31 protein-coding genes (1 of these 31 only partly in view) are annotated in these 54,237 nt (G+C 72.1%); 16 read left to right on the plus strand and 15 right to left on the minus strand.

All coding sequences use genetic code 11. The features are described 5' to 3' along the window. Positions 1-7,559, plus strand: partial view of a non-ribosomal peptide synthetase gene (locus AW271_RS03660; RefSeq protein WP_083976023.1) — the 3' portion only. 12,439 nt of this gene lie to the left of the window's left edge; only the last 7,559 of its 19,998 coding nucleotides appear in the window; its start codon lies off the left edge, out of view; it ends in the stop codon at positions 7,557-7,559. Continuing rightward, positions 7,556-7,753: an MbtH family protein gene (locus tag AW271_RS03665; RefSeq protein WP_062331650.1), complete on the plus strand. Its 198-nt coding sequence runs from the start codon at positions 7,556-7,558 to the stop codon at positions 7,751-7,753. Before AW271_RS03660 ends, AW271_RS03665 begins: the two co-directional genes overlap by 4 nt. Before the next feature lie 87 nt (positions 7,754-7,840). Here the strand turns inward: AW271_RS03665 and AW271_RS03670 are convergent, their stop codons facing one another. Continuing rightward, positions 7,841-12,637 (minus strand): wHTH domain-containing protein, encoded by a 4,797-nt coding sequence (locus AW271_RS03670; protein WP_083976025.1) that lies wholly within the window; start codon positions 12,635-12,637, stop codon positions 7,841-7,843. A 9-nt stretch (positions 12,638-12,646) separates the two neighbouring features. After that, a complete protein-coding gene (locus tag AW271_RS03675) occupies positions 12,647-12,949 on the minus strand; it encodes a Pepco domain-containing protein (RefSeq protein ID WP_062331654.1) in 303 nt (100 codons plus the stop codon). Between the two features lie 261 nt (positions 12,950-13,210). On the opposite strand from AW271_RS03675, the gene AW271_RS03680 reads away from it, so the two are divergent. The 6 genes from AW271_RS03680 (at position 13,211) to AW271_RS03705 (ending at position 27,446) form a co-directional block, all read left to right on the plus strand. Beyond that, positions 13,211-16,702: a DUF4132 domain-containing protein gene (locus AW271_RS03680; RefSeq protein WP_062331658.1), complete on the plus strand. Its 3,492-nt coding sequence runs from the start codon at positions 13,211-13,213 to the stop codon at positions 16,700-16,702. Next, a complete protein-coding gene (locus AW271_RS03685) occupies positions 16,699-17,766 on the plus strand; it encodes an ATP-binding protein (RefSeq protein ID WP_062331661.1) in 1,068 nt (355 codons plus the stop codon). The genes AW271_RS03680 and AW271_RS03685 overlap by 4 nt, the downstream gene beginning before the upstream one ends. Before the next feature lie 2 nt (positions 17,767-17,768). Beyond that, on the plus strand, positions 17,769-20,033 hold the full coding sequence (locus AW271_RS03690; protein ID WP_062331665.1) for a DUF5682 family protein: 2,265 nt from the start codon (positions 17,769-17,771) through the stop codon (positions 20,031-20,033). After that, positions 20,030-21,157 (plus strand): VWA domain-containing protein, encoded by a 1,128-nt coding sequence (locus tag AW271_RS03695; RefSeq protein WP_062331668.1) that lies wholly within the window; start codon positions 20,030-20,032, stop codon positions 21,155-21,157. The genes AW271_RS03690 and AW271_RS03695 overlap by 4 nt, the downstream gene beginning before the upstream one ends. After that, positions 21,154-23,070, plus strand: coding sequence for a YehQ family protein (locus AW271_RS03700; RefSeq protein WP_062331670.1), 1,917 nt, complete (start codon positions 21,154-21,156; stop codon positions 23,068-23,070). Before AW271_RS03695 ends, AW271_RS03700 begins: the two co-directional genes overlap by 4 nt. A gap of 173 nt (positions 23,071-23,243) precedes the next feature. Then, complete coding sequence (locus AW271_RS03705) at positions 23,244-27,446, plus strand: WD40 repeat domain-containing protein (RefSeq protein ID WP_157553880.1); 4,203 nt, start codon at positions 23,244-23,246, stop codon at positions 27,444-27,446. 56 nt (positions 27,447-27,502) lie between these two features. Here AW271_RS03705 and AW271_RS41345 read toward each other — a convergent pair whose 3' ends face one another. From AW271_RS41345 to AW271_RS03735, 6 genes are all read right to left on the minus strand, one after another. Further along, positions 27,503-28,582: an iron-siderophore ABC transporter substrate-binding protein gene (locus AW271_RS41345; RefSeq protein ID WP_062331677.1), complete on the minus strand. Its 1,080-nt coding sequence runs from the start codon at positions 28,580-28,582 to the stop codon at positions 27,503-27,505. Between the two features lie 9 nt (positions 28,583-28,591). Continuing rightward, complete coding sequence (locus tag AW271_RS41350) at positions 28,592-30,316, minus strand: ABC transporter ATP-binding protein (protein WP_062331680.1); 1,725 nt, start codon at positions 30,314-30,316, stop codon at positions 28,592-28,594. Beyond that, positions 30,313-31,968 carry an ABC transporter ATP-binding protein gene (locus AW271_RS03720; protein WP_062331683.1) on the minus strand — a complete coding sequence of 552 codons (1,656 nt, stop codon included), beginning with the start codon at positions 31,966-31,968 and terminating at the stop codon, positions 30,313-30,315. The genes AW271_RS41350 and AW271_RS03720 overlap by 4 nt, the downstream gene beginning before the upstream one ends. A 69-nt stretch (positions 31,969-32,037) precedes the next feature. Continuing rightward, complete coding sequence (locus tag AW271_RS03725; RefSeq protein ID WP_062331686.1) at positions 32,038-33,768, minus strand: substrate-binding and VWA domain-containing protein; 1,731 nt, start codon at positions 33,766-33,768, stop codon at positions 32,038-32,040. 82 nt (positions 33,769-33,850) lie between these two features. Beyond that, the gene (locus AW271_RS03730) at positions 33,851-34,261 is read right to left on the minus strand and encodes a hypothetical protein (RefSeq protein WP_062331688.1); all 411 of its coding nucleotides are present in this window, start codon (positions 34,259-34,261) and stop codon (positions 33,851-33,853) included. Further along, positions 34,261-35,520: an MFS transporter gene (locus tag AW271_RS03735; RefSeq protein ID WP_062331691.1), complete on the minus strand. Its 1,260-nt coding sequence runs from the start codon at positions 35,518-35,520 to the stop codon at positions 34,261-34,263. The genes AW271_RS03730 and AW271_RS03735 overlap by 1 nt, the downstream gene beginning before the upstream one ends. 91 nt (positions 35,521-35,611) lie before the next feature. On the opposite strand from AW271_RS03735, the gene AW271_RS03740 reads away from it, so the two are divergent. Next, positions 35,612-36,283, plus strand: coding sequence for a GntR family transcriptional regulator (locus tag AW271_RS03740; protein WP_062333055.1), 672 nt, complete (start codon positions 35,612-35,614; stop codon positions 36,281-36,283). 261 nt (positions 36,284-36,544) lie between these two features. On the opposite strand, the gene AW271_RS03745 is transcribed toward AW271_RS03740, so the two are convergent. Both AW271_RS03745 and AW271_RS03750 read right to left on the minus strand, forming a co-directional pair. Beyond that, positions 36,545-38,254, minus strand: a complete 1,710-nt coding sequence (locus AW271_RS03745; protein ID WP_083976031.1) for an alpha-amylase family glycosyl hydrolase — start codon at positions 38,252-38,254, stop codon at positions 36,545-36,547. 11 nt (positions 38,255-38,265) lie between these two features. Beyond that, entirely contained in the window at positions 38,266-38,667 is a 402-nt protein-coding gene (locus tag AW271_RS03750; protein WP_062331694.1) for a winged helix-turn-helix transcriptional regulator, read from the minus strand. A 63-nt stretch (positions 38,668-38,730) separates the two neighbouring features. Between AW271_RS03750 and AW271_RS03755 the strand changes: the two genes are divergently transcribed. Beyond that, the gene (locus tag AW271_RS03755) at positions 38,731-39,339 is read left to right on the plus strand and encodes an LUD domain-containing protein (RefSeq protein WP_062331697.1); all 609 of its coding nucleotides are present in this window, start codon (positions 38,731-38,733) and stop codon (positions 39,337-39,339) included. A gap of 133 nt (positions 39,340-39,472) precedes the next feature. Here AW271_RS03755 and AW271_RS03760 read toward each other — a convergent pair whose 3' ends face one another. Further along, positions 39,473-40,300: a metallophosphoesterase family protein gene (locus AW271_RS03760; RefSeq protein ID WP_062331699.1), complete on the minus strand. Its 828-nt coding sequence runs from the start codon at positions 40,298-40,300 to the stop codon at positions 39,473-39,475. Positions 40,301-40,354: 54 nt separating this feature from the next. Continuing rightward, positions 40,355-41,470, minus strand: coding sequence for a serine hydrolase domain-containing protein (locus tag AW271_RS03765; RefSeq protein ID WP_062331702.1), 1,116 nt, complete (start codon positions 41,468-41,470; stop codon positions 40,355-40,357). 56 nt (positions 41,471-41,526) lie between these two features. Here AW271_RS03765 and AW271_RS03770 point away from each other — a divergent pair, with 56 nt between their 5' ends. From AW271_RS03770 to AW271_RS03790, 5 genes are all read left to right on the plus strand, one after another. Continuing rightward, positions 41,527-42,867: an SWIM zinc finger family protein gene (locus AW271_RS03770; protein WP_062331705.1), complete on the plus strand. Its 1,341-nt coding sequence runs from the start codon at positions 41,527-41,529 to the stop codon at positions 42,865-42,867. Continuing rightward, complete coding sequence (locus tag AW271_RS03775; protein WP_062331708.1) at positions 42,864-45,509, plus strand: DUF7824 domain-containing protein; 2,646 nt, start codon at positions 42,864-42,866, stop codon at positions 45,507-45,509. Before AW271_RS03770 ends, AW271_RS03775 begins: the two co-directional genes overlap by 4 nt. Positions 45,510-45,821: 312 nt before the next feature. Beyond that, on the plus strand, positions 45,822-48,242 hold the full coding sequence (locus AW271_RS41355; protein ID WP_218007929.1) for a terpene synthase family protein: 2,421 nt from the start codon (positions 45,822-45,824) through the stop codon (positions 48,240-48,242). A gap of 104 nt (positions 48,243-48,346) precedes the next feature. After that, positions 48,347-49,138 (plus strand): SAM-dependent methyltransferase, encoded by a 792-nt coding sequence (locus AW271_RS03785; RefSeq protein WP_062331710.1) that lies wholly within the window; start codon positions 48,347-48,349, stop codon positions 49,136-49,138. A gap of 106 nt (positions 49,139-49,244) precedes the next feature. Beyond that, complete coding sequence (locus tag AW271_RS03790) at positions 49,245-50,207, plus strand: adenylate/guanylate cyclase domain-containing protein (RefSeq protein ID WP_062331712.1); 963 nt, start codon at positions 49,245-49,247, stop codon at positions 50,205-50,207. A gap of 45 nt (positions 50,208-50,252) precedes the next feature. Here AW271_RS03790 and AW271_RS03795 read toward each other — a convergent pair whose 3' ends face one another. The 3 genes from AW271_RS03795 to AW271_RS03805 form a co-directional block, all read right to left on the minus strand. Further along, positions 50,253-50,516 carry a hypothetical protein gene (locus AW271_RS03795; RefSeq protein WP_245652911.1) on the minus strand — a complete coding sequence of 88 codons (264 nt, stop codon included), beginning with the start codon at positions 50,514-50,516 and terminating at the stop codon, positions 50,253-50,255. A gap of 125 nt (positions 50,517-50,641) precedes the next feature. Further along, positions 50,642-51,376, minus strand: coding sequence for an ABC transporter permease (locus AW271_RS03800; RefSeq protein WP_245652912.1), 735 nt, complete (start codon positions 51,374-51,376; stop codon positions 50,642-50,644). A gap of 81 nt (positions 51,377-51,457) precedes the next feature. Next, a complete protein-coding gene (locus tag AW271_RS03805; RefSeq protein ID WP_062331726.1) occupies positions 51,458-53,539 on the minus strand; it encodes a hypothetical protein in 2,082 nt (693 codons plus the stop codon). A 196-nt stretch (positions 53,540-53,735) separates the two neighbouring features. Here AW271_RS03805 and AW271_RS03810 point away from each other — a divergent pair. Then, positions 53,736-54,237: TauD/TfdA family dioxygenase (locus tag AW271_RS03810; RefSeq protein ID WP_174553063.1), on the plus strand; the 502-nt coding region annotated here is incomplete at its 3' end.

Here is a 54,237-nt window from a genome sequence, read left to right on the forward strand (position 1 = left end):
ACGGCTACGCGCCCAGGGTCCTCTCGGTCGGCGGCGAGGCCACCCCGCCCGAGTTGTGGCAGCGGCTCAAGGAGCTTCCGGGGGTCGTCGTGCACGACCTCTACGGCCCGACCGAGTGCGCGGTCGACGCCTACGGCTGGCACGACGGCTGGGCCGCCCCGGTCGCCGGCATCCGCGTGTACGTCCTGGACGCCCGCCTGCGCCCCCAGCCCGCCAACGTGCCGGGCGAGCTCTACCTGGCCGGCCCCGGGCTGGCGCGCGGCTACCTCAACCGGCCGGGCCTGACCGCCGAACGCTTCACCGCCGACCCGTTCGCGGCGGGGGAGCGCATGTACCGTACCGGCGACCTGGCCCGGTTCCGCCCCGACGGCATGCTCGAATTCCTCGGCCGCGCCGACGACCAGGTGAAGCTGCGCGGCTTCCGGATCGAGCTCGGCGAGATCGAGGCCGTGCTGCGCGCCCACCCGGCCGTCACCCAGGCGGCGGTGATCGTGCGCGAGGAGACGCTGGTCGCCTACGTCGTCTCGGCCGCGTCCGAAGACGAGCTGCGCGCCCACGTCGTGGCGCAGGTGCCCGACCACATGGTCCCGGCCGCGTTCGTGCCGATGGACACGCTGCCGAGGTCGGTCGCCGGGAAGCTCGACCGCCGGGCGCTCCCGGCCCCCGAGCGCCGGGTCTCCGCCTCGCGCCGCCCCCGCGACGCCCGCGAGGAGGTGCTGTGCGCGGTCTTCGCCGACGTGCTCGGCACGGAGGTCGGCCCCGACGACGACTTCTTCGCCTTCGGCGGCCACTCGCTGCTCGGCATGCGCCTGGTGAGCCGGATCAGGGCGGTGCTCGGGGCCGAGGTCTCGCTCCGCGCGGTCTTCGACGCGCCGACCCCGGCCCGGCTCGCTCTCCATCTTGGCGACGCCGTCCGGCGGGGGCCCGTCCCGGCCGAGCGGCCCGAGTTCCTCCCGCTCTCCTACGCCCAGCGCCGCATGTGGCTGCTCGACCGCATCGACGACACCAGTGCCTACGAGATCGCCACCGCCTGGCGGCTGGAGGGCACGCTCGACGTCGATGCGCTCCGGCAGGCGCTGAACGACCTCGCCGAACGGCACGAGGCGCTGCGCACCGTCTTCCCCGAACGCGACGGCGAGCCCTACCAGCTCGTGCTCCAGAACGTCACCGTCCCGCTGGTGGAGGGCCCGGTGACCGCCGGGTTCGCGCTCGACCGCGAGATCCCGATCAGGGCGCACCTCGCCGGCGGCGTGCTGACGCTGGTCGTCCACCACATCGCCACCGACGAGTGGTCGGACGCGCCGCTCCGGCGCGACCTGGCCACCGCCTACAACGCCCGCCGGTCAGGGCGGGCCCCGGAGTGGGCCCCGCTCCGGGTCCAGTACGCCGACTACACCCTCTGGGCCCCCGAAGGCGACACCGCGCACTGGGCGGAGACGCTGCGGGACCTGCCCGACGAGCTGGTCCTCCCGGCCGACCGGCCGCGCCCGCCGGAGAGTTCCTTCCGGGGCGGCCTGGCGGGCTTCGCCCTCGACGCCGACCTGTTCGGCGGCCTCCGCGAGGTCGCGCGGGCCCACGGCGTCAGCATGTTCATGCTGACCCAGGCCGCCGTCGCCGCCCTGCTCAACCGGCTCGGCGCGGGCGAGGACATCCCCCTCGGCACGCCGATCTCCGGCCGCGCCGACGAGAGCCTCGAAGACCTCGTCGGGTTCTTCGTCAACACCCTGGTGCTGCGCACCGACCTGAGCGGCGACCCGACCTTCGCCGAGCTGCTCGGCCGGGTCAGGGGCACGGCGCTGGCCGCCTACGAGCACCAGGACGTGCCGTTCGAGCGGCTCGTCGAGGTGCTCGACCCGCCGAGGTCGCTGGCCCGGCACCCGCTGTTCCAGGTCATGGTCGTCTACCTGACCGGCCGGGCCGGCCCGCCCGCCTTCGACGGGCTCACGGTCACCGAGGTCGAGACCGGCCAGGACACCGCCAAGTTCGACCTGAGCGTCGACTTCGTCGAGCACGACGGCGGGGTCGAAGGCTGGATCGAGTACAGCGCCGACCTGTTCGACCAGGAGAGCGCCGACCTGCTCGCCGCCCGTCTTGTGCGGCTCCTGCGCCAGGTGGCCGCCGACCCCTCGGTCCGGGTACGCGACCTCGACGTCCACATCGAGCAGCCCCCGGCCTTCACGACCGTCGGGCTCCCGGCGGCGACCCTGCCCGAGCTGTTCCGCGAGCAGGTCCGCCGCACTCCGGACGCGCTCGCGCTGGTCTTCGGGGACACCCGGCTCACCTACGCCGAGTTCGACGCCCGCGTCGAGGACACGGCCAGGGTGCTGGCCGGGCTCGGCGCGGGCCCGGAGACGACCGTCGCCGTGGCGCTCCCGCGCTCGGTCGAACTGGTCGTCGCCCTGTACGCCGTCCAGCGCGCCGGAGCCGCCTACCTGCCGCTCGACCCCGGCCTGCCCGCCGACCGGAAGCGCTTCATGCTGGCCGAGGCCCGCCCGGTCGCCGTGATCGACGGCGCGCTGCCGACCGGCCCCCACGCCGACCTGCCCACCGGCTACCCGGGGAAGAGCCCGGCCTACGTGATCTACACCTCGGGCTCGACCGGCCGCCCGAAGGGCGTCGTCGTCCCGCACGAGGGCATCGCCAACCGGCTCCGGTGGATGCAGGCCGAATACGGGCTGACCGCCGAGGACCGCGTCCTGCAGAAGACCCCCGCGAGCTTCGACGTGTCGGTGTGGGAGTTCTTCTGGCCGCTGATCACCGGGGCCGCGCTCGTCGTGGCCCGGCCCGACGGCCACCGCGACCCCGCCTACCTGGCCGGGCTCATCGAGCGGGAGGGCGTGACGACGGTCCACTTCGTGCCGTCGATGTTGCGCGCCTTCCTCGACGTCTTCCCGGATGTCGAGGTGCGCGCTCTGAAGCGGGTGCTCTGCTCCGGCGAGGCCCTGCCGGCCGACCTCGCCGCGCGTTTCCACGAGCGGATCGACGCCGAACTGCACAACCTCTACGGCCCCACCGAGGCGTCGGTCGACGTCACGGCCGTCGAGGTGACCGGCGACGACGTCACCATCGGCCGCCCGGTCTGGAACACCCGCACCTACGTGCTCGACCGGTGGTTGCGGCCGGTCCCGCCGGGCGTCGCCGGGGAGCTCTACCTCGCGGGCGTGCAGCTCGCGCGCGGCTACCTCGACCGGCCCGGCCTGACCGCCGAGCGGTTCGTCGCCGACCCGTTCGCGGCGGGGGAGCGCATGTACCGTACCGGCGACCTGGCCCGCTGGAACCGCGACGGCACTCTCTCCTACCTGGGCCGCACCGACCACCAGGTCAAGATCCGCGGCTTCCGGATCGAGCTGGGCGAGATCGAGGCCGCCATCGGCGGCGTCAACGTCGTGGTGGCCCGCGACGACCGGCTCGTCGCCTACGTGGCCGGCGAGCCGCGCGAGCTCGACCTGGCCCGGACGCTGCCCGAGTACATGGTGCCCGCCGCCGTCGTGTGGCTCGACGCGCTGCCCCTGACCACCAGCGGCAAGCTCGACCGCAACGCGCTGCCCGCGCCCGACTTCACGGCGGGCGACGCCCTCCCGGCGACCCCGCGCGAGGAGACGCTCGCGGGGGTGTTCGCCGACGTGCTCGGCCTCGACCGGGTCGGCGCGGAGGACGACTTCTTCGCCCTCGGCGGCGACAGCATCGTCGCGATGCGCCTGGTCAGCCGGGCCAGAGCGGCAGGTCTCCAGCTGACCCCGCGCGACGTCTTCCGGTTCCGTTCGGTACGCGGCCTCGCGGCCGTCACCTCGGAGGCGTCCGACGACGAGCGGTCGGTCGCATTCTTCACCCCGGAGGAGCGCGCCGAGTTCGCCGACCCGATCCTGCCGGTGACCCCGCTCCAGGCCGGGTTGCTCTTCCACGCCTCCTTCGACGAGGAGGACGTCTACACCGTCCAGGTCGTCTACGAGATCGGCGGCGAGGTCGACGCCGAGCGGCTCCGCGCGGCCGGTCAGGCCCTGCTCGACCGCCACGAGAACCTGCGCGCCGGGTTCCGGCACCTGTCGTCGGGCCGCCCGGTGGCGGTGATCCCGGCGCACGTCGAGCTGCCCTGGCGGGAGGTCGCCCCCGACGACCTCGACGCCGAGCTCGCCCGCGAGCGGACCGGCTTCCCGGTCGACCGGCCGCCGCTGCTGCGCCTGATGCTGGCCGGGAACCGCCTCGTGCTCACCCACCAGCACGTCCTCCTCGACGGCTGGTCGCTGCCCGCGCTGATGGCCGAGTTCACCGCCCTCTACGAGGGCCTCCCCCACCCGGTGGCCCGGCCGTTCCGCGACCATCTCGAATGGCTGGCCCGCCAGCCGGCCGACGACGCGCGGCGGGCCTGGGCGCAGGAGCTCGACGGCGTCGAACCGACCCTGCTCGACCAGGGCGGCCACCGCCCGGCGGCGCCGCTGCTCCACGAGGTCCGGTTGTCCGCCGAGGAGACCGGCAGGCTCGCCGCCTACGCCCGCTCGAACGGCCTGACGCTGAACTCGGTCGCCCAGGGCGCGTGGGGCCTGCTGCTGGCCCGCCTCACCGGCCGCGACGACGTCGTGTTCGGCGCGACCGTGTCGGGCCGCGACATGCCGGGCTCGGAGGCGATGGTCGGCCTGTTCATCACGACCGTCCCCGTGCGGGCCACCCCGCGCGAGGGGGAGCGGATGACGGCGTACCTGACGCGGCTCCAGGACCGGCAGGCGGCGCTGATCGAGCACCAGCACCTCGGCCTGGCCGGCATCCAGAAGGCGGCCGGGACGGGCGAACTGTTCGACACCCTGATGGTCTTCGAGTCCTACCCGGACGCCGGTGGTCACGACCGGTTCACCCCGATCGCCCACCACGACGCCACGCACTACCCGCTGACCTGGGCCGTCGAGCCCGGCGACGAACTGGTGCTGACGGCCGAGTTCCACGGCGACCGGGTCAGGGCCGAACGCGTCGCCGACGCGCTGGTCGACATCCTGAAGCGGGTCGCCGACGACCCGCTCGTGGGCGACCTCGACGGCCTTGCCCCGGGGGAGCGCGCCTGGCTGCTCGACCAGGGCGCCGGTGTGGTCCTGGAGACCGGCGGCACCGTGCCCGAACTGTTCGCCGCGCAGGCGGCGGCCACCCCGTCGGAGGTGGCCCTGGTCGCCGGCGGCCGGTCGTGGACCTTCGCCGAACTGGCCTCTTCCGTCGACTCCGTCGCCCGCGCCCTGGTCGGCAGGGGCGCGGGCCCGGAGAAGATCGTCGCGCTGGCGCTGCCGCGCACGGCCGACCACGTCATCGCCATCCTGGCGGTGTTGCGGTCGGGGGCGGCGTACCTGCCGATCGACCCGGCGCTGCCGACGGCCCGCGTCGCCGACATGCTCGCCGACGCCGCGCCGGTGCTGGTGCTGGAGTCGCTGGAGGGCCTCGACGGCTCCGGCGAACTGCCTTCGGGGTACGACCCGGGGCACCCCGCCTACGTCATCTACACCTCCGGCTCGACCGGCCGCCCGAAGGGCGTCGTGGTCACCCACGGCTCGCTGGCGAACCTGTTCCACAGCCACCGCGCCGACCTCTACGACCGCGTGAAGGCGTCCACGGGACGCCGTCACCTCCGGGTCGGCCACGCCTGGTCGTTCTCCTTCGACGCGTCGTGGCAACCACAGCTCTGGCTGGTCGACGGCCACGCCCTGCACGTCGCCGACGACGAGACGCGGCGCGACCCGGTCCTGCTGGAGCGGTTCGTGCGCACCCACGCGCTCGACTTCATCGAGGTCACCCCGTCGTTCCTGGCCCAGATGCCGGGCCTGGTCGACGACGGCCCGCTGGCCCTCGTCGGCGTCGGCGGCGAGGCCGTCACCGACGCGTTGTGGACGCGGATGCGCGACGGAGTGAACCTCTACGGCCCGACGGAGGCCACGGTCGACGCGCTCGTGGCCCATACGGCTGACAGCGCGACCCCGCTGGTGGGCCGCCCCGTGGCCAACACCAGGGCTTATGTCCTGGACGCGGGCCTGCGCCCGGTCGCCCCCGGCGTCACCGGCGAGCTCTACCTGTCGGGCGCGGGCCTGGCGCGCGGCTACCTGAACCGGCCGGCCCTGACGGCGGAACGTTTCGTCGCCGACCCGTTCGCGGCGGGCGAGCGCATGTACCGCACCGGCGACCTGGCCCGCTGGACCGCCGACGGCAGGCTCGACTACCAGGGCCGCGCCGACGACCAGGTCAAGGTCCGCGGCCACCGGGTCGAACCCGGCGAGATCGAGGCGGTGCTGACCCACTGGGCGACGCAGGCGACCGTCCAGGTCGTCGGCGGCCGGCTGGTCGCCTACGTCGTCGGCGCGGCCGACGACCTGCGCGAGCAGGCCGCCCGGGAGCTCCCCGACTACATGGTCCCCAGCGCCTTCGTCGCGCTCGACCGGCTGCCGCTGCTCCCCAACGGCAAGCTCGACCGGGCCGCCCTCCCGGCTCCGTCGCTCGCGCCGTCGGAGAGCCGCCCCGCCGAGGGCGACGCGGAGCGGGCGCTGCTGGCGGCCTTCGCCGAGGTGCTGGAGGTCCCCGGGCTGGGCGTCGAAGATGACTTCTTCGCCTTCGGCGGCGACAGCCTGGTGGCGATGCGCGTCATCACCCGCGCCCGCGCCGAGGGCTGGACGGTCACCGCCCGCCAGATCTTCGAGTCCCGCACGGCCGAGGCCCTGGCCCGGGTGGCGTCACGGGCGGCGATCCCGCTGACCCCGATCATGCGCCGCCTGGTCGCGCGGCCGCACATGGAGTCGTTCTGCCAGTCGGCCGTGATCCGCCTCCCGGCAGGCCTGACGTTCGACCGGTTCGAGGACCTCCTCCGGAAGGTCGCCGACCACCACCCGATGCTCCGCTCCCGCCTCGCCGACGACGGCCTCCACATCGGCGACTTCGTCACGGGAGACCTGGACCCCCGGAGCGGCAGAATGGTCAGCGTCGACCGGCTCGGCGACCGGGTCAGGTTGTCGATCCACCACCTGGCGGTCGACGCCGTCTCGTGGGGCGTCATCCTCGACGACCTCGCGGCCGCCTGGCGCGGCGACGCGTTGCCGCCCGTCCCGGTGCAGTTCCGCCAGTGGGCCTCGCCGGGCGACGACCTGCCCGAGACCGGCACGCACGGTCTGGTCCGCGACGCGCTCACGTCGGTGACCGAGGTCCCGGCCTTCGACGTCACTCCGGAAAGGCTGATCGCGACCCTGCGGCAGGCTTTCGGCCGCGACGTCACGATCGAGGTCGAGGGCCACGGCCGCGACGGCTCGCTGGACCTGTCACGTACCGTGGGCTGGTTCACGAAGATCACCGTCCACGGCGAAGGCCGGCCGGAGGTCCTGCTGAACTACCTCGGCCGGGTCTCGCCGGAGGAGGGCGACTGGACCGTCGACCCCACAGCCGAGGAGACCCCCGACCACCCCGACGCCCCCCTGATTCACTCGTACACCATCGACGCCGTCACCATGGACGGCGTGTTCACCGCGACCTGGACGCGCGCCCCCGGGGCGCCCGACCTGGCCGACAAGTGGCGCGACGCGCTAGAGAAGGGAACCCCCGCATGAGCAGCAACCCGTTCGAGAACCCCGACGGCGTGTACACCGTCCTGGTGAACGAGGAGGGCCAGCACAGCCTGTGGCCCGAGTTCGCCGACGTGCCCGCGGGCTGGACGGTGAGCTTCGGGCCGGCGGCGCGGCAGGCGTGCCTGGACCACATCGAGGCGACGTGGACGGACATGCGCCCCAAGAGCCTGCGATAGCACGAGAGGGCCGGGCTCTACCGGGGCCTGGCCCTCTTTGTTCGTATAGCACCTGATCAACACGCGAAGAATGATCAGACTTGAGGTTTATGGGTTCTCGGCCCTGTTCAGCAACTCTGGGACGGTGGGGATCTCTGGCAATATGAAGCCGAGTGACCGAAATCGCTCGACCACGGCATGCACCGGCAGATTGGTTTGGACCGCTCCGGCGAAAATGTTCCAGAGCGGCACGGGTTTCTCCTGGTCGAGCCACCAGCTCCAATTCCCGTATCGGAAGGAGCTGAGTGTTTTCGTCGCTGAGAAATCGCTGAGCTCGCGACTCATGAGAATCAGGTCAGTAGCGTCTATGGGCGTCTCTGGCAAAGCGGGCCAGTTCAACCCGAGGGCCGCCAGCCTTGTAACCGTTTTCTCGATAGTCCATTTCAGCCGTCCTGCCGCAGTGAAGACGTGCCCCAGTGGGACAAGTTGGCCGTCCAGCCACGGTTTGCCGCCGGTGAGAGACCGGCTGACCAGGATGCGGTCACCAGGCTGTACGCGGCCAACGGAGAAGTAGGGAGGCGGCACCAAATAGCCCAATTGTGTGAGTCTCTCTGCGATTTCTCCAACGGGGCGATCGAGCTTCTCAGCCACCGTCACAAGGTGACCGATGCGGACCGGTCTCAAATCGTCGCCAACCCATTGACTTAAACGGGTTTCCTCGTTTGCATCCCCGATGCCGAGAGCTACGTCGTCGCCTTCCCTGACGTCTCCGGCGGTCAGTAGAGATTGTGGAACGTCGAAGCCGAGTTCCGTCAGCCGCCTGGCGACCTCTTCGACGCCACGGCCGAGCTTGAATGCGGCCTCCACGATGTGTCGGGAATCCACGATTGCGGTTATAGTGAGCCACTGGGGCGTTCCGTCGAAATGTAGGTCCAGAATATCGAGGTCATCTTCGCGCGCGATTGCGAGGGAAGCCGGCACCCGAAACCCTAGCCTGGCCAAGCGTGCGGCGATGTCTCCGATCGGCTTGCTGGTCTTCTTCGCCGCCATCAGCAGATGACCGATAGGAACGACGGGAATCCCCGGCAGCATGGGAGGTCTTCCATCGAAGTTCCTGCTCATCAGAACCAGATCATCCGAGCTGAGTCGGCCCCTGATTGGTAGCTCGTGCGGCACCGTGAATGAGAAGTCCCGTAGCCTCTCGGCGACAGCATCGACGTCTCGTCCAAGTTGGGCGGCGACTGCCACCACATGTCCGACTGATATAGGTTCTTGATTTTTTGGGCTATCAGATAATCGGAGCCAAGGTCCCGCGCCGTTGAGATCCCGGCTGAGAAGAATCCGATCCGAGGGTTCGGCTCGCTGGACGTCGATGCCAGCCGGTACAAGGAAACCGAATTCGGATAGCCGATCGATGACTTGCTTGATTGGCCGCCCGAGTTGGATCGCCGCAGTGGCGATATGCCCAGCGAGCGCCGCTGGTGGTGTGTCGGGGATGAGATCTACATCCAGCGAAGTGCCGTAGCGATGCAGATCCTTACTCAGGAGAACCAGGTCGGACTCTTCGGCTGACCCAATGGTCCGCAGTTCGGATGGCACCTCGTAGCCCAGGTCGTTGAGGCGTTGGGCGATCTCTCCGATACCGTAACCAGTTTCAAGTGCTGCGCGTACGAAATGCAATCTGGGTACGGGCCCCTCGCGTGTCAGCCAGGATTCTTCCAATCTCGAATAGAGTGCATCCGGCCTTCCGCTGAGGACAATCACGTCGGTGGGGCGAGCCGCAGGAGCATCTGTCGAGCAGGGACCGCCTTCAGCGGCACGCAAAGCCGCCAGGCGCCAGATGACCAGATCGTCGGGCAGGGGGCGGATGCCCTCATATTCGCGGCGTCGTGCCACGCTGTCGGCTACATAGTCCGGTTGCCGATAGCTGATCGCCGATGGGATGAGATCGCGATCCATGGAGAAAAACCCTAACCGGCCGAAATTGATCTCGTGTCCGTTCAGCTCGATGGACTTCCCTGTCGAAACCATTTCAGAGAAGACCAGGTCTGCGATGACGGGATGTGCGTGGATTAGTTCGCTGAGCCAATCGAAAGTCGGCCGAATGGGGGTGCTGTTACCTGCGAATTGTTTCACGGCGCGTGATAGCACTCGGACCATAACTTCTGCGTTTCGGGCAGAGTCAAGCATCGACGCGCGGTCGATGGTGAGCTCCGGACTGTGCTCGCCACTGAGATTGACGACCATTCCGAAACTGGTTGTATCGGTTCGAAGGCCGTCCGCCAAAATGTATTCCAGGCCTTCCCGCCACCAGACCGGCCCACGGGAGTGCTTATCGGAGACCAGTTCTCCGTCCACTCGCAATTCCATCGGGTTCCACTGGATCCGGTCGTCGCCGTCGGCGGCCTCGACAGAGAACTCCGAGTAGCTCAGGATTCGGGTGAGCGTCGCAGTGCAGGACACGGATTCCGCGTCGCCGGTGGTCCGCAGGTGAAGACGGACGACCGTGCCGGCATCTTGGCCCGGGCCGCAGTCCTGGATGTGAAAGAGCGTTCCAGGGCCTGCGATGGACACCTGGAGACGGCGGCCGGGCCGTCCATCCCGCCCCAGTCGGCAGGTCGTGACCGTGATCTCGTCGGCGAGCATAAAATAGCTCAGCACCCCGATGCCGAACTGACTGTTCGGATACAGCAGGACCGGAGGTTCGAGCTTGTCCCACTCCGCCTGCTCCTCGATGAACTCGGGTAGTTCGGCGAATCGCACACCGGCTTGCGCGAAGACGTCGCGGAGTTCTCTCACCCCCATCCCGATGCCGTTGTCGACACAGTCGATGTAGGGGCGGCCCTGTTCGTCGATTCCCTGTGAGAAGCCGATGCGTCCCTCCCACTCGGGGAGCTTGACACCGGTACGGCGGAGATACTCGGTTCGGGCTTTTCTGTAACGGCAGGCGTCGAGGGCGTTTTGGTAGACCTCCCGTAGAGCGAGGTCGCGTTCGGAGTACAGCCGTTCACCCATCAGCAGTTCCTGGACGCGCTCCTCGTCGAGTCGGAACCTGATACCCGCCGACGTGTATGTGGCCACGCCGTCGGACTCGGCCGCCCGGACCTGATCGGCGTCCGCGCGACCGGGCAGCCCGACGAGTTCGGCGAGTGACGGGTCGTCGGTGTTGCCGATGTCTGCGAGGATCTGGTTGAGATCGGTCACGTGCTCCCGCAGGGCGACTTCGACCGCGGGATGCGAGCAGGCGGCTCTGAGGACACGCCCCGCTCCCCGGGGCTCCCAACGGGCCTGGTCGATCGTTTGGAGCACGTCCTGGGGTGCCAATGACCGAACGATGCCGATGTGATCCACCAGGACGCCCCCCAGCCGGGTCACCTCGATGGCCATGCGATGGGCCACGACCACGAGGTAGGCCACCAGCCGTTCCCTGATCGCCTGTTCTCCGATGCGGCCCGGCGCGATCAGATGGGTGGCCATGAGCCCGTGCGGCCGGTCTGTGCGTGCGATGAACCCGGGGTCGGCGTACAGCAGCCGGATCAGTTCACTCAGCCGGGCGGTCGTGAGAACCTCGCTGAGCAGGCCGGATTCGGGCGTGTGCCCGTCGAGGGAGACCGCGACCGCCTGCGAACCGAAGGAGGTGGCCTGCCGGGTGATCCAGCGATGGAGAAGCCACCATCCGATCTCCTTCGGCACAGCGGTGTCTCCTCTGCCGGCCGCATCCACGGCCCGACGGAGCAGTCGGGGATAACTCCGCGCGTATACCTCGTACGCCTTGCGCTGCGGATTGGGCGCGTTGACCGGGCTCAGATCCGTAGGGCTGACGGCACTCGCGTGGGCCACGATGTGCGCCCAGTGCGTGTCGTGCACGAACGGGGCCGTCACTAGCAACGCGGCCTCCGCGGGGGACAGGCTCAGGCCGTCGAGCAGGGACCCCAGGATGAAGTTCATCCGCTCACTCATTCTTAGCGCGAACCGGGAGTCGTGCCACGGATCCTCGGCCAGCCTTCCGGCGGCCGTCCACCGGTGGGCGGCCAGACGCCTGACCACAGAGATGACGTCCTCACGCAGTTCTGCGCTTCCGGAACCCTTGTGCGTCTTCTTCCAGGCGATGTGCGTGGCGGCGGCCTCCGCCCAGTCGTCTCCGTCTCCTATGACCGACGACCGGCCCGGCAGCACGACGAAGGCATCGTGGTCGACTTCTCCCGCCAGCCGCACCTGCTGATCCGGAAGGCGGCGTTCCATGGCCAGGGCCGACAATTTGGCGGCGACCTGGCTCTTCAGGCCCGACAGGGTGGTCGGCGCGACTCCCTCGCTGATGGCGAGTTCGACGGCACGCGCGAACAGGCTGAAGGATCCACCGCCGGACTGGCTTGGCACGTACCGCGCGACCTCGCCGGGCGAGCACGGGAACAACCAGGCGACGTTCCGGCGGGCGGCCTTGGCGATCTTATCTTGCGCCCATGCGGTGCGGGTGAAAGCCGACTTGGTGTTCTCGTGGAAACCCTCGCGGCAGGCGTCCACCACGAAGAGAATGCCGGCTGCGCTGCTCTGGTCGATCATGGTGCCCCAGGCGGTCAGGGGCACCGCGACCTCGGCCAGGCTCAGCCACTTTAGGTCCGCGTCGCTCGGCAGCAGGTAGTCGATATTGTTGGCGTGGGCCCCATGTCCGCTGAGATAGATCAGCAGAGTGTCACCCGGATTTGCGGTGACGAGAAACCGGCTGACCTCGGTTCTGATCCGGGTCTGTCCCAGACGGCCACCCTCGCCGGCGATCTCCACCGTGTACTCGCGTGTCTCGAGGGCCACGGCGACGTTAACCAGATCGTCGGCTACAAAGGGAAGGTCCTTGATGTCGGGATCGTCATACTCGGCCACTCCTACGAGGAGTGCCCTGAACCTGCCCACGATCCCGCCTCAGGTGCCGAACACCAGCGTGATGGCCGCTGTGGCGCCGACTTTGGCGGTGCCGATGAGCTGGATGCCGCCTTCGCCGGTGATCTCCACGCCGATCTGGGCCTCCTTGAGCCGCAGCCCGTCTGTCGACTTCGCCATGTCCTCGAACACGGCGCGCAGAGACTCGGCTGTTTGTCGCAGGTTCTCCCGGAGTACGTCGACGGGGATCTGACGGAGGACCGCTGAGTGATCCGCCCCTGGAAACAGACCCATCGTGGAGTCCTGGTCGTCGTCAGAGACGATGAAGGTCAGGGAGTCGATCACAGGAGGGAATGAAGGTTCTTGCACCGCGTGTCCTCTTCAGTCGAACCTCGATTGCCACGATAGGAACCAGGCTGTCACGATCACGCCAGGCGCGCCACACGATCCGATCCCAAGGAAACACGCTTTCCGGCCCGGGCTCGTTGTGATCACCGTATGAGCGGATTGTCGCGGCAAGACATGATCGTCCGTCCCGTGAGGATTGTCGGTCGGGATCGCTAGGTTGTCGCTACTTTCCCGCTTTGATCCTTGCGAGGTACCGGCATGTCCACGGAACGGAAGCTGACCCACGTCAGCGGCGATTCGGCCAAGTTCTGGCACGTCACACAGGACGCCACCGACCTGGTCATCCGGTACGGACGCCTCGACGCCGACGGGCGCACGCAGGTCAAGTCGTTCACCTCCGAGGCCGCCGCGACGGCCGCCCTCGAGAAGCTGGTGGCCGAGAAGCTGCGCAAGGGCTACACCGAAGACGGCACGCCGGAAGCGGCCGGGCCGGTCGACGAAGACGTGTTCACGATGCCGGCCGCCTGGTTACGCGCCCTCCACCCCCGCCGGGGCGGGGTGCGGGTGCCCGCGCGGCGGCGTGACCCCGAGGCGTCCGCGAAGGTCGCCGCGACGCTGGCCGGGCAGCGGCAGATGGTCGTCGACTGTCTGGAGCTGACCACCGATCCCGACATCGCCGCGGCGGGCGCGGCCTACCTCGACGGCGACGCCGGGAGCGGGCCGTTGGGCGCGGCGGTGGTCGCCGAGGTGGTGGCCGCCCACCTCGACTGGCACGACTCGACGACGTTGCCCGCCTTCGCGGAGGCGTGGTTGTCGGAACACGGCACGGTGTTCGCGGCGAAGGCGGTGGCGGAGCTGCTCTCGCTCAAGTGCGGAGACGACCACTACTACTACCGCAGTGGCCAGCCTGCCATGCCGGTCCGGCGGCTGCCCGCCGGCGGCGTCTCCCGCTGGTGGTACGGCTCCGCGGCCGATCTGCCGGCGCGGGTCCGGGCCGACGTGGCGGCGGCGAGTGACGAGGAGTACGCCGAGGTGGTCGCCGTGCTGACCCGGTGCCGTGCGGCGGGGCCGCACCAGCGGATGGCCGCGTCCTATCTCGCGCCGACCGAGGTCGCATGGGTCGACGCCGACTGCGCCGAGGCGGCCTCACTCGGCACGGGCCACGGTCAGGGGCTGGTCACCGCGATCAGCACCCCGGCGCAGGCGGCGCTCATCGTCGACGACCTGCGGCTCTACTACGTGAGCAGCAGCCTCGCGGTGCCGGCCACGGTCGTCGACGGCATGGGCGAGGCGGCCGTGCCGGTGCTGGCCGGGTGGCTCGACCGGACCGACGGGGCCGACGAACGGCGGCGGCTGCAGGCGGTCCTCGCCGAGCTGCCGGGCGACGCGGCGATGCAGGCGCTGATCGACCGCGTCGACGGGAAGTACGGCCAGCCGGCGCTGCTGCGGGCGGCGGCCCGCTTTCCCCGCCGGGCGATGCGGCTGATGGCGGCGTCCGGGGTGAAGGTCGTGGCCGACATGTTGCGGGCGCACGTGCTGGCCCATCCCGCGCTGGTCGAGGAGGTGCTGGCGGAGGTCGGCGGCGTGGCCGCGCAGCGGATCGGCGCCGTCGAGGCCACGGCGGCCGTCGCGGTCGCGCCGCCCGAGGCCCTGCCCGAGGTGCTGGTCAGCCCGCCGTGGGCCCGCGCCCGGCCGGTCCGCACGCCGGTGGTGGTGGACGGCCTGGTGTGCGCCGACGAACCGGCGGTGGTGTGGGGGCCGGGCGAGCGGGACGCCTGGAGGTCGAGCGCCCCGAAGTGGTTCGCCCGAAGTCAGCGGACCTGGGAGCAGATCGCCGCCTCCGGGACCCGACCGGACCAGATCGGCTGGTTCGACGGCCCGACCCTGGTCGTGGTCGGGCCGGAGGAACTGGCCCGGCAGTTCCTCGACACGTGGCGCCCGGACGACATGTGGCGGGCCTCCGACTGGATGCGGGCGGCGGTCGCCAGGTTCGAGACGGCGGCGCTGCCCCTGGCGGTCCACTGCGCCAGGAAGCAACCCGCGGACATCGCGCCGTCTCTGCTGCCGTTCGCCGCGCCCGAGGTCGCGGGGCTGATGGCCGAGTGGCTGACCCGGCTCAAGTCGGTGCGGGCGACCGCGCTGGCCTGGTTCTCGCGGCATCCCGACGCCGCCGCCCGCGCGCTGGTCCCCCCGGCGCTGGGCAAGGCCGGGGCGGCCCGCCGCCAGGCCGAGCAGGCCCTGTCGGCGCTGGCCGCGGGCGGGCACCGCGACGCCGTGACGCGGGCCGCCGCCGGATACGGCCCGGCCGCCGAGGCCGCCGTCGCCGACCTGCTCGCGGCCGGTCCGCTCGACGGGCTGCCCGCCCGGATGCCGACCCTGCCCGAGTGGGCCGACCCCTCGATCCTGACGCCGATCCGGTTGCGCGGCGGCGGGGACGCGCTGCCGCTCGCGGCGGCCCGCCACGTGGTGACCATGCTGGCGATCTCCCGGCCCGGCGACCCCTACGCCGGAATCGCCCAGGTCAAGGAGGCGTGCGACGAGCGGAGCCTGGCCGACTTCGGGTGGGCGCTGTTCCAGCGGTGGCAGTCCGCCGGGCATCCGTCCAAGGAGAGCTGGATGTTCGACGCCCTCGCGCTGATCGGCGACGACGAGACCGTGCGGCGGCTGACCCCGCTGATCCGGGTCTGGCCCGGCGAGGGCGGGCACGCCCGCGCGGTCACCGGCCTCGACGTCCTGGCCGCGCTCGGGACCGAGGTCGCGCTGATGCACCTCCACGGCATCGCCGAGAAGGTCAAGTTCACCGGGCTCAAGAACCGGGCGCGGCAGAAGATGGCCGAGGTCGCCGCCCAGCTGAACCTGACGCCGGAGGAGCTGGCCGACCGGCTGGTGCCCGACTTCGGGCTGGCCGCCGACGGCAGCCTGACCCTCGACTACGGCCCCCGCCGGTTCGTCGTCGGCTTCGACGAGCAGCTCAAGCCCTATGTCGTGGACGCCGCCGGCAAGCGCCTCAAGAGCCTGCCCAAGCCGGGCGTCAAGGACGACGCCGAGCTGGCGCCGGAGGCGTACCGGCGATTCGCGGGCCTGAAGAAGGACGTGCGCACGGTGGCCGCCGACAACATCCGCCGCCTGGAGCGGGCGATGGCCGACCGGCGCCGCTGGAGCGCCGACGACTTCGCCCGGCTGTTCGTCGGCCACCCGCTGTTGTGGCACATCACCCGGCGGCTGGTCTGGGGCTGCTACGACGCCGAAGGCAGGCAGGTCGACTCGTTCCGGGTCGCCGAGGACCGCGGCTTCGCCGACGCCGACGACGAGACGCTGACCCTGCCCGACGGGGTCACCATCGGGCTCGTCCACCCGCTGGAGCTGGGGGAGGCGCTCGCCGTCTGGGCCGAGGTGTTCGCCGACTACGAGATCCTGCAGCCGTTCCCCCAGCTGGGCCGGGAGGTCTTCACCTCGGCCGACGACTTCGTCGAGGCGCGGTTCACCAAGATCCCGACCGGGCGGGTGCTCGGCCTGGAGCGGCGCGGCTGGCGGCGGGGCGCGCCGCAGGACGCCGGCTGGCAGGGGTGGATCGAGCGCGACCTGCCCGGCGGCGCGACCCTGACGATCGGCCTCGATCCCGGGGTGCCGATCGGCTACGTCGAGATGGAGGAGGAGCAGACCCTCATGGTCTCGCCCGAGCACTTCACCGGCCTCGACCCCGTCACCGCCTCCGAGATCATGCGCGACCTCCAGGAGCTCGTCCGATGACCACCGACCACGTCCAGCGGCCCCCGGCCGAGGTCCGCCACGCCGACGAGCTGGCCCGGCTCCGCGCGACCGACGACGGCGACCGGCCGCCCGGCTGGGCGCTGAGCCTGCGGGCCGCCCGCCGGTTCGTCATCGGCGACGAGAAGCTCGGCGTCACCCGCAAGTTCGTCGGCGACCCGTCGCTGATCGACCGCGCCCTGGTGACGCTCGCGACCAGCCGGGGGCTGATGCTCGTCGGCGAGCCGGGCACCGCCAAGTCGTTGTTGTCGGAACTGCTCGCGGCGGCGGTCAGCGGCACGTCCACCCTCACCATCCAGGGCGGCGCGGCCACCACCGAAGACCAGATCAGGTACTCGTGGAACTACGCGCTGCTGGTCGCCGAAGGGCCGTCGCCCCGGTCGCTGGTGGCCGCCCCGCTGCTGCGCGGCATGGCCGAGGGCAGGGTGGTGCGCTTCGAGGAGATCACCCGCTGCCCGCTGGAGGTGCAGGACTGCCTGCTGTCGCCGCTGTCCGACCGGGTGCTCGCCATCCCCGAGCTGACCGGCCCCGACGCCATGGTGTTCGCCCGCGAGGGCTTCAGCGTCATCGCCACCGCCAACACCCGCGACCGGGGCGTCAACGAGATGAGCGCCGCGCTCAAGCGGCGCTTCAACTTCGAGACCGTCTTCCCGATCGCCGACTTCGACACCGAGTTGTCGCTGGTCGAGGCCGAGGCCGCGGCGCTGCTGAAGCGCTCCGGGGTCGGCGCGCCGCCGCGCCGCGACGTGCTGGAGGTGCTGGTCAGGGCGTTCCGCGAGTTGCGGCAGGGACAGACCGCGCGGGGCGACGCCACCGACCGGCTGTCGGGCGTGATGAGCACCGCCGAGGCCGTCTCGGTCGCGCACGCCGTCGGGCTGCGCGGCTGGTTCCTGCGCGGCGAGCCCGGCACCGCCGCCGACCTGGTGACCTGCCTGGCGGGCACGGCCGCCAAGGACAGCCCCGACGACCTGGCCAAACTCCGCAGGTACCTGGAGCGCCAAGGCTCCGGGCCCCTGTACGAGGCCCGTCACCTCCTGCCGGGCTGACGATGACCGCCACCTTCATCGGCGTCCGGCACCACAGCCCCGCCTGCGCGCGGCTGGTCGCCGACACGATCATCGCCCTGCGGCCGGCGTACGTGCTGGTCGAAGGCCCGGCCGACATGAACCCCCGGATCGGCGAGCTGCTGCTGGGGCACGACCTGCCGATCGCCGTCTACACCGGCTACCGCGACGCGGAGCGCCGGCACGGCTCGTGGGCGCCGCTGTGCGACTACTCGCCGGAGTGGACGGCGCTGACCGCCGGTCGCGACGCCGGCGCGCAACTGCGGTTCATCGACCTGCCCGCCTGGCATCCGGCGCTGGCCGAGGTGCGCAACCGCTACGCCGACGCCGAGGCCCGCTACGCCGAGGTGACCGAGCGGCTCTGCGCCGCCTTCGCCGTCGACAACGCCGACGCGCTCTGGGACCACCTGTTCGAGATCGAACCCGCCGACGGCCTGGCCGAGCGGCTGGCCGCCTACTTCGATCTCGTCCGGGGAGACGCCCGCCCCGCCGCCGACGACGTGGCGCGGGAGGCGTACATGGCGCACTGGATCCGGGCGGCAGTCGCCGACGCCGGTGACCGGCCGGTGGTCGTGGTCACCGGAGGCTTCCACCGACCGGCGCTGGTCCGGCTCGCCGAGGAGGGCGACCGGTCGTGGCCGGAGCTGCCCGAACCGCCCGGCGGCGCGGTCGTCGGCAGCTACCTGGTGCCCTACTCGTTCCGGCGGCTGGACGCCTTCGACGGCTACCAGTCGGGCATGCCGTCGCCCGCCTACTACCAGCACCTGTGGGAGTCGGGCCCGCGCGAGGCCGCGCGCCGGCTCACCGAGGCGGTGACCACCCGCTTGCGGGCCCGGCGGCAGCAGGTCTCCACCGCCGACCTGATCGCCGCCGGCGCCACCGCCGAGGGCCTGGCGGCGGTACGCGGCCACGTCTGCCCCGCCCGCGCCGACGTGCTCGACGGGCTGGCGAGCGCGCTGGTCAGCGAGGCGCTGGAGACGCCGCTGCCGTGGGCGACCGGCGGCCGGATCCGGCCCGGCGGGCACCCCGTCATCGTCGAGATGGTCGCGGCGCTCAGCGGCGACCGGGTCGGCCGGCTGCACCCGTCGACCCCGCTGCCGCCGCTGGTGCACGCCGTCGCCGACCGGCTGCGCGCCATGGGGCTCGACGGCTCCGGCGAGATCCGCCTCGACCTCAGGAAGGACGCCGACCTCGAGCGCAGCCGCCTGCTGCACCGGCTGCGCGTGCTGGCGATCCCAGGGGTGGTCCGCGACTCCGGGCCGCATCCGGCGGGCGATCCCGTCCCGGCCGAGCAGTGGACGCTGACCGACTCCGACGACCGCATGCCCGCCCTCATCGAGGCCGGCGGCTACGGCGTCGACCCCGGGGAGGCGGCCGCCGCCCTGCTCGCCGAACGTGTCTCCGGCCCGCCGGCCGACCTCGACGTGCTGGCCGGCCTGCTCTTCGACGCGGCGTTGTGCGGCGTCGGCGAGCTGACCGGCCGGGTGCTCGACGACCTGGCGCGGGCCGTCCGCGCGGCGGCCGACCTGGGGTCGCTGGGCCGCACGCTGAACGTCGTCCTGGCCATGTGGCGGCACGACGGCCTGTTCCACACGGGCGGCGGCCCGGCGTTCGGCACGCTGATCGCGGCGGCCGTCGACCGTGCGTTGTGGCTGGCCGAGGGCGTGCGCGGCGGTCCCGCCCCGGCCGACCCCAGGCGGATCGAGGCGATGGCGGCCGTCCGCGACGCGCTGACCCACGCCGCGACGCCGCTCGGGCTGGACGTCGCGGCCGCCCTCGGCGTCGCCGACCGGGTCGCCGCCTTCTCGGACGCGCCGCCCGACCTGCGCGGGGCCGCGTTCGGGCTGGGCTGGTCGCTGCGCGGCACGGCCGCCGCCGACCCCGGCCGGGCGGTGCGCGGCACGTTCACCCCCGCCCTGGCGGGCGACTGGCTGGCCGGGCTGTTCGCCCTGGCCCGCGAAGAGGTGCTGCACACCCCCGGGATGCTGGAGCTGCTCGACGAGCTGGTCGAGGCGATGACCGACGACGACTTCCTGATCGCGCTCCCAGCGCTGCGCCAGGCGTTCGCCTACTTCCCGCCCCGCGAACGGCACCTCATCGCCGCCCGGCTGGTCGCCCTGCGCGCGGGCGGCGCCTCCGGGCCCGACCTGATGCGGCTCGACGCGACCCCGGAGCTGGTGGCGGCCGGGATGACACTGGACGAACGGGTCGACACGGTGCTGCGCCGGGAGGGACTGATCACATCATGACCGACCCCACCCTCGAACGCTGGCGGCTGCTGCTCGGCGAACCCGGCGGCGCCTGCCTCGGCGGGCAAGGGCTGAGCACCCAGGCGGCCGCCCGCGACGCGGCCATGGACTGGCTATACGGCCGCGACGACGACCTGCGCCGCCGGGGCGTCCGGCGCCCCCGCGAGGCCGGTTCGGGCCCGTCGGCGCTGACCACCGTCGACTGGCTCGACGACATCACCCGGCTGTTCCCCAAGGAGACCGTCGAACGGCTGCAGCGCGACGCGGTCGAACGCTACGAGATCCACGACGTGGTCACCGACCCCGACGTGCTGGCCCGCATCGAGCCCAACCCGGCGCTGCTCAAGGCGGTGCTGCGGACCAAGCACCTGATGAACCCGCAGGTGCTCCGGCTGGCCCGGCGGATCGTCGAGGCGGTCGTCCGCGACCTGACGGACCGGCTCGCCACCGAGGTCCGGACCGCCTTCTCCGGCGCGAAGGCGCGCCGCCCCGGACGGCTGAAGCAGGCCCGAAACTTCGACCTGACCCGGACCCTGCGCGCCAACCTCGGCCGCTACCGGCCCGAGACCGGCAAGGTCGTCATCGAGACCCCCTACTTCTTCACCCGCACCCGCCGTCACCTCGACCCGTGGCAGGTGATCCTGCTCGTCGACCAGTCGGGCTCCATGGTCGACTCCGTGATCCACTCGGCGGTCACCGCGGCCTGCCTGTGGGGGCTGCCGGGGGTGCGCACCCACCTGGTCGCCTTCGACACCGAGGTCGTCGACCTGACCGCCGACGTCGACGACCCGGTCGACCTGCTCATGAAGGTCCAGCTGGGCGGTGGCACCGACATCGCCCGCGCCGCCGCCTACGGCGCCGGCCTGATCGAGCGGCCCCGCAACGCGATCGTGGTGCTGATCTCCGACTTCTACGAGGGCGGCGGCCCCGACCGGCTGGTGCGCACCGTGCGCGGCCTGGTCGAACAGGGCAGCACGGTGCTCTGCCTGGCCGCCCTGGACGAACAGGCCAACCCCGACTACGACCGGGCGACCGCCCAGCGCCTGGCGAACGCGGGGGCGCACGTGGGCGCGATGACCCCGGGAGAACTGGCGTCCTTCGTCGCGGAGCACGTGGGCCGATGAGAACCGACCTGCTCGCCCTCACCCCCGACTCCCTCGCGGCCCTGACCAACCGGGGCCTGGTCAAACGCGCGACCCGGGACCTCGACACCGCCGCCCCGGCCCTGCGCACCGACCCCGACGGCACCGTCCACGGCGACTTCCCCGGCGGCCCGGCCGTCAGCCTCCCGCCCGGCGGCCTCGACGGGGGCAGCTGCACCTGCGCCGCCACGGGCGTCTGCCGCCATCTGATCGGCCTGGTGCTGGCGTACCAGCGTGCCGGCCAGAGCCCGGACGAGCCCGCCGCCCTGCCCTGGTCGCCCGGACAGGTCACCGACGACGAGCTCACCGCCAGGATCGGAGCGCGGTCGATGGCCGCCGCCCGGCGGACCGAGAAGGCCGGGTACACCGCGCGGGTGCGCCGGGCCACCGCCGCCGACCCGGTGCCGCAGGTCGAGCTGGCCACCGCGACCGTGCGGTTCCTGGTGCCCGGCGACCTGGGGTTCGTGCACACCGACGCCGCCGACGGGAGCTGGGACGACGTCGTCGCGCTGGCGGTGTGGGCGTGCCGGGCCGCCGACGAGCGGCATCCCGGCGCGGCCGACGTGCGGATCGACGTCGGGGGAGTCGCCGAGGAGGGCGCGGGGTCGGGGCTGGAGCGGGCGCTCGTGCTGGCCGGGACGGTGCTGCGCGAGGGCGCGACGCATCTCGGCGCGGGGTTCGAGGCCGTCGTCGCCGACGTGCGGCGGCACCTCGACGAGGCCGGGCTGCGCTGGCCGCTGCTGGCCGTCGACGACCTCTCCGACCAGCTGGCCGCCTACCACGGCCGCGGCGCCCACTACCGTCCCGAACTGCTCGCGGGCCACCTCGCCGAGCTGCACGCCCGCCATCGGGCGGTGACCCGGCCGGACGCCACCCTGCGCAGCAGCGTCCTGGGCACCGCCGAGGCCGCCGAGACGCCGCTGCGGCGGGCCCGGCTCGACGGTCTCGGCTGCCGGATCAGGGCGATCGGCGGGCGGCGGATCGCCGAGGTCTACCTCGCCCACGCCGCGAGCGGCGGCGTGTTCGTGCTGCGCCGCCACTGGGACGACGACGAGGCCGACGGCCCGGTCCTGGCCCGGCGGCGGATCGGCGCCACCCCGCTGGCCGCGCTCGCGGCGGGCAACCTCGTCACCGAGTCGGCCGTGCGCAGCGCCAGCCGGGAACTGCGCCTGGCCACCGGACGGATCGCCAAGACCACCGTCAGCCCGTCACGCGGCCTCTGGGACGGGCTGCCGCCGTCGATCCTGGCCGCCGACGTCGCCGTCCTGGCCCGGGAGCTGGACGCCCTCCCGCCCCGTCCGATCCGGCCGAGGATCGAGGCGGAACTGGTCAGGGTCGTCCCGGTCGCCGGGGTGGAGACCGTCAGCTACGCCCCCGGCGACCAGCGCCTCGACGCCGTGATCGCCGACCAGGCGGGCGACACGGCGACGGTCAGCGCCGTCCACACCGCCGCCGCGCCCGGCCGCCTCGACGCGCTGGCCGCCGCGCTCACCGGCGGGGAGGCGCGGTTCGTCAGCGGCGTCGTCCGGCGCACGGCCGGGACGGTGGTCATCGAGCCGATCGGCCTGGCGGCCGGAGACCGGGTGGTCGTGCCCGACCTGACGGCACCCGCCGAGACCGGCGGTCTCACGGTCACCGCCGCCCCGGCCGCCGACCCGCTCACGGCCGCGCTGACCGAGACGAGGGACCTGCTCGCCGAGGCCGCCCACCACGGCCTGAGCCATCTGCCGCCGACCTACGGCACCCGGCTCGCCGCCGAAGCGGACCGGCTGGCCACCCTCGGCCTGCGCCGCGCCGCCGCGGCCGTCACCGCCTTCGCGGCCGCTCGGACCGAAGGCACCTGGGTCGACGCGTATCTGCGCCTGGAACTCGCCCTCGACCTGATTTTTCCGTAGCGATCGACGCCCATTCCACGATGCCATGGTGGACCCGCGAGTCGTGCCGACACGAGGGATGGACCGGGAAGAGACGACGGGGGTCGCGCGTGGAGGTGCCGGAGCCGATCACCTCCGCGCGGGAAGGCGCCCGGAACTGGGTCCGGCGGGCCTGTGCGGCGTCGGCTCGGGGGGTGGCCTGGGCGAGTCCGCGAGCGATGCTCGCCGGGCTCTGCGCGAGTGCGCTGCTGCCGATCGCCATGGCCGATTCGGGAGCCGAGGCCGGATTGGTCGTGCTGGGGTCGGTCGGTTCCAACGTGCTGGCGACCCTGATCAGCCAATCCCTGGACGCCGCCCGCGCCCGCACCCGGCTCCGGTCGTCCACGGCGGAAGCGCCGACGCACCCGGACGGACCCGACCCCGCGTTCGCGGACCAGGTCCGCGAGGAGATCGCCGCCCGCATCGAAGAGGTCCTGTCGCGCCAGGACGGGCAGGCGACAGAACTGGCCGGGACCCTCGCGGTCGTCCTGGAGCGCATCGACGCCACCGCGCTGATCATCCGTGACGTGGTCGTCGACGGTCACGACCGCCTGCTGGAGGACCTCAAGACCGGATTCACCGAGCTGGGAGATCAGCTGGACGGGATCTCTCCGCTGCTGCGGGGGCTGGACGGTTCGATCCTGCACATCCAGCGGACCCTGTCGCAGCAGGCGGCCGAACGGCGACTCGATCGATCCCGGCACGAGTTCATGATCGCGCTGCTGCTGGAGTTCCACGAGCAGCTGACCGAACTCATCGGCCGCCCGCCCGGGGACGCGAACCCGGCGGGGCGGGCCGAGCAGTGGATCGACTGTCCCTACCAAGGGCTGCGCCCTTTCGGTCCCGACCAGGCGGGGGTCTTCTTCGGCCGGAGGCAGTCGACCGCCCGGCTGCTCACCATGGTCGTCGCCCACGTCCATGACGGGCCGATCATCGTGACCGGTGACTCCGGAGCGGGGAAGTCCTCCCTGCTGCGGGCCGGCCTGGTGCCCAAACTCGACTGGACGCCGATCGTCTTCGACCTCGGCGCCGATCCGTTGCGGATGCTGGCCGTCCAGATGGCCGCACGCTGCAACGCCGACGCCGATCAGGTTCTGGCCGAGCTGCGTGCCGACCCCGCCGGGGCCGCGATCCGGAGGGGACGGCAGATTCTGGAGATCGACCGGATCCGGCGTGCTTCCGGCGAAAGGCGGCTGATCCTGGTCGTCGACCAGTTCGAGGAGCTCTTCACGCTGGCGTCCGGCCCGTCGGCCGACCTCGAAGAGGTGGACCGGTTCCTGACGGCGGTCGACGCTCTCACCCGCCCGGCCGCCGAGGGCGCGCCGGATGAGCCGGTCGGGGTCGTCGTGCTCGCGATCCGCGGAGATTTCCTGGGACGCTGTGCCGCCTATCCGATCCTGGTGCGCGCCTTGGAGCGACGCACGTTCGTGCTCGGCCCGATGACCGAACAGGAACTGCGCCGGACCATCACCGGGCCCGCCGCCGCGGCGGGGCTGCGCGTGGAGGAAGGGCTGGCGCAGCAGATCGTCGAGGACCTCGTCAGCCACGTGCGCGGAACGTCGGGTCCGGACCTGGCGGGGGCCCTGCCGCTGCTCTCCGTCGCCATGGCGCGCACCTGGGCCAACCGGGAAGGCGACCGGTTGACCCACGCGGCCTACGACCGGGCCGGTGGGGTCGCGTCCGCCGTCACCGACGCGGCCGAGGCCACGTACGCCGATCTGGATTCCGGGCAACGGCGGATCGCGCGGCGGATCTTCCTGGCGCTGACCGTCACCGGCTCCGACGGGCGGAGCACCCGGCGTCGCGCGTTCCCGGGCGAGCTCACGTCGGCCTGCGCACCCGACCCGCCCCAAGCGGTGTGGCAGGTCGTGGAGGCCTTCACAGCGGCGCGGCTCATGGTCGTCGCGCAGGTCGACGATCCGGGAGACGACGCCGGAAGTGTCGTCGAACTCGCGCACGACATCCTGGTGACGACGTGGCCACGCCTCCACGGGTGGCTGAAGGAGGACCTCGACGACCGGGTCCTGCACGGAACGATCCTGCGCGACGCCGCCGCCTGGCGCGAGGCCGCCGACGACGCGGCGTTCCTCTACCGGGGCGCACGCCTGGAGACCGCCCGTCTCGCGGCCGGGCGCTGGCGTGCCGACCCCGGCCGCTATCCGGCCCTGACCCCCCTCGCCGGCGAGTTCCTCCGGGACGGCGCCCGGGCCGCCACCCGCTACCGGCGTCGCTGGCGCACGTTGTCGATGTTCCTGGCCGGATTCCTGGTGATCGCCGTCACGGCGGGCGTGATCGCTCTTCGTTTCGGTCTCGACGCGCGGACGCGCAACGCCGAGGTGCTCTCCCGGCAGATAGTGACCTACGGCCGGTCGTTCTCCGACGATCCCGTCACCTCGGCACGTCTCATCGCCGCCGCGTGGTCCATCGCGCCGACGGAGGAGGCGCGGGCCGCGATGGTCGCCCTGGTCAGTTCGCCGATCCGGGGAACCGTGACCCATCTCGGGGATGTGACGGCGCTCGGTCCGACCGGGACGATCATGGCCTCGGCCACGTCCGAACGCGTGCGGACCTGGAATCTCGCCACGCGTGAACCGGTGCACGACTTCCCGGTGTCCGAATGGCTGACCGCGCCCCACTCGCTGGCCCTGGACCCCGGCGGGAGATTCCTGGCCACGGGGGAGTTCGCGGACGTCCGCATCTGGGACCTGGCGGAACGTGCACCCGTCGGCCGATCGTTGGGCAGCCATCGCGGCGACGTCACCACCGTGGCCTTCAGTCCTGACGGCGCCCGTCTGGTCTCCGTCTCGCAGGAGGGCATCCAGATCTGGGACCTGGCGAGCCGACGGAGAGTCGGCCCGGTCCTGGGCAGGCGAACGGATTCGATTCAGTCTCTCGCCTACAACCCGGACGGCACCCGTCTCGCCTCCGGCGAGTTCGGGAAGGTGCGGATCTGGGATCCGGAGACCGGCAGGCGGGCCGGTCCGACCATCACCGGATTCGCGGGAGAGGTGCCGACGCTGGCATTCAGTCCCGACGGGGGACGGCTGGCCTTCGTGATCTCCACGAAGATACACATCCATGACGCGGTCACCGGCGAGGCGGTCGGTCCGCCGCTGACCGGGCACACCGGGACGGTCAACTCCCTGGTCTTCAGTGACGACGGCGCGCGTCTGATCTCCGGAGCCGACGACGGGATACGGATCTGGGACACGGCCGCACATGAGCAGATCGGCGCCCTCGGTGATCCCGATCGCGAGGTGACCGCGGTGGCGTTCGCCGCGAACGGCGATCTGCTCTCGGACGAAAGCGGAGACGTCCGTATCTGGGACGCCACCACGCACCAGCAGGTGGGCGGCAGCCTGAGTGGGCACGAGGCGTGGGTGGAGTCGGTGACCTTCGACCACGGCGGCGCCCGGATAGCCTCCGCGTCCGCCGACAAGACCGTGCGCGTCTGGGACACCGCCACGCACCGGCAGATCGGGGCGCCCATGTCCCACGACGGAGGGGCGACCGCCGTCGCGTTCAGCCCGGACGGCACCCGCCTCGCGTCGGCCGCCGGGGACATGACGGTGCGGATCTGGGACCCCGCCACCCGGCAACCGGTGGGCGTCGCTCTCCGGGGTCACGTCGACAGGGCGAATGCCGGGGGGACGGTCACCTCGGTCGCCTTCAGCCCGGACGGCGCCGACCTGGTGTCCGCCGCCGATGACGCGACGCTGCGGATCTGGGACCTGTCGACGCGGAAACAGGTCGGCACACCCCTCGTCGGCCGTACCCGCTGGATGAACTCGGTGGCCTACAGCCCCGACGGAGAACGTCTCGTGTCCGGTTCGAACGACAGGTCCGTCCGGATCTGGGACACCGGCACACACGAGCAGATCGGCGCCACCATGGTCGGGCACACGGGCGCGGTGAACGCCGTCGACTTCAGTCCCGACGGCGGGTACGTGGCGTCCTCCTCCGACGACGGCACCGTGCGGATGTGGGACGCGGCCACCTCCAGGCAGGCCGGCACCCCCCTGACCGGGCACACCGGCCGGGTGACCTCGGTGACGTTCAGTCCGGACGGCACGTACGCGGCGTCCTCCTCCGACGACGGCACCGTGCGGATGTGGGACACGGCCACGCACCAAGAGGTCGGCATCCTGAAGACGGGCCCCGCCGACGACGTGGCCTTCTCTCCGGACGGAAAACTGCTCGCCACGGCGAACACCGACTCGACCGTCCGGATCTGGGACGTCGGAATGCCGGCCGACCTGCTCGGCGCGGTGTGCGCCATCGCGGGCCGCGGTCTCACCTCCCGGGAATGGCGGCAGCACATCGCCGACGTCGGCCATCGGCCCACCTGCGGCCCGTGACGACGGAGGCCGGGCCCCGCGCGGGCCCGGCCTCCGGTTCTCTCGAAGTGTGCCGGTCAGTCGGCGGCCGGCTCCACCGTGGTCGCGGGGTCGCCGTCGACCGCCTGGGCCAGCTGCGGCACCAGGCGGTCGAGCACGTACGGCAGCGACAACACCGTCACGAACGAGAACGCCACGCCGTAGTTGGTGCTCTCGCCGATGAAGACCTCGCGGCCCTCGGCGACGACCTTCATGTCCTTGTAGACGGCGTCCTTGTGCAGCGTCTCGACGTCCTTCTTGGTGTCGGGCACCGTCCAGATGATGAGGTCCTGGTCGAGCAGGTCGCTGCGCTCCTTGGAGATGCTGGCGCCGAACTGGTCGCCGATCACCGAGTCGAGGTCCGACGGCAGGCTGAAGCCCAGGGAGACGAGGTTGCGGGAGCGGGTGTCCTGGCTGCCGTACACGAAGAAGCCCTCATAGGGCGTGGCCACGACGGCCTTCTTGCCGGCGAACTCCGGGTGCTCGGCGGCCATCGTCTTGAACTTGGTCTCGACCTCGTTGACCAGCGTCTTCGCCTCGGCCTCCTTGCCGAGCGCCTTGCCGGTGATGAGGGTCTGCTCCTGCCACGGGATGCCGTAGTCGTTGTACGCCGCCGGCTGCGCCACGACGGGGGCGAACTTCGACAGGGTCTCGTACTGCTCCTTGGTCAGGCCGGCGTACAGGGCGAGGATCAGGTCGGGCTTGAGGGCCGCGATCTTCTCGACCTGCGGGCCGGTGCCCGGGTCCTCCAGCAGCGTCGGGACGGGCGCGCCGTTCAGCTTCGGCGTGGCCCACGGGCCGATCGCGCCGGGGAAGCCGCCGAACCAGTTGGTGGTGCCCACCGGCACGACGCCGAGGGCGATGGCGGCGTCCTGGTCGGTCAGGCCGACGGTGAAGATGCGCTGCGGCGCGGCCGGGATCGTCGTGGAGCCGAACTTGTGCTCGATCGTCACCGGGAAGGCGGCGGCGGGGGCCGTCGTCCCGGCCGGAGGGGCGGCCGGGGCCGACGCGGCGGGGGTTGCCGTCTCCGACGACGACCCGCAGGCGGCGACGGTGCCGAGCAGGAGGGAGGAGGCGAGCACCGCGGCGAACCGGATGCCTCTCGTAATGCCGAGCATCGAATTTCCTTATTCGAGGGGGTTTTCACTGGTGGGGCGGACTCCGGACCACGCCGCCCAGAGGGAGGCGTACCGGCCGCCGGAGGAGCGCAGCTCGTCGTGCGGGCCGCTCTCCACGATTCGGCCGCCGTCCATGACGACGACCCGGTCGGTCGCCGCCGCCTGGGTGAGGCGGTGGGCGACGATGAGGGCCGTGCGGCCCTCGACGGTGGTCTCGATGGCCTTCTCCAGCACCCGCGCCCCGGCGCTGCCCGCCTCGGCGGTCGCCTCGTCGAGCACGGCCACGGGCGGGTCGGCCAGGATCAGCCGGGCCAGCGCGAGCTGCTGGATCTGGGTCGCGGTGAGGCGGTGGCCGCCCTCGCCGACGACGGTGGCCAGGCCCTCGGGCAGGGTCTCGGCCCAGGTGAGCGCGTCGACCCGGGTCAGCGCCTCGCGCAGGTCGGCGTCGGTGGCGTCGGGGCGGGCCAGCCGCAGGTCGTCGGCCAGCGGGCCGGCGAAGACGTGCACGTCCTGGGTGACCATGCCGACCTCGCCGGGCACGGCGATCGTCCCGTTCGACGGCCGGTGGATGCCGGCGATCAGCTTCGCCAGCGTCGTCTTCCCGGCGCCGCTCGCGCCGACCAGGGCGACCCGCTCGCCCGCGCCGATCGTCAGGTCGACGTCGTGGAGCACGGGCCGGCCCTCGTCGTAGGCGTGGCCGAGCCCGGAGACCTCGATCCGCGGGGCCGCCGGCCGGTCGAGGGCGGCCGGTTCGGGCAGGTCGACGACGCCGACCAGGCGGGCCATCGCGGCGCCCGCCGACTGGGCGTCGTCGATCAGCACCAGGGCGGTGTTCACCGGGGCGAACAGGGAGTGGAAGTAGAGGGCGGCGGCGGTGGCCGTGCCGATCGAGGCGGCGCCCGAACGCACCATGAAGAACCCGGCGACCAGCACGGCGGCCAAGCCCGCGTATTCGGCGATGTGAAGGCGGCTGTAGAAGCGCAGCACCAGGTTGACGCCGCGCATGGTCAGGTCGACGGCCGTGGTCGAGCGTTCGGCGACCCTGGCGGTGTGGCCGGCCTCCAGCCGGAACGCCCGCACGGTCGTCGCGCCGCCGATGGTGTCGAGGAGCTGCTGCTGCTGGGCGCCCCCGGCCACCCGCTGGCGGGCGTAGAGGGGACCGGCGTGGCGGACGTACCAGCGCGCGGTGTGCCACTGGACCGGCACCGAGACCAGCGCGGCCAGCAGGAACCGCCAGTCGAGGATCGCCAGCGCGCCCAGGGTCAGCACGATCGCCAGGCCCGAGCGGGCCATCTCGGGCAGCGCGACCCGGACGGCCTCGGCGATCAGCGAGACGTCGCCGGTCACCCGGGCGGTCAGGTCGCCCGACCCGGCCCGTTCCACCTGTTCGAGCGGCAGCCGCATCGCCCGGTCGACGAACCGCTCGCGCAGCCGGGCCAGCACGGTCTCGCCGAGACGCGACACCAGCGCCAGCCCGAGGGTCATCGCGCCGCCCTGGGTGACCGCGACCACGACCAGCGCCAGCACCGGCGCGGTGATCGCGGCGGCGGGCTCCCCGGCGTCGACCAGGTCGACGATGGAGCCGAGCAGCGGCTGGGTGAGCAGCCCGATCGAGGTGGCCACGACCATCACGGCGAACCCGCCGAGGGCCAGCGCGCGATGGGGGCGGACCAGGTCGAACAGCACCGCGCGGGTGCGCGCCGCCGTGGCGACGGGGAGCAGTTCGCGGCTCACGCGAGCACCGCCGTCCGGTAGGTCGCGTTGCGGGTCACCAGGTCGGCGTGCGGGGCGGCGTCGGTGATGCGGCCGCCGTCGAGCAGCACCACCCGGTCGGCCACCGCGAGCAGCGCGGGGGAGGTGGTCACCAGGATCGTGGTGCGGTCGCGCCGGACGTCGCGCAACCGGGAGGCGATGCGCGCCTCGGTCACCGCGTCGACCGCGGTGGTGGGGTCGTGGACGACCAGGACCGCGCGGTCGGCCGCCAGCGCCCTGGCCAGGGCGACCCGCTGCCGCTGACCGCCCGAGAGCGACTGGCCGCGTTCGCCGACGTGCCCGTCGAGCCCGCCGGGCAGTTCGTCGGCCACCTCGTCGGCGCCGGCCGCGGCCATGGCCTCGGGACGGTCGCCGCCGACGTTCTCGCGCAGGGTGCCCTCGAACAGGTCGGCGTCGTGGTCGGCGACCAGCACCACCGCGCGCAGCGCGGCCGGGTCGAGGTCGGCCAGCGCCACCCCGTCGAGCTCCACGGTCCCGGACGCCGGGTCGGCGGTCCGGCCCAGGCAGCGCAGCAGGCTGACCGCGTCGGCCGGGTCGACGGCCGCGACTCCGAGCACCTCGCCGGGGGCCACCTCCAGGTCGACGCCCTTCAGGGTGTCGTGGGAGACGGCGCGGAGGCGGAGCGAGCCGCGTACCGGAAAGGGAAGTTCAGAGGTGCCGGCGGCGATGGCGTGGGGCGCGGCGAGCACCTCCGCGATCCGGGCCGCCGAGGCCCGGCCCATCGCGAACTGGGCGTTCACCCAGGCGAAGACCTCCAGCGGGCCGATCAGGAACAGTGCGAGGCCGACGGCCGAGACGAGTTCGCCGAGCGTGATCGCGCCCGAGGCGGCCAGCCGGCCGCCGACCAGCGCCACGACGGCGATGAAGACGCCGGTGAGCGCGACGACCAGGCCCGTCTGCAGGGCCTCGGCGCGGGCCGCGCGCAGCGTCGCGGCGAGGGAGTCGCCGCTGGTCACCCGGTAGCGGGCGACGGCGGCGGTCTCGGCGCCGATGCCCTTCAGCACCCGCAGCCCCTTGATCAGGTCGGCCGCGACGCCGGACGCGTGCGCGGCGCGGTCCTGCTGGTCTTCGCTCGCCTTCTCCAGCGGCTTGCTCAGCAGGTGGCCGAGGAACAGCAGCAGGGGAGTGCCGGCCAGCACGACCAGGCCGAGCGGCACCGAGATGCGCAGCAGGACGATCGCCGCGACGACGATGCCCGTCAGCGCCGAGAAGGCCAGCATCACCGACATGTTGACCGCGCCGACACGCTTGGCGTCCTCGGTCGCGGTGTTGGTCAGCGCGCCGGGCAGCCGTCCCTCCTCCGCGCCGCCGCGCGCGTCGAGCACCCGCGCCACGAGCTCCATGCGCAGCGTGTGACCGGCCCGCTCGGCGGCCCGTTCACCGGCGCGCGCGCCGAAGCGGTAGGAGAACGACAACACGACGTACACGACGGCCAGCACGACGAGCCACCGGGCCAGCGCGGGCAGGTCGCCCGCCGCCACCCCCTGGTCGATGACCACGCCGATCAGCACCGGCACCATGACCTCACCGGCCTGGTGGGCGGCGCCCAGCACGGCGCCGGTGACGACGTCGCGGCGCTGCCCCGAGATCGCCCGCCACAGGACAGCCCTCACCCGTCACCCTCCGCCTCGCCCTTGGTCAAACTTAGGTAAGGCTACACTAACCCAGTGGCGCGGGCCAGTTCAGAAGTTCGAGATCACCGATGTGAAGACCCGCTGGATGTGCGCCTCGTCGCCGGATTCGTAGGCGACGCCGTCGGTCGCCTCGGCCATCCGCGTCAGCACCTCCTGGTCGGCGGCGCCCCCGTAGCCGATGGTGAACAGGCGGACCGGTTCGTCGGACGTCGTCTCCTTGACGCGGGTGATGAGATTGTCGAGGGTCAGGCCGTCGTCCTCGTTCGCGCCGTCGGTGAGCAGCACGACCGCGTTGATCGACCCCGGTTCGGCCTCGGCGGCCATCGCGCCGAGCGCGGCCGCCGCCGTGTCGTAGAGGCCGGTGCCGCCGCCCGGCGTGAGGCCGTCGATGAGGCCGCGCAGTTTGTCCCTGTTGTCCTTCATCGGCTCGGTCGTCAGCAGCTCCAGGTGGTCCCTCTCCCCGTCGAGGTGGGTGGAGAAGATCCACAGGCCGACGCGGTCGGCGTCGGTGAACTGGCCGAGCGAGGCGTTCGCCGCCCGTTTGGCCAGGGTCAGCGCGCTCTCGCCGAAGAGCTCGACCGAGCTCTCCATCGAGCCCGACACGTCGAGCACCAGCAGCACGTTGGCCGGTTTCCGCAGCTCCCGCCACGAGGTCAGGACCGCGTCGAGCACGTGCGCCGACGGCGGCCGCAGCAGGCCGGGCAGCGGTGCGGCGTCCTGCTGCAGCGGCCCCGTGGCGCCGTCGTGGGAGCGGTAGCCGTACAGCATGAAGCGCTCCTGCACCCGCGGACTGTGCAGATGCCGCAGGAAGGCGGCGGCGACCGTGCGCTTCGGCGCGTCCATCCAGGCCAGTTCGATGTACGGGTGGTCGGAGACCGTCGTCCCCTCTTCAGGGCTGATCGCGACCAGCGGCACCTTCGGCGGCAGATGGTCGCCGAGCGTCGCCGGATCGCCCGACGGATTGCCCCGGTTGTAGTCGGTGACGAACTTCTCCTCCAGCGTCACCGCGGAGATGTAGCCGAGGGCCGAGCCCCTGTCGTCGGCCTTCTGCATGTTCTCCAGGAACGCGATCGCGGTCTCGCCGTAGTGCACGATCGACTGCTCGATGGCCCGCACGAACTCCCGGTTCTCCTTCTTCTGTACGTCGCCCGTCGTGAGATCCCCGGTCGTGCCGGTGGCGGCGAAGAAGGCGGCGACGGTCGCGTTCAGCCCGGAGGTCGAGAAGTTCGGATTGGTCTTGCCGAGCCGGAACGGCCCCCATTCGGGATGCCCGTGCGCCCCCCAGCCGCGGGGGTCACGGGCGAGCGCCGCCAGATCCCGCCACCCGATCGGCTCCCCGGGCCACCCCAGCGCCTCGGCCATCGGCTTCGGCATCGCGATCGTCAGCGGCGAGGTGACGATCGGCACGGGTGGCGCCGTGGCAGCGACGCCACCCGTGTCCTTCGCGCGGTGCTCCAGCAACGTGAGCCACACCGACGCGGTCGGCGCCCACACGTCGGGCCGCGGACCGTCGAGGTCGACGTCCCAGCCGCGCGCGAGCGCCTCCATTCCGGTCCCTGAGTTGACCTCGTCGACGACCACCCGCCCGCAGGCGCGGGCGCCGAACCCGGCGGCCGCCTCCCGTAACAGCTCGACCTTGTCCTGCGAGGAGGCGACGCGGATCTCGGTGAGCCCCTGCGGGCAACCCGGCGCGCTGTCGGGCCGGTTGACCCACCACAATCCGGCCACCAGCGCCGCCGACACCACGACGGCCACCCCGAACGCCGCCGGCCGCTTCACGTCCTGCCTGCTTCGCGGAGTGCGGGTCCGTGCTCATGCGCCGACCGGGTTGTGTGGGGATCGCGCGCGTTTTTCGGCCGCCTCATGTCCCGCACACCTCGTTGAGCGCCTTCCCCTGCTGCCGGAGCGCCGCCTCCAGCTTGTCGACGTTCTCCTGGCGCTGCCGGTCGGACTCGACCTTCGCGAGGTACTGCTCGGCGATGGTGTCGCCGGTGGTGGTCACCTGCGTGGGCCGGAACCCGGCCATCGTCTTCTCGAGCGCGGTGAGCGCGTTCTTGACGCCCTCGTCGGCGGCCCCGGCGGCGGTGGTGCGTAACCGGTCGCCGGTCGCCTCGGTCATCAGGCGCACCACCTCCTCGGGGGCCACGTCGGTGATGCTCAGCGCGTAGGCGACGAGCTTGCGGCCGTCGCCGCACGCCTTCGTGTCGGCCTCGCTCAGCCCGCCGCATCCCGCGAGCAGCAGCACGGACCCGGCGATCAGCAGCCGCCGCATCAGACCCGCACCTCCGCCTTGGCGGGCGCCGCGATCACGCCGGCGGCGGTGATCCCCAGCGCGACCAGCACGTAGAGCGAGATCGCCAGAGTGGTGCCGAACCGGTCGAGCAGCGCCAGCGCGATGATCGGCGCCAGCGCCCCGCCCAGCACCCCCGCCAGCTGGTAGCCCATCGACGCCCCGCTGTAGCGCAGCCGGGTGCTGAACAACTCGGCGATGAACGCGGCCTGCGGTCCGTACATGGCCGCATGGCAGGCCAGCGCCACCACCGTCGCGAACACGATGAGCGCGAACGACCCCGTGTCGAGCAGCGGGAAGAACACGAACGCCCACACCGCCGCGCCCGCCGCCCCCGCCAGGTAGACGGGCTTGCGGCCGACCCGGTCGGACAGCGCGCCGAACAACGGGATCAGGAACAACTGGCACGCCGACGCGATCAGCACCGCGTTCAGCCCCGTCTGCCGGTCGAGGTTCAGCGTGCCGGTGACGTAGGTGAGGATGTAGAGGGTGAACGTGTAGAACGCGACGTCGACCCCGATGCGCGCGGCGATGGCCGACAACAGGGCGCGCGGATGCGTGGTGATCACGTCGATCAGCGGCATGCGGGCCTTGGCGGGCATCTCGGCGTACAGAGGCGACTCGGCGACCCGCACCCGGATCCAGAGCCCCACCCCCACGAGCACGCCCGACAGCAGGAACGGGATCCGCCACCCCCAGTCGAGGAACGCCTGCTCGGGCAGGGTCGCCGACAACACCCCGAGCGCCCCGGCCGCCAGCAGGTTCCCGGCCGGCACCCCGACCTGCGGCCAGCTGGCGTTGAAGCCCTTCCGGGCGGGGTCGCCGTGCTCCATCGTCATCACCACCGCGCCGCCCCACTCGCCGCCGAGGCCGAGCCCCTGCAGGAAGCGCAACGTCACGAGCAGGACCGGCGCGGCCACGCCGATGGCGGCGTAGGTCGGCAGCAGCCCGATGAGGAACGTCGCGACCCCCATCAGCAGGAGCGTCGCGACCAGCACCCCCCGGCGCCCGACCCGGTCGCCGAAGTGGCCGAACACGATGCCGCCCAGCGGCCGGGCGACGAAGCCGACCGCGTAGGTCGTGAGGGCGAGCAGGGTGCCGGTGAGCGGCTCGAACGTCGGGAAGAAGACCTTGCCGAAGACGAGGGTGGCGGCGGTGCCGTAGAGGAAGAAGTCGTACCACTCCAGGGACGTGCCGATCAGGCTTGCGACGATCACCCGGCGGGACTGGGAGGTTGCCATGACGCTCCTTCGTGGGGAGGTGGGCCATTTTCAACATAAGAATCGTTGAACAATTCGACAAGGGGTTTGTTCTCATGTTTTGCTGGTTACCGTGCGTGAACAGACGACCGGGCCCCATCTCCTGCGAACCAGCACCGCCGAACTCGTCGCGGGCGTGCTCCGCGACCGCATCGCCCAAGCGGTCTACGCACCCGGCGAACGCCTCTCCGAAGAGGCCATCGGCGCCGAACTGGAGATCTCCCGCAACACCTTGCGCGAGGCGTTCCGCCTGCTCGGCCACGAGAGACTGCTCGTGCACAAGCTCAACCGGGGCGTGTTCGTCCGGGTCCTGTCGGCCTCTGACGTGAAAGACCTCTACCTGGTGCGCCGCGTCATCGAATGCGCGGCCGTGCGCAACTCGGCCGGGGGAGACGTCACGGCCTGCCGGGAGGCGGTCGAAGACGGCGAACGGGCGGCTGCCGCCGATCAGTGGCGCGACGTGGGGACGGCGAACCTGCGCTTCCACCAGGCTCTGGTGGCGCTGCACGGGAGTTCACGGCTCGACGAGCTGATGGGGCAGCTGCTGGCCGAGCTGCGGCTCGTCTTTCACGTGATGGAGAACCCGGGGGCGTTTCACGCGCCGTTCGTGGCCCGGAACCGGGTGCTGACGGGGTTGCTGGAGGAGGGGCGCGTGGGGGAGGCGGAGCGGTACCTGTCGCGGTATCTGGATGACGCGGAGGCTTTACTGCAGGCGGCGTTCAGCTCGGGATCCCAGCCCGGCTGACCTGGGCTGGGGCGGCTGTGTGATTCGGGGTCCGGATCTGATGTTCAGGACGATCCGTTTCACGACCGGCCAGAGACCGACTTGAGCTGGGTCTGGGGCGGCGTCGCTCCGCATCACAACCGGAGTGCAACTTGAGATGGTGATCCGGCCACGCCTGCGACTCCTGGCCGAACCAACAGCCGACAGGTGGCCACCTCGACCGGCGAGGTGCTGTTCTGCTGGCGATCGTGAAGGTTGGCCTGATCGGGGAGGCCGGGTATTTCAGCCGAGGATCGCCATTCCCGCCGGCGGAAGGGTGACTCGCACCAGCGCGCGGCCCTCGTGGTGGACGACCGAAGGCGGGGTCGCCTCCCCGTAGAGCACCGACAGGACCGAGCCCTCCGGATGGAACGGGCGGTGGATGGTGACCAGGGCCGTCATCGGGTTGAGGGTCGGGTTGAGGGCCACCAGGACCTCGCGGTCGTGGAGGATGCGCGACCACGCCGTCAGTTCGCCCGTCGCCGGCAGCCGGAACGGGCCGCCCGTCGAGATCTCCCGCAGGTACATGCGCCCCCGCCGCAGCGCCAGCCCCACGCCGTCGGGGCGGTTGCGCACCGCCGCCAGTTCCCGGATCCTCCGGTACGCCGGATGCTCCGGATCGAAGAAGTGACACCCCTGGGTGCCGAACGCCCCGAACGTCCCGCCGAACATCGACTCGCGGATGTAACGGTCGTCGCCCCCGGCCGGTGACGCGCCGTCGAAGGCCTGCTCAGTGCCGTAGTAGACGCACGGAATGCCCAGCGTGGTGAGCTGCACGCCGACCGCGTGGGCGACCTGGGTGTCGGAGTGGGGCCCGGCGTTGCCCGCCGAGAAGCGGCGGCGTTCGCGGCCGACCATGTCGTGGTCGTCGAACATCGTCACGTGGTAGCGGCCGGTCTCCCGGTGGCCGCCGAGGATGTCGTGGCCGTGATACTGCGCGAAGAACGCCTGCGGGTCGGCGAAGCCCTTGACCAGCCCGGCGATCAGCGCCGCCGGCTGGCCGATGTCGAGCACCGCGTCGACGTTGCGGCCGAAGACGTCGAGGTAGTCGCGCGCCATCGCCGCGCCGCCGGTCACCTCGCCGAGCAGCAGGAAGTTCTCCTTCCCGACCGACTCGGCGTATTCGCGGATCGCGCCGCAGAAGTTCCGCGACACCTCCCACGGCACGTGCTTCACCGTGTCGATCCGGAACCCGTCACAGTCGGTGAACGCGATCCAGTGCTTGTAGACGTCCACGACCGCCGACAGGACGTCGTCGCGGGTGAGGGTCAGGTCTTTCAACGTCTGGAAGTCGCCCCGCCGGAACTCGACGTCGGGGTGGAGCGGGTCCTCCCACGGTTCGGGGTCCCAGCGGCCGATGCTGCCGGCGCGGGTGTACCACTCGGGATTCTGGAACGGCTCCGGCCAGACGCCGTCGCCCCGGGCGGCGATGCGGGGCACGCTGGCTCCGTGGGCCGACCGCCAGCCGTGCACCGGGTAGGGCGGGGCGAACCGGTAGGGGAGCTGGGAGACGGGGGAGCCGCCGTCGTCGTAGAACCAGTTGTCGCCGGTGTGGTTGTAGATGACGTCGAGGAGCACGTACATGCCCAGGTCGTGGGCCTTGGCGACGAGGGTGCGTAAGTCGTCGGGGCTGCCGAACCTGGGGTCGACGTCCAGGAAGTCCTGGATGCCGTAACCGTGGTAGGTCTCCAGGTCGGGACGCTGCTTCCAGACCGGGCCGAGCCACAGGGTGGTGACGCCGAGGTCGCGCAGGTAGCTCAGCTTGCCGGTGATCCCGCTGATCGTGCCGCCCTGGAAACGCGACCCCGAGTCGGCCCAGGCGACCGGGTCGGGGGCCCGGTGGGCGTCGGTCCGGTCGTATTTCGGGCGGGTCTCCTCGCGGCCGTCGCTGAAGCGGTCGGGGAGCAGGAAGTACAGGAACTGGTCACGCCACGTAACCGGGCTCGGATGCATGGGTTCCTCCCCTACATGTCGGCCTGCCGGGCGTCGTAGGCCTCGCGGGCCCGGTCAATCGCGTCCACGTTTGTCATGGACCAGTCCAACAGCCCGCAAACCGCCGAACGCAAAGTGTGACCCAGTGGTGTCAATTCGTAATCGACGCGGGGCGGGACGACGGGATGGACGGTCCGGGTGACCAGGCCGTCGCGTTCGAGGTTGCGCAGGGTGACGGTCAGCATGCGCTGGCTGAGGCCCGGAATCTCCCGTTTGATGACGGTGAAGCGCTTGGTCTCCGTGCCGATGACGTGGATGACGTTGAGCGTCCACTTGTCGGCGACCCGGTCTAGCATCTGCCGCGCCCGGCACAGGCGTTCGTCGCGCGGTTCCCCCGGTGTGCCTGAGGCAGCTGAAAGTGCCGTCTTCTCCATGGCCCAATGGTTCCGCAGAATGTGGTCAGTTACCAGACGGAACCAACGTTGAGATGGGACATCATGACCGAGTCCACCTTCGCCACGCCCGCCGACGAGCCCACACTCCAGCGCGCGGCCGGGGCGCTGAAGGCGAACGGCTTCGACGTCCACGTCGTGGACGACCTGGCGGCGGCCCGCGACCTCGTCCACGGCCTGCTCCCGAAGGACCAGCCGATCTTCACCGCGACCAGCGAGACCCTCCGGGTGTCGGGCCTGGCCGCCGACATCGACGAATCGGGCGACTACATGTCGGTACGCGCCTCCTCCGGCCCGCTCGACGACGTGCGCGACCGGATCAGGCTGGGCGCCACCCCCGAGGTGGTCGTGGGCAGCGTGCACGCCGTGACCGAGGACGGCCGCCTGCTCACCGCGTCGGCCAGCGGCTCACAACTCGCCCCCTACGCGTCCGGCGCCCGGACGGCCGTCTGGGTCGTCGGCTCCCAGAAGATCGTCCCCGACCTGGAGACGGGGCTGCGCCGGCTCCGCGAGCACAGTGTGGTGCTGGAGTCGCAGCGGCTACGCGCGCTCGTCGGGCAGGAGTCGTTCATCGGCCGAATCCTGATCATCGAGAACGAGTTCATGCCCGGCCGGGGCGTCGTCGTGCTGGTCCGCGAAACGGCGGGATTCTGACGCTCAGACCCTCGTTGGTGCGACTGCGGCCGCCACGAGTCGACTGTCCTGATCATGACGTCGCGGGTCGATCGTCAGCACTTCGCCGACGTCGAACAGCACGGTCTCGATCACACGGGCAGACCTTGCGTGATCAGAGCACGGGCAGGATCTGCCGCAGTTGCCCAGGAGCGGCCGCTCGCGGTTTCCACTCCCGCGGGTAACCCAGCGACACCTCCTCGAACCGCACCCCGTCGTACCAGGTCGTCCGCGGAATGTGCAGGTGGCCATAGACCATCGCGACCGCGCCGAACCGGATGTGCCAGTCGGCGGTGCGGTCGGTGCCGCACCAGATGGCGAACTCCGGGTGGCGCAGCACGAACGTGGGGTCGCGGACCAGCGGATAGTGGTTGACCAGGACGGTCGGCAGGCCGCCGGGGCGTTCGGCCAGGCGGCGTTCGGTCTCCTCGGCGCGGGCGGCGCACCACTCGTCGATGCCGTCGTAGGGGTCGGCGTGGAGGACCATCTCGTCGGTGCAGACGACGCCCTTGTCGTAGGCGAGCTGGAGCGCCGCCTCCTTGGTCGTGACGCCGGGCATGCGGTAGCTGTAGTCGTAGAGGACCATCAGAGGGGCGACCGTGACCGGGCCGTCGGGGCCCTCCCAGGTCGGGTAGGGGTCTTCGGGGGTGACGACGCCCAGGTCACGGGCCACCTTCACCAGGTGGTCGTAGCGTTCGACGCCGCGGAGCTGGACGGTCTCGGTCGGGTGGGTCCACAGGTCGTGGTTGCCGGGGGCCCAGACGACCTTGGCGAAGCGGCCGGCGAGGGTGCCCAGCACCCACTCGAAGTCGGCGACCTTCTCGGACACGTCTCCGGGCAGCAGGAGCCAGTCGCTCTCCGACCGGGGGCGGATGCGCTCGACGATCTCCCGGTTCTCGGGGTAGCCGACGTGTACGTCGCTGATCGCCAGAAGAAATGTCATAACGGGCAGTCTCTCCAACCTGGACGCCCAAATCCACCTGCGAGCCGCTCGCCGTCATCCGGCGAGTTGTCGCCGGACCAGGTCGCTGATCGTGGTGGCGGTGGTGAAGTCGGTGCTCAGCACGTTCTTCGTCAGGGCGAAGGCCAGGCCCGTCTTCGTGTCGGCGTAGGCGGTGCTGCCGCCAGCGCCCGAGACGCCGAACGTGGCCGGGTCGGGATCGGCGAACGCGCCCGGGTGGCCGATGCCGTAGCCGAGGCCCCATCTCACGGGGTTGCCGAAGACGGCGTCGACGCCCTCGTAGGAGATCGCGGAGATCTCGCGGAGGCGTTCGGGGGAGATCAGCCGCACGCCGTCGACCTCGGTCAGCAGCGCCGAGTAGAGGCGGGCCATCGCGCGGGCCGTCATCTTGCCCCCGGCCGGGATGTCGGCGGCCAGGATGTCGGGCCGGTTGCCGAAGTTGGCGGTCGGCGACAGCGCCATCGGGTTGGCCTTGAACATCGGCAGGTCGGGCAGCTCGGCCGGCAGGCCCGGCGGCGGCTCGGGCGACGGGGCGTCTTCGAGCACGGCCAGCCGGTGGTGCTGGTCGGCGGGCATGCCGAAGTAGAGCTCGCCGGCCACTCCGAGCGGGCCGGCGACCTCGTCGTAGAGGACCTCGGAGATCTTTCTGCCGGTCACCCGCCGGACGATCTCGCCGACGATGTAGCCGAAGCTGTAGGCGTGGTAGCCCATCTCGGCGCCGGGCTCCCACCAGGGCTCGGCGGCGGCGATGGCCGCGCACATCCCGTCCCAGTCGCAGAGGTCTTCGGCGGTCGTGGTGAGCGGGATGCCGGGCACGCCCACGGTGTGGTTGAGGGCCATGCGGACCGTCGCCCGGGCTTTGCCGTGGGCGGCGAACTCGGGCCACACCTCGGCGATCGGCGTGTCGTAGCCGATCAGCCCGCGTTCGGCCAGCACGTGGAGCACCGTGGAGGTGGCGCCCTTGCCGACGGAGTAGTTGTAGAACGGCGTGTCGGGCGTCACCGCGCGCCCGGTGGCCGGGTCGGCCACCCCCGACACGGCGTCGACGACGGGCTCGCCGCCGAGGTAGACCGCCACCTGGACGCCGCGCTCGACGCCCTTCTCGACGAGTTCGTCGATCGCGGCCTGGACGTCCCCCTGCAGATCGCTCATGTGTTCGAGTATAGCGAGTTCTTGGAATGTCGGTCGACGCCGTTAGAGTCCCGGCCATGTCTGACGCGCAGATCGCGTACTCATATTCGCGAGCCTCCGAACTCGATTTCGCCGCCGGCCTCCTGGGCCTGTCCACCTCCGGCGGGTTCACCCCTTCCGGCCTGGTCGCCCGGCCCCATTTCTTCAGCGGCGTGCTGACCAACGCCGCCCCCGCCGCGGCCGCCCTGATCGGCCTGGCCGACGTCGCCAAGACCCGCTACTACGAGATGCGCGCCGTGACGTTCATGCGCGACCCGGTGGTGACGTGCAACGGCGACCGGCTGCGGTTCGAGTCGTTCTCCGCGTGCGGCGGCGTCTACGCGCGGCTCGACGTGCTGCAGCAGGCCCTCGACGGCGACGTGGTCGAGGTCGGCACCACCAACGTCGACGTCAACGTGCCGCTGCGCAAGGCGCTGGCCCGCGTCGGCGGCACCGACCCCCTCCACCTGGCCGTGGGCGACGACGAGGTGGTCGCCACCACCCTCGACGGCGCGGTGGTGGAGAAGAAGGTGCCGCTGCCCGAGCGCTGGTTACGCGGCTTCGCCGAGGTCCAGGTGATCGCCTCCCGGTTCGACCTGCGCGCCTCGCTGGGCCGGGCCGAGGCCGTGAAGTTCGTGCGCGACCTGCCCAAGCGCGGCGTGTTGTGGGCGGTGCCCGCCGGGCGGTCGCTGCGGCTGACCGCGCGTCCCGCGCCCGGGGCGGTCTGCCTGGCCGGGCCCGAGCGGCTGGCCGTGCTCGCGCCGCTGCTGCGGTTCGCGACCGGGCTGCGCGTCTACGGCCCCGTCGTCGAGGGCACCCTGCCCATGGCGTCCGCGTGGGAACTGGAGCTGCCCGGCATGCGGTTCACGCTCACCCTGTCGCCCGAGCTGCGGCGAGGATTCTCCGGCGAGGGGGCCGTCCTCGACGACCTGAGCGGCGACACCGTCGCCGACGACGCCGACCTGGTCGGCATGCTGCTGCGGTTCGAGCCCCGCCTCGACGCCGACCTGCTCGCCGAGCAGTCGGGCCTGACCCGCGCCCGCGTCGGCGCCGCCCTCACCCGCCTGGGCACCGGCGGCCGCGTCGGCTACGACGTCGCCGAGGCCGCCCACTTCCACCGCGAGCTGCCCTACGACGCCGGCCGCGTCCTGGCCATGAACCCCCGCCTGAAGTCGGCGCTCGACCTGGTCGAGCGGGGGGCCGTGCGGTTCACCGGGCCCGGCGTGGCCCAGGTGAACGAACGCACCGTCCGGCTGACCCCCGGCTCCGCGCCCACCTGCACCTGTCCCTGGTGGATCGACTACCGAGGGTCGCGAGGGCCGTGCAAACACGTGCTGGCCGCCCAGAAGGTCGCGTCCCTGGTCGAGGTGACGGCATGACCTCCGTCATCGGGCTGATCGGGCAGAGCAGGCACGCCTTCATCCCCGCCGCGATCGAGGCGCTCGACGCCGCCGGGCGCAAGGAACTCCTGGCCGAGCTGACCGCCCGGCTGCGACTGTTCGGCGAGTGGCGGTTCGCGACCGACCACCGCCACGAGGTCACCGGGCTGCGGCTCGCGGGCGCCCTCTGCCACGGCGGCGCCGGTCAGGTCGCCACCTGGCTCAACCGGCGCGAGCTGCGTGAACCCGACGACCCGTGGGCCGACGCGACGGTCATCGCCGGCGCGCTGCGCGGACGTCCACTCGACTGGCGCGCCGACCTGGCGCGGCGGCTGACGGCCGCGCTGCGCGCGCCCCGCGAGGCGAACTGGACGTGGCGGCGCGCCGACGGCGGCCCGCCCGGATTCGCGCTGGCCCGCACGATGCTGCTCGAGACCGGCGCCGAACCCGAGGGCGACGCGTTCGTCGTCTGCTGGGCGTGGCACGCGTTCGTCACGGGCGACCTGAAGAACGACCCCATCGCCGAGACGATGGTGCCGCGCCTGTTCGACACCGAGGGGGCGTCGGCGCCCTTCCGCAACAGCTGGGAGAGCCCGGCCACCACGAAGTTCATCGATCGGCTGCTCGCCGAGACGAAGAAGGGCCGGTTCGACCGGTCCATGATCCTCGACGGCACGATCGGCCGCTTCCTGATCGGCGGCGACCTCCGGAACCTCGTCATGTTCGTGGAGCTGCGCCGCCGGTTCGAGCCGGGCCTCGACGAGATGCCCGCCCGCGACCTGGTCCGCTGCCTGCCCGCCTCGCCCGCCAACGTCGCCGACCTCGCCGTCGAGGAACTGCGCGCGCTCGACCTGGCCGGCCGCCTCGACGCCGATCTGTTCGGCGAGGCCGTCGGCGCCCTGGCGCTGCGGGCCGAGAAGAAGCACATCGCCGCCGCGCTCAAGTGGATCTCCGAGACGTTCAAGGTCACCAAGGCCGACCCCGTCAGGGCCGAGGGCGCGCTGCTCGCCCTGGCCGACGTCTTCTCCGCCGAGACCCCCGCGACCCGCGCCCGCGCGATCCGGCTCGCCGTCAAGCTCGGCGCCGTGGGCGACACCGCCCGCGCGGCCGTCGCCGACGCGGCCGCCCGGTTGTCGGCCGACGAACGGGAGCCGCTGGCCGCCGCGTTCGGCGTGACCGACCCGGCTGAGGAAGAGGTGTTCACCGGCGTCCCCCTGGTGAGCGCGCCGCCGCTGCCGCCGCCGATCCGCACCGTGCCAGAACTCGTGATCGAGCTGAAGGACGTCCAGCGCTCCGACGACCCGGACGCCTCCGAGCGCATCATGGCCGCTCTGGTGGAGCTGAGCCACCACGACCGCGACGCCATGGCCGCCGACCTCAAGGCCGACTTCGAGCCCACGGCCTGGGAGTTCTTCCGGAACATCGGCCATGTGCCCGACAATTCGGGCTGGTTGCTGTTCTGGGCCGCGGCCCTGATCGGCGACCACGCCGACGAGGCCTTCCTCGCCCGGGCCCGCAAGCTGCTCGGGCTGAACCCGTCGTTCCTCCAGCGCATCAAGGAGATGGCGCTGCCGCCCCGCGACCCCCACCGCAGCCGCCGCACGCCGCACGCCCGCCTGTTCCGGCAGCGCGTCACCGAGATCGTGCACATGGCCGCGCAGGGGGAGACCCGTCCCTGCCTGCTCGCCACCCCGACGCTCCCGGGTCACCTCGTCGACCCCGAGACCCTGCTGGCCCGCCTCGAGGCCCTCGGCGACCGCGAGCCGCTCCCCGCCGACCTCACCCAGGCCCTGCTCCGCCTGCCGCGCGAGGTCGACGCCTCGGTCGCCGACCGCGCCGAGAAGATCGGCGGCCACGGGGGCCGCATGCTGGCCGAATGGGTCCGCGACGGCGGCCTGCCCGACCCGATCGTCGAGTGGACCGTCAAGGCCATTAACCGCCACGGCTGGATCGACCGCAGGCCGGTCGTCACGATGGACCCGGGCCGGCGCCTGCCCGACCACATCGACGCCCTGGTCACCCTGTCGCCCGACGACGACTACGACTACTGGATCCAGCCCCGCGACATCTGGGTCGGCACCCTGCCCGGCCACCCGGAGGCCACCGCGGCCTTCTTGCTCCGCTGGATCTGCGCCTGGGCCGAGCAGAGCGACCCCGCCGGCGAGGCCGTCATCCCGCTCGCCGTGGCCCCCGGCCCGGTCGGCCCCGTCGTCGCCGCGACGGTCGTCGCCGCGATGGGCCACCAGCGGGCCGTCCAGCGCTCGGCGGCCGGCGAGGCGTTCCTGGCCCTGGCGGGCCGCCCCGACTTCCCGGCCGAGGGCGTCGGCGACGCGATCCGCCGCCTGGTGACGGGCGACATCCTGAAGCTCAACCGCATCACCGAGGTCCTCGGCCAGTCGGCCGACGCGGGGGCTCACGCGGCCGTCTGGGAGGTGCTGTCGATCGCCCTGCCCGGCCTGCTGCCGGACGAGGGCGCCAAACCCCGCTCGGGGCTGGGCGACCTGCTGGGCGTGGCGGTCAAGGCGGCCCGGGTGTGCGGGGCGAAGGGGAAGGTGCCGGGCCTGGCCGAACTGGCGGCCCGGAAGGGCTCCAGCCGGGTGAACATGGAGGCCAGATCCCTGGCGAAACAACTCGCGGAATGACCGCGCGGGTGGGCCGGTCCCCGCGACCGGCCCACCCCGAGGGGCTCCGGTCCGGCGTCTCGGACGATCCGTCCTGGGCCCACCTGGGTGGCTCGACCTCTTCGAGGGCCCAGCACATCTGCGGTTCGACCTCTCCGGCGAGTGGGCCACGCCGACCGCCCCAGGGTTGTCGGCGGCCCCGCCCACCACAGCGGGCAGACCACGATTTGAGCGGAAGGTCCGGCGGAAGGGTGAGATCTTCGGGTCTTGCGGTGATCCCACGGAAAGTGCCAGGGTCGTCACGGCGAGTACCGTTCGAGGAGAGGAGCCTCTTTGAAGGCCTTCACCATGCCCGAGTTCTACGTGCCATACCCCGCCCGCCTCAACCCCCATCTGGAACGTTCCCGCACCCACACCATGGCGTGGGCGAAGGAGATGGGCATGCTCGACGCGCCCAAGCCGGGGGGCGGGGTCGTGTGGACCGCCGAGGAGCTCGACCGCATGGACTACGCGCTCATGTGCGCGTACACCCACCCCGACTGTGACGGCCCCGCGCTCGACCTGGTCACCGACTGGTACGTGTGGGTGTTCTTCTTCGACGACCACTTCCTGGAGTTGTTCAAGCACTCCCGCGACTTCGCCGGCGCGCAGCGCTACCTCGACCGGCTGGAGCTGTTCATGGGCGACAGCCCGCCCGAGCCGGAGAACCCGGCCGAGGCCGGGCTTCGCGACCTGTGGGAGCGCACGGTTCCGCACATGTCGGCCGACTGGCGGGAGCGGTTCGTCGTGTCGACCCACAACCTGATGGTCGAGTCGATGTGGGAGCTGGAGAACATCGACCGGGGGCGGATCGCCAACCCGATCGAGTACGTCCAGATGCGCCGCCGCGTCGGGGGCGCGCCCTGGTCGGCCAACCTGGTCGAGTTCGCCGCGGGGGCCGAGGTGCCCGGCGGGCTGGCGGCGACGCGGCCGCTGCGGGTGTTGTCCGACACCTTCTCCGACGCCGTCCACCTGCGCAACGATCTGTTCTCCTACCAGCGCGAGGTGGCCGAGGAGGGGGAGAACTCCAACGCCGTGCTGGTGCTGGAGAAGTTCCTCGGCGTCACCACGCAGGAGGCCGCCGAGCGGGTCAACGATCTGCTGACCTCCCGGTTGCAGCAGTTCGAGACGACCGCGCTGACCGAGGTCCCGGCGCTGCTGGCCGAACGCGCCGTGCCGCCCCACGAGCAGGCCGCCGTCGGCCGCTACGTCAAGGGCCTGCAGGACTGGCAGTCGGGCGGTCACGAGTGGCACATGCGGTCGAGCCGCTACATGAACGAGGGCATGGTCTCCGGCAAGATCCAGAAGCCTCATGGTCTCGGTACGTCGACCCTGCGCATCGGCCTGGAGAAACGCGCCAGGCAACACTCCCACGTGCCGTTCGAGCGGGTCGGGCCGCAGCCCGTGCCGGAGTCGCACCTGCCCTATCCGATGCGCATGAGCCCCCACCTCGAGGCGGCCCGCCGCCACGCGGTGGCCTGGGCGCGCGAGACCGGCCTGCTCGACGGGACGATCTGGGACGAACGCCGCTTCCGGGGCATCGACCTGGCCCACTGCGCCGCCATGATCGACGCCGACGGCACCCCGGAACAGGTCTGCCTGACCACCGACTGGCTGACCTGGGGCACCTACGGCGACGACTACTACCCCGTGACCTTCGGCGCCACCCGCGACCTCGCCGGGGCCAGGGCGCTGACCGCGCGGCTCAAGGCGATCATGGCGGAGGCGGCGCCGCCGCTCGCCGCACCGCCATCCGCCACGCCGTCGCCTGCCGAACCGTTGCCTGCCGAACCGTTGCCTACCGCGCCGTCGCTCGCCGCGCCGTCGCCTGCCAGGCTGCCGTTCGCCGGGCCACCATCTGCCGGGCTGCCGTTCGCCGGGCTGCCGTCCGCCGGGCCGCCATCTGCCGGGCCGCCATCTGCCGCGCTGCCGTCCGCCGCGCTGCCGTCCGCCGCGCTGCCGTCCGCCGCGCTGCCGTCCGCCGCGCCGGCGTCCGCCGGACCGATGGAGCGGGGGCTGGCCGACCTGTGGCGGCGTACCGCCGGAGGACTGCCTGAGCGGGCGCGGGCCGGGTTCCGGGTCGCGGTCGAGGACATGCTCGACAGCTGGGTGTGGGAGCTCGACAACCAGGCCGCCGGGCGGATCCCCGATCCCGTCGACTACATCGAGATGCGCCGCCGGACCTTCGGGTCCGACCTGACGGCCAGTCTCGCCCGGCTGGCGGCGGCCGAGGTGGTCGACGACGAGATCTACCAGTCGAGGGTCATGCGGGAGCTGGAGACCGCGGCGCAGGACTACGGCTGCTTCACCAACGACCTGTTCTCCTACCAGAAGGAGATCGAGTTCGAGGGGGAGCTGCACAACATGGTCCTGGTCGTGGAGAACTTCCTCGACGTCGACCGGGTCACCGCCCGCGCGATCGTGGTCGACCTGATGAACGAGCGCATGCGCCAGTTCGAGCACATCCTGGCCAACGGGCTCCCGGCCATGCTCGCCATGATCGGCGATCCCGAGGTGAGCCGGGTGCTGGAGCGCCACGCCGCCATGCTCAAGGACTGGATGGCCGGGATCATGGAGTGGCACCGCCGCTGCGCCCGCTACACCGAGCCCGAGCTGCTCCGGTTGCGCGCCGAGTCGGTCGCGCCGCCGCCCCGGCTGGTGCTGCTGCCGTCGGGCCTGGGCACCTCGGCCGTCCGGCTGCTGCCTCGGCGGTAAGCCCCGTTTTCCCGGCGTGGCGGGGTTCGTGACCAGATCACGGGCTCCGCTTCGCCGTGCCGGGAGGGCGGGAAGGCTATGTTGGCTGGAGGGGAAGGAGCGAGATGGCCGGAATACCTCGGCAGCGCCTCGACACCTCGACACCTCATCCGGCACGGGTCTGGGACTACTGGCTCGGCGGCACCGACAACTTCGCGTCCGACCGCGAGGTCGCCGCCCAGATCGTCGAGGTCATGCCCGACCTGCCGATCAACGCCCGGTCCGAACGGCAGTTCATCGGCCGGGTCGTCGGCATGCTCGCCGGCGAGATCGGCGTCGACCAGTTCCTCGACGTCGGCACCGGCATCCCGAACGCCGGGAACACCCATGTGGTGGCCCAGAAGATCAACCCGGCCGCCCGGATCGTGTACGTCGACAACGACCCCATCGTCCTCATCCACGCGCGCGCCCTCCTGGAGAGCACGTCCGAGGGGGCCACCGACTACCTCGACGCCGACCTGCGCCATCCCGACCCGCTTCTCCAGGCCGCCTCGGAGACCCTCGACTTCTCCCGGCCGGTCGGGCTGATGCTGATGGGGGTGATCGAGTTCGTCACCGACGACACCCTGGCGCTCGACACGGTGCACACCCTGATCGACGCCCTGTCGCCGGGCAGCTACGTGGCCATCGCCAGCAGCATGCCGAGCGTGGGCATGCAGCGGGCCGTCGACCTCTGGCACGCCCGGGGCGGCGCGCCGCTGGTCTTGCGCTCGCCCGAGAACCTCACCCGCTTCTTCGACGGTCTCGACCTGCTGGAGCCTGGAGTGGTGTCGCTGCCGCAGTGGCGGCCCGACCCGCTGACCGACTATCGGGACATGGAGGTCTACCAGTACGGGGGCGTGGCCCGCAAAGGCTGAGCATTTGGGGAAATAGCCGGATAAAGTGGCTGGTGGCAAGACTTTTCCCCCACCGAAAGCGCGGGTATCGTGCGTTCTCCGATTTGGGTCGCAGAACGGTTTCCGCATGACGCTTGACGACCCGCGAGTCGACGGGCTGACGGAGGCCTTCCTCCGGCAGCAGCGTCGCTACACCAGTCACCAGGTCGCCGAACTGGCGGGCGTGCCCTTCCACCGGGCCCGCCGCTTCTGGCGCGCCCTGGGCTTCGCCAACGTCGCCGACGACGCGATCGAGTTCACCGACGCCGACGTCGAGGCGCTGCGCACCCTCATGGGCCTGCTCGCCGACGGCACCTACGATGACGAGCACATCATGCTCATGGCCCGCTCCCTCGGCCGGGCCTCCGCCCGCCTCGCCGAGTCGCAGGCCGAGCTCGGCGCCGAGACCCTCGATTTGGCCGGGGTCCCGCTGTCCCGGCGCAGCCACGCGTGGCAGCGCCGCGCCGACCGCGTCGTGCCCGACCTGGAACGCCTTCTCGTGTACGCCTGGCGCCGCCATCTCGCCGCCTCCGCCGGCCGCATCGTCGACCAGGAGACCGCCTCGGCCCGCCTGGCCGTCGGCTTCGCCGACCTGGTGGGCTTCACCCGGCTGAGCCGCCAGATCTCCGAGACCGAACTGGCCCGCCTGGTCGAACGCTTCGAGAGCCGCTCGGCCGACATCGTGGCCTCCTCGGGCGGCCGCATGATCAAGACCCTGGGCGACTCGGTGCTCTGGGTGAGCGACTCGGCCGCCCGCGCCGCCGACATCGCCCTCTCGCTGATCGGCGCGCACGCCCGGGTCAAGGGCATGCCGCAGCTGCGGGTGGGACTGGCGATCGGTCCGGTCATCGGCCGCATGGGCGACGTCTTCGGCACCACGGTCAACCTGGCGTCCCGGTTGACGTCACTGGCTCCGGCGGGCGGCGTGCTGGCCGATCCCGCGATAGCGGGGGAACTGGAGGACCACCCCCGGTTCGGGCTGCGGGCCGAGAGCCTGCAGGTGGTCCGGGGCGTGGGCGAACTGGTGCCCTACCTGGTGTCGAGAGCCTGAGACCGCCCCGGTCGGATGCGGTGCCGGGGCGGTCCCAGTGGTCTCCTACCTGGCGGGCGCGTGAACCCGGGAGCTGCCCGAGGTGCGGGAGCCCATCTCCATGTCGGAGTCCATCTTCCGCATGTCGTCGTCGGTCATGTGGGTCTCCTCGACGCGGAGCGCCACGCCCATGGCCATGAGCGTGGGCGCCCACTGGCCGATGAAGATCCCCCAGCGGTCGGCCCGGTCGAGACCGGCGTCCTCCACCTGCCTGGAGATCATCCAGGTGCAGAAGGACAGCCCGACCGACGCGATGGCGGCGGTGTACATGTGACTGGACCTGAGACCCATACGGTGCAGCTTCTTGATCACTTGCGTACCCCCTTCGGTTCGGGTTGGGCGTGCCCGCTCTGAAGATCCCGAATTCGGGACATATCACGATATGGGGCAGAAATTTACGGCCTGATCAGCCGTCCTCTGGCGGCCAGTTCGACGGTCAGCACGACGGCGAGGGCCTCCGCCGACAGCAGCGCCACCAGGACGACCAGCTGCACGATCCCGGCCTCGATCGGGCCCGCACCGCCGAGGAGCATGCCGACGAACGCGCCCGGGAGGGTGACCAGCCCGACCGTCCGGGTCTGGTCGAGGGCCGGCACCAGCGCCTGGGCGGCGGCGGGGCGGCAGATCTCCAGCCGGGCCTCCCGGGACGTGAAGCCCAGCGCCATGGCCGCCTCCACCTCGCCGTGACGGGTCGTCAGCTCGTCGGCGGCCCGCCGCCCGGCCAGGCCGGTGGCGATCAGGCAGCCGCCGAAGACGATGCCCGCGACCGGGATGATCACGATGCCGTCGAGGGACACCACGCCGGTGCCGGTGAGGATCACGAGGACCGGGGCGCTGCCCGCCGCGATCGGCAGGGCGGCCCAGTAGGTGCCGATCCGGCGGGCGGCGGTGTGGGTCGCGAAGACGTACATGACCAGGATGAACCCCGCGACGGCGAAGCCGTTCGCGACCACCCAGGCGATGACCAGCGACACTGCCCCGAGCTGCACCACGGCCCGCGCGCAGGCCCGCACCACCGCCCACCCGTGCCCCAGCCCACCCAGGGCCGCCACGGCGGCGCCGCCGGCGACCATCAGGACCAGTGCGATCGGCAACGCGGGGGTCGGCGAGATGAGAGAGGCGGATTCCACGGTCGGCAGTATTCCGCCTGCCGCGCGATCTGATCGAGTGGCTTTACTCAGGTCAACTAGGACACCAAGAGCTGACTCGAACTAGAAGTTCTCCCACAGCTGGTCCTCCGGCGCGCGGGCCGGCGGGGAACCCGCGCGGGCCGCCAGGGCCATGGCCTCTGCCAGCAGCGGATGCCCGTCACCCAGGGCCGGCTTGCCGTGGGCGAGGGGCCTGCGGTCGAGCAGGGGAGCGAGCAGATCGCCCACTTCGGCGGCCCTGTCGGAGCGCACGCGCTGCAGGGCGAGGCCCAGGCGGGCGCCAAGCACCGTTGGGTGGGTGGCGTCGAGCTGGACGCCGGCCAGGGCCAGAACCGCCTGGCACGCCTCCTCGGCGGCGGCCTCGCGGCCCTGGGCGGCGGCGACGCGGGCGCGGGCGAGCAGGGTCTCGGCCTGTTCGGGGGCGGCGTCGCCGGGGGCGAGGGCGTCGAGGGCGCGGGCGGCCGACGCCGGGTCGCCCACGGCCAGGCGGGCGGACGCCTGGGCGCGCACGACCGCCTTGGTCTGGGGGAGTTCGGCCAGGTCGGACAGGGCCGTCAGGGCCTCGCCGGAGGCGGTCAGGCCCAGCGAGCGGATCAGCACGGCCTCCTCGTGGAGGCGGGGGGAGACACGTTCGGCGAACCAGGTGGTGGTCACGGTCGCGTCGTCGAGCAGGCGGACCGCCTGGGCCGGGAAGCCGGCGTGCAGTTCGATCTCGGCGAGGCGGACCAGGTCGTACTGGGGCCAGTAGCCCTCGCCCGGGAGGTAGAGGGACCGCAGGCGCATCGCCTCGGTCAGATGGTGGCGGGCCTGGGCGGGATGGGCGGCGGCCAGCAGGGCCTCGGCGAGGGTGACGCGGGCCGAGGCGGTGTTCACGTTGTCCTGGCCGAGGCGGTCTTCGCGGTCGGCCAGGGTGGCCTCGGCGAGGCTGACGCCCTCGGCGACGCGGCCCGCCCTCGTGGTGGCCCGCGCCAGGGCCTGCCGGGTCAGGGTGTGGCGGCGCCAGGCCGGGCCGGCGCCGGCCTTCGGCACCCCGGCGCCGCGGCGGCCGGCCACGTCGGCGAGGATCGCGCGGCCCTTCTCGGCCTGGCCCTCGTCGACGAGCAGTTCGGCCAGGTTGTGCTCGGCGCGGGCGATCAGCGACGCCGGGTCGGCCGAGTCGGGCAGTTTCTCGGCGATGCGCCGCGACTCCTCGAAACAGCCACGGGCGGCGGCGAGGTCGCCCAGCCGCAGCAGGGCCAGGCCGCGCCGCGAGGTCACGTCGCACAGGGTCACGCCGTCGGCGGGGGAGCCGGTCAGCAGCGGGATCAGTTCGGCCCCGACCTCGGCGGCGCGGGCCAGCAGCGGGCTGCTGTCGAGGAGCACCTGGAAGACCACGACCAGGGCGTTGGCGCGCGACCGGCCGTTGGGGCCGATCTTCTCGACCAGTTCGGCGGTGCGCTCGGCGGCGTGGAGGCGGTCGGCCCACTCGCCGGTCAGCGGGATCAGGTCGCGGGCCAGCCAGTAGGCGGCCAGGCCCTCGGCCTGCCGGTCGGCGGGGGCGTCGGCGTCGTCGGACATGGCCCGGAAGGCCAGCTCCGACAGGCGCTCGGCGCTGGTCTTCGCCCAGTTCTCGGGCGGCACCGCGACCGCGCGGGCGGCCTGGTCGAGGCGGGGGGCGAGATATTCGGCGTACGCCGTCACGCGGCCCTCCCAGCCCGCGGCGGCGGCCGAGCCGTAGGTGCCGGTGAGCCAGACGGGCGGGGTCTGCGCGGCCGAGGGGCGCTTCTCGGAGGTCGAGATGTCGCCGATGCCCAGCCGGACCTGGGCCAGCAGGAAACGTTCGACCTGGTGGAAGCGGGCGATGCGACGCAGCGCGGCGGCCACCGACTCGGCCGCGCCGAGCATCGAGGCGACCGGCTCGGGGGCGTTCTCGCCGCTGGTGAACTCGTCGAAGGCGTGTTTGGCGGCGAGCGCGACCAGGACGCGGCGGCTGCGGACCTCGTTGTAGAGCCACACGGCCGAGCGGCCGGTGTCCTTCTCGCCGCCCCGGGGCAACCGGACCCGCTCGGCGACGTCCTCCGCGCGTACCTGGTGGTAGTCGCTGTGCCGGAAGGCGGCGGCGGACGCCGCGGCGATCGCGGCCAGCCTTCGCTCCTGGGCTAGCACCGCTTGGTTCCCCCTATATGAGCTCATTACTCGCGAATATATCTCACTAAGGTTGGGCGAACCCTAGTGAGATGAGCTGACTCTTGCAAGGGTCAACCCGTAAACGCCCTGACCTCGCCCGCTTCGCGACCGGCCACCGCACCAAGGATGCCGCTTCTCTGGAGGCACCACTCACCGGCGGACCAGGAGACGTGCGATGCGGGCATCCGAAAAGACCCATGCGGCGGACGGACTGGCCACGCGGGGATGGGCGGTCGTACGGGGCGCCTGGGACGTGCCCACCCACGCCCAGGCGCTCCGTTTCGCCGCCCTGTTCGGCCGGCCCTCGGCCCGCGACGGCGGCCGTGCCGTCTGGGAGGTCCGGCCGCGGCCACCCGGCGGCACGTTCTCCCAGCGCGGCGGACCGGTTCCGCTGCACACCGACGCGCAGTACCACCCCGACCCCGAGGACCTGGTCTGCCTGTTCGCGGTCCGGCCGGCCGCCGACGGGGGCGACTCGCTGCTGCTGCCCGCGAGCGGGGCCCTCGCCGCGCTGCGCGCCCGCCCCGACGGGGCGCGGGCCGAGGCCGCCCTGCGGCGCCCGCGGTGGGCGTGGCGGATCCCGGCCGTATTCGCCGCAGGGCGGGCCGCGCCGCCCGCGCCGGTGCTCTCCGGGGACACCGTGCGCTGGCGGCCCGACAACCTCGTCCCGTCCGGGG

The organism is Herbidospora sakaeratensis, assembly GCF_001570525.1.
Classification (GTDB): domain Bacteria; phylum Actinomycetota; class Actinomycetes; order Streptosporangiales; family Streptosporangiaceae; genus Herbidospora; species Herbidospora sakaeratensis.

What these genes read in the sequence shown, in the direction of transcription:
- AW271_RS03700 (WP_062331670.1), top strand. Translation starts at nt 21,154, where the DNA reads ATGAGAACCGACCTGCTCGCCCTCACCCCCGACTCCCTCGCGGCCCTG.
- AW271_RS03680 (WP_062331658.1), top strand. Translation starts at nt 13,211, where the DNA reads ATGTCCACGGAACGGAAGCTGACCCACGTCAGCGGCGATTCGGCCAAG.
- AW271_RS03745 (WP_083976031.1), bottom strand. Translation starts at nt 38,254, where the DNA reads ATGCATCCGAGCCCGGTTACGTGGCGTGACCAGTTCCTGTACTTCCTG.
- AW271_RS03760 (WP_062331699.1), bottom strand. Translation starts at nt 40,300, where the DNA reads ATGACATTTCTTCTGGCGATCAGCGACGTACACGTCGGCTACCCCGAG.
- AW271_RS03770 (WP_062331705.1), top strand. Translation starts at nt 41,527, where the DNA reads ATGTCTGACGCGCAGATCGCGTACTCATATTCGCGAGCCTCCGAACTC.
- AW271_RS03685 (WP_062331661.1), top strand. Translation starts at nt 16,699, where the DNA reads ATGACCACCGACCACGTCCAGCGGCCCCCGGCCGAGGTCCGCCACGCC.
- AW271_RS03750 (WP_062331694.1), bottom strand. Translation starts at nt 38,667, where the DNA reads ATGGAGAAGACGGCACTTTCAGCTGCCTCAGGCACACCGGGGGAACCG.
- AW271_RS03790 (WP_062331712.1), top strand. Translation starts at nt 49,245, where the DNA reads ATGACGCTTGACGACCCGCGAGTCGACGGGCTGACGGAGGCCTTCCTC.
- AW271_RS03785 (WP_062331710.1), top strand. Translation starts at nt 48,347, where the DNA reads ATGGCCGGAATACCTCGGCAGCGCCTCGACACCTCGACACCTCATCCG.
- AW271_RS03665 (WP_062331650.1), top strand. Translation starts at nt 7,556, where the DNA reads ATGAGCAGCAACCCGTTCGAGAACCCCGACGGCGTGTACACCGTCCTG.
- AW271_RS03735 (WP_062331691.1), bottom strand. Translation starts at nt 35,520, where the DNA reads ATGGCAACCTCCCAGTCCCGCCGGGTGATCGTCGCAAGCCTGATCGGC.
- AW271_RS03695 (WP_062331668.1), top strand. Translation starts at nt 20,030, where the DNA reads ATGACCGACCCCACCCTCGAACGCTGGCGGCTGCTGCTCGGCGAACCC.
- AW271_RS41345 (WP_062331677.1), bottom strand. Translation starts at nt 28,582, where the DNA reads ATGCTCGGCATTACGAGAGGCATCCGGTTCGCCGCGGTGCTCGCCTCC.
- AW271_RS03755 (WP_062331697.1), top strand. Translation starts at nt 38,731, where the DNA reads ATGACCGAGTCCACCTTCGCCACGCCCGCCGACGAGCCCACACTCCAG.
- AW271_RS03795 (WP_245652911.1), bottom strand. Translation starts at nt 50,516, where the DNA reads ATGTACACCGCCGCCATCGCGTCGGTCGGGCTGTCCTTCTGCACCTGG.
- AW271_RS03775 (WP_062331708.1), top strand. Translation starts at nt 42,864, where the DNA reads ATGACCTCCGTCATCGGGCTGATCGGGCAGAGCAGGCACGCCTTCATC.
- AW271_RS03765 (WP_062331702.1), bottom strand. Translation starts at nt 41,470, where the DNA reads ATGAGCGATCTGCAGGGGGACGTCCAGGCCGCGATCGACGAACTCGTC.
- AW271_RS03690 (WP_062331665.1), top strand. Translation starts at nt 17,769, where the DNA reads ATGACCGCCACCTTCATCGGCGTCCGGCACCACAGCCCCGCCTGCGCG.
- AW271_RS03730 (WP_062331688.1), bottom strand. Translation starts at nt 34,261, where the DNA reads ATGCGGCGGCTGCTGATCGCCGGGTCCGTGCTGCTGCTCGCGGGATGC.